We start from the raw sequence: 57671 nt of genomic DNA, 5'->3' as shown, positions 1-57671 counted from the left end.
CTATTCAAGTATTACAAAAAGCTGGTTTATGGTTATCTAATGATTTATTCAGGTTCTTAAAGAACAGGTTAATGAATAAATTATGAAATAATAAAGTAGGGGTTTAGGAATGCTAAACCCCTACAGTTTAATTACGTTTTAGAGAAATTTATTCACAAACCCGCCAATTTTCTATTTGTAAATTAGGAACTCTTTGAAATTCTCGAACGTTGGATGTAACAATAATGTGATTATGGGTTAATGCGGTTGCTGCAATGAGTACATCATAAGCACCAATAGGAGAACCTGCAATTTTTAGAATACCTCTAATCTCCGCCGCTTTTTCTGCTTCTTGTGAGTTAAAAGGTAAAACTGTAATTGAAGTTAAAAATGATTCAATTAAAGGCTGAATTTTAATGGCTTTTTGAGGATTAATTGCTAATCCATATTTTACTTCCATCACGGTTAAAGATGAAATAAAAATATCAGTAGGATAAATTGATTTTATTTTTTTTAATGTATTTTGTTCTCCTTTAACAAAATCACTTACTACGCAAGTATCTAGTAGATAACCCATAATTAGAATTGTATTTCTTGAGGTGGTAATAATTCATCTCGATAAGATTCAAAGATGATATTATCTGCTATACCTTGATGGTTAATAATTATTTCTGGCCAAGTGGTGGGTTTGGTGGGTAAGAATGTCACAAAAACACTGCTTTCTGTAATTCCCTGGGGTGTTTGTGAAAGTTCTATTTTGCCGTTTTTATAGATTCCTGGAATAGTTTGTAACATAGATTTTTCTGAGGTAGTGGTAAAACGATTAGGACTAGATTTAGTATAATCAAAATTATACTCTGGTAATAAATCATTGTTCATAAATCTTTTCTCTGTTTAAATATTCTGCTTTGATATCCAGTTTAAATGTAGAAAAATGATACTTAGGTTTTTTGATGGGAATAAAAGTAAATTCTTCTAAATAAAGTTGAGTTGCTTCTTTTAAACCTGTTATTGCTTGTTCTATTGTTTCTCCTTGATCTACTGTACCAACTTCTGGACATTCAGCAATATACATATCATCTTCTTTGTAGATTATGACTGTGAAACTGCGACTTTTCATAGTTTTCATGAGGGTTACATTTAGGTTTATTTTAACATTAAATGTAGGGGTTTATTATTGCTAAACCCTCAATTCTCCTTGACAAAGGAACATTAAATTAATATTATCTCATTTGCTTCTTGCAAAACTTGAGTAATATCAGGTTTATCAGAAGCAATTACATCATCAGGTAAATGTTTATGATGGGGAAAATTAGGTAAATTAGGAAAATGCGGTGTACTATCATAGCGAAAAACAAGCTGATTATTTCCGTCCTGAAAATGGTAACGATAATCAAGAAATTGTAATTGATTATCTGTGACTACAATAGCTTCATTTATTTCTAGTAAATGTGTCTGGTTAAAACGCAATCTAATTCTTAAATTAGCTCGATTTGGAGTTAAAATTTCTTCTTCGTAGCGTTCAACATAAACATTACTGTACAGAAGAACTGACTGCTCGATTTGATTGAGGTAATCAGATAGAATATTAGGCAGCATAGTTCAATCTTTGTTCTAATTCCTGACGCAAACCCAGATAATTACGGTAATCATTTGCCCATTCTATAAATAGGGTATCATCTGATAATTTACCTTGATTATATTGATGGAAAAATTCTTCAGAATCCATCTTTTGTTGATTTTCATACATACTTAGTCGTTTGGTAACGGCAACTAAGGCATCTAGTGGTGATGTATATTCAATAGTTTGTTTACGCATGGTTTTTTAAGTTTAATATTAAACTAATATAACATAAAAATAAGGATTTAGCATTGCCAAACCCTTACAGAATATCAAATATTTTCAATAATTTAATTCCTTTATTTTTCAGGAATAGCAGATAATAAATAACGTAAAGCACGATTTACTGCTTCTGATGTTTGAAAAACTTGAGCAACATCAGGATCAAGAATTACGGTAATTCTCTTTTCTGAGGTAGTAGCAAAACGATTAGGACGAGCTTTTGTATAATCGAAATTATACTCTGGTAATAAATCATCTGATTCAAAATCATCTTGCTGATTAATTGGTGTTTTGTTCATAGTCTTGTCTCTCTTTTTTAGTAGGTAAACGACAGCTAAAAATACGGATTAAATTACTTTTTCTTTCGGTAAAACAAACTAAAAGTAAGTGATTTTGATTTGAATAACCAATAATAATCTCTCTTTTTTCACCGAAGGAATGAGCCAAGTCATCAAATATCAAGGCAAATGGATCATCAAATACTGTTTTTGCTTCCTCAAAACTAATTCCATGTTTGTTGATGTTTATTTGCGCTTTATTTTCATCCCATTCAAATTCTACCCTCATATAAACCTATCATTCAAGTTTTTATCATTAAAATTATACTTGATGTTGAAGCGTTATCTGTTAACTGCTATGGAGATTTATACATCATTAGCAACTCTTGATTCTCGGTTAGCAGAAGCAGCTAGTCATTGTGGTGTTAGTTTGGTTGTTTTTGATTAGTTTAACCCATTGGTGGAGAATACAAGGTAAATTCAGGGATGAGAATATAATGGAATTAATAAAGATCCATATATCATAAGTAATTTTTCACCCTTAAATTCATTTATATTCTTCAGTAATCTCTCTACTGTTTGATAGTTTTGAACATTACCTTCTTGTTGAAAGATTTTTTTAGCAGTTTCTAAATCTTCAATTACTGATTTTTTTAATTGTTTAACTCTTTCTAAATCTTTAGTTTCTTGCTGTTTTTTAGATTGTAGAATCCTTTCTGATACAACACCATACATAATTCCTCTAAGATAATAACTTCCTGCATCGAGAGGATTAATACTAATTGCTCTTGTACAGTCACTAATCGCCAAATAAGCGTATTCCTCCCAATGTTCCTCTCCTGATGATAATAGACTTAATATAACTCCTCGATAATAGTAAGATTCTGCAAACTTAGGGTTAATTTCAATAGCTTTATTAAAATCAATAAATGCACGACTATAATCTTTTTTTTCAAAATAAGATATCCCCCTATTGTACCAAAGGAAGGAGGATTTAGGACTAATTTTAATGGCTTGATTGAAGTCGCTAATCGCTAGATTAATTTTTCCTGTTTCACGATATATATTACCACGATTATTGTATGATGTTACATCTGTGTTATTTAAATTAATAGCTTGAGTATAATCAGCAATTGCTAATTCTTTTTTTCCTTGTTCACCATATATCTGAGCGCGATTACTGTACACTCCTGGAAATTTGGGATTAATATTAATAGCTTGAGTATAATCAGCGATTGCTAATTCTTTCTTTCCTTGTTCTCTATATATATTACCACGATTATTGTAAGCCCCTGCAAAATTGGGATTAATATTAATAGCTTGAGTATAGTCAGTGATTGCTAAATCTAGTCGTTTTTGTTCTTCATAAATACCTCCCCTTAGTAGATAAACTTCTGAGGTTCTAGGATCAAGTTCAAGTGCTTTATTATAATTTTCAATAGCTTCATTATATTGTTTAGACTTCTCTAATAAATATCCACTTACTAAATACAATAAAGGTTCTTGTTTTTGTGATTCTTCTGCGGCTTTAATTCCTAAATTTATAGCTTCTAAAGCATTTTCATGTTTTTGAAACTGTCCTAAGATTATACTCTTTAATAAATAAGAACGATGAATTTCTTTAGTTTGTTTATTAATAGCCATATCAATAGTAGATAAAGCTAATTCATATTTGCCCTGAGATACCAAAATGAAAGAAATATTATAGTATACTTGCCATAGATTTTGATCTAGCTTAATAGCTTCTTCCATCGCCTCAATTGCTTTACTATATTCTTGAATTCTCCATAGTTTAATACCATATTCTAACCAACGAATACCTTTGTCAGTTTCATTAGGCGCAGAAGGTAGAGAAATCTTTATAGAACTTACATTCTCTGTAGAAGGTTCATTTTTAGCAATATTTAGTTTAGCTTCAGGCAAATTCCATAAAGTCTCTTTCTGTAAAAATAAAAAAGTCTGAACAGATAAACCTAAACTATATCCTACAATATCTGTTTCTGCATAATTATGAATACCGATTAACCGACCTTCTGTATCCCAAATACCTCCTCCACTCATCCCTGAATAGCCTTCATTTGTATATACTAAATCATATCCTCTTTTGTAAAGTTTTCTTGTACTTAAAGTTCCTGAATCTAATGTACTAAATATCGCTCCCACACTAAACAAAGAAGGATGATTTAATTCTTCTCCCTTCCAACCATAAAGAAAAACATATTGTTCCTTTAACGCATAATCCCCCAAAGTAGCAACTTGATAAACCTGAGAACTACGAAACTGTAAAACAGCCATATCAAGTCCCTTTCTAGTGCGAATAGTCTGATTATCCACCTTATATACTTGTTTATCAGGTGCAACAACTTGATACTCCTGTTTATTTTCCACCACATGAGCAGCAGTTAACACATAATAAATATCATTATCCTTAGCAATAATTACCCCGCTACCAATACCACCATTAGCCTGTTTAATCTGCACCGAAGACTGTTTAGCAATATCTAAAACCTTAGCCGGAATACCCCCAACTTTCCTAATTACCCTCTCAGGAAACAAAGCTAAATCAGGTGCAGCTTCATCTACTAAATTAATCGCAATACCCCAACTATAATTACCCCATTCCTTTAAAGTTTTCTCATCAGGTTGTTCACCTTGTAAATAGCGAAAATCTGTTTGTAAAACCGGGTGAGCAATTTTACTATTTATCCCCACCAAATAACCTTTTTCATTAATAATTGCTCCTCCACTCATCCCCTGTTGAATATCATTATCATAAGCTATTTGCTGTCCTTTAATTAACGGCTGATTTAAAAATAATTTCGCTGTACCTTTGGTAGTTTGCAAATTACCTTTAACATATCCTCCAGCAAATACCTTTTCTCCTGGTTTAATATTCTCTTCCCCTAAACCAGCAACTAAATAAGTTGTTTCACTGCTAAAAGTCAATTTAGCTAAATCATATAAATCATCTTTTTTATTATCTTGTCTATCTACCTTAGAAAATTCAACGGGATAAACTTGATTATCAGGAGTGACAATTTTCACAGATTTAGCATTTTCTATCACATGATAATTAGTGAGAACTGTATAAAATCCGTTTTGTTTTTTAATAATTGTTCCTGAAGCTGCTTCTTTATCATCAACTATGACTTTTACAGTAATTTCTTTTAAGACATTCTTTAATTCTGATTCTGATAATGTCCCTGGTTTGCGTGCGAATAGGGAAGAACTACAACCAGTGATAATAATCGGAGAAGCGGGAAATAGGAGGAGGAATAATAATAATAAATGGGATAATTTGTGTAATTTCATAGATGGTACGCCTGGTAATATTTATTTGGTAATTGGTTAATTTTCGGTTTGTTTCATAACCCGTCGGGGAATAAATTCCCCGTCTAATAGCGGAAGTCCGTTAAAACGGACTAAAAAATTCTTCCATGTAGTCGGTTTCAACCGACTTTAGCTTTGAGACAGGGAATTTATTCCCTGGCTGACTGGCTAAAATGAATTAAACTGGATACACTGAATAATTTTTGTTGGGTTGCAGTATCGCTTAACCCAACCTACAATTTTTGCAATTTTTATTGATTAGCTTGATTTTGTTCTAACCAATTTTCTAAATCTGTCAACACAGAAAAATCTAACAAATCTTCAGCTAATGTTTCTACCTTTTCTATAGACAACTGTTCAATCTTGGGTAATAAAACATCAGGAACTTTACCAAAGCGGCGGTTTAATAGTCGTATAACTAGAGATACCGCTTCTGTTTTTGCTCCTAGTTCTTTCCAGTCTCTAATTGCTCTAGGTTCTTCTGTAATTGGTCCTAATAACATGAGTTCTACTTCCTCTCTAGTTAATTTGTTGAATTTGTAAGTCATTATTTTCGTAACTAAATCTATTATCGCTTGTTTTTCTAGGTTGTCTACCTCCGTATTTTGGGCTTTTTTTAGTAAAGTTTTAGCCGCTTCTCTGGCTTTATTTTCAGGAGTATTGGTTAGTAACATTAACCCTATTCCTAAAGATTGGTTTTCTAAATCTCCTAATTCATCAAGATATATTCTCTTGACTTTGTAACTATCTACCAATACATCATGAATAAGGTAATTAGATGGTTCTAAATTACGTGATGGAAAAATTATGACTCCAAACCAGTTGTCATACCTAACTTTATGACGATAGAGAAATGTGAGTATCTCAGTGAAGAACCGATGATACAAATCTTTATCTTCTTGAAATTGAACTTCAGCAAAAAATGCTATTTTGGGATTAGCATGATCAGGAGGTAAAAATACTCCATCAATTCTAAATGCTGTTTCTTTGACTTCTATGGAATCAAATTGATAGTCTGCTGCTTCTGGAGGTTTTTGATCTACCAGTTCAAAGATTAAACCGGGAAATTGTTTAAATAGCTGATAGAAAAGGGTGTCTCGACGCATGGTAAATTTTATTTATCCTTATTTATTAAACACCTTGAAAATATCCACAGTACAAGTTAAATTAGCACCTGTTTGTTGTGGTACTGCACAGGAATCTTGTTCATCTGCTTCTGAAGCATCACCATTTAATACCGCAGTAAATTTTTTTAATTTGTAGTCAGGATCATCTGATTCTAATAATGTTAAAATCAAAGTATGACATTCTTTTCCTGTGGTGGTACATAAAGACTTAAATCTTTGATTAGGATTATTTTCTGCTTCCGTATAACCCCAGGTTAAAGTTTTCAAAGTTCCGTTATCATAAGCAGTTTGTAACCGGGGTGTGACTTCTTCACATCTCCGTTGTGGAGGAAAACCAGCTTTGATAAAGTCGGTGCGTTTCCACACTATTAAATCTCTTGTTTGGTTTTGATATTTAACTTTAGTGGTGTGTTCTCCGTTCTTGTCTGTTTCACAGGAGAAAACGACTTTTTTAGGTTCTTCGCATCCTGTTAATATGAGATTGACAATAAACAAACTGATAAATAACAACCACCGATAACTTTTCATAATGGTAAATTTGGGGTTATTCAAACATTACTTGTAGTATAGTATAATTTACTGTTGCTATTGTATAATTTTTTTGTAAATAATTGTTGAATTAATAACCTCGTTCCCAGTCTCTGACTGGGAATGAATAATGGAAGTCTCTGACTTCCGTTTTTGTAAAGTCTGAGATTCTGACTTCCGTTTTTGTAGAGTCATAAACTCTGACTTCCGTGTTAGTCGAGTCGGAGACTCTATTAAAGCATTCCCAGTCAGAGACTGGGAACGAGATAACGAGATATCTGTCACCTATCACTTGCTATATCTGTCACCCAAGCTTTAATTACATAATCTCCTAACCCCTCATTTTCTGGTTTAATTTTCAATTCATACTCACCCTTTTCTACCATAATAGAAGCTGTAAAATTATCATCTTGAATTGCTACATCTTCCACTTTCATAAAACTCTCATCTTTTAATTTACGAATTGTGAAAATAGGACGAAAATCTTTACTAACTACTTCCACTGTTAAATATTGTCTTTTGTCACTTTTAAAATTATAGACATCAAAAGGTTTACCACTGACTAATTCTTTTTGATCAGAGGATGTCAATTGACCTAATTTTTCTCTACCATCAGCTATTAATTGCTCATCAGATTTTGTGAATATAGTCGTTATAGCTATGACTACACCAATAATTACGATAATTCCTGAAATTCCACTAATAATTAATTGCCAGGGAATAGGGGGTTTTGGTGGTGTGGGTGGTTTTGGTAGTGTTTTATTTACAGTTAATGCTGTTAATGCTTCAGTTGCATTTTGAAACCGATTTTTATAATCTTCACAAATCATCTTATTTAAAAAATCAGCAAATTCAGCACTAACATTTACTGTTGTTTGCCAATTTTTAGCTAAGTTAGGTGTAAAAGAAGGATCTTCTCCTGTGATTGCAAAAACTCCAATCATTCCGATGGAATAAATATCACTCGCAAAAGATACGAATCCTAATAACATTTCGGGTGCAATATATCCCGGTGTCCCTCCTAAAATTGATGCAAGTTTTATCCCTACAAATGTTATTTCTTTGACTAAACCAAAATCAATAATAACTAATTTATGATCTTCCCTTCTGCGAATAATGTTTTCTGGTTTGATATCTCGATGAATGACTGCATAATCTTTGTTGTTTTTGATGTCTTGGATATATTCAACAATTTCTAGAATTTCCGTCAACAAAGATTTAACTTTATCTTCTGATAATTTCTTACCCTGTTGAATTTCTGCACTTAAAGAATGTCCTTCTATATATTCCTGGACATAAAATTCTTCTCCTAATTCTGTAAACCGTTCATGAATGGCAGGAATTTGATTATATGTTTCCCCCAGGTTTGCTAATGCTTGGGTTTCTTTTCTAAAAAGTCGTAAATAGTTAGACCAAACTTGATTTATTTTCTCTTGTTGTTCTGCTAGGGGTAAATGCTCAATTTTTAAACTTACAGGTGTCGGTTTTTTCAGTTGTTTGATAACTAAAATTCTTTGGTTGGGATGATTTCGATCTTTGACTTTATAGGTAATACCAAATCCGGTTTTAGTAGATAAAATATCTATGATTTGATAACGATCTCGGAGAATAGCACCAATGGGTAAAATGTTATTCATATTTATTGTTAAAGTTTTTATGAGTTTTTAGGTTGCGCTGTTGCTTAACCCAACCTACAATTTTGAGAAGATTCTCAATTTTGTTGTATTATAAATTGCCTTTTACTTAATATTGAATGATATGAATGAAATTTATACAACTGATGTCTTAGTCGTCGGAGGAGGAACCGGTGGAACTGCGGCCGCTATCCAAGCAGCACGCAGAGGCGCTAAAACTATCCTCGTTAGCGAATTTCCCTGGTTAGGTGGAATGTTAACATCTGCTGGCGTATCTGCACCCGATGGCAATGAATTACAATCTTTTCAAACAGGCTTATGGGGAGCATTTATCCAAGAATTACGCCAACGACAACCAGGAGGACTAGATAATAGTTGGGTGAGCTTTTTCAGTTATGATCCGCGTATAGGTGCAGAAATTTTTGCAGACTGGGTAAAGGAATTACCTAACTTACAATGGATATCAGGAAAAGTACCTTTAGAAGTATTGCGTCAGTCCGACTGTATTACAGGTGTACGCTTTGCAGATTTCACAGTCAACGCCAAAGTTATTCTTGATGGTACAGAATTAGGCGATTTATTGGCTTTAGGGGAAGTACCTTATCGTTGGGGCTGGGAACTAAAGTCAGAGTGGGGAGAACCTAGCGCACCAGAAAGTTTTAACTCCCTTACCGAACAATACCCTGTACAAGCGCCGACTTGGGTCGTGACAATGGAAGATTTTGGGGAAAATGTCGCCCCAGAAATTCTAAGAGCGCCTAATTATGACCCATCTTTATTTACAGGCGCTTGGGATGATTATGGAGCAGAAAAATTTTTAAACTATGGACGTTTGCCAGGAAATCGGTTTATGATTAACTGGCCTATTTGTGGCAACGACTACGGCCAAGATATCGGGCGTTTGATAGAGTCAAAGATAGCAAGACGTGAGTTTATCCAAGAATGTTTCTGGCATAGTCAAAACTTTGCCCATTTTATTCAAACTCACCTTGGTAAACGCTACGGTTTAGCACAAGGAGTTTTTCCTAGTCTCTCTCCAGCTTTTGCGCTTCATCCCTATTTTCGGGAAAGTCGCCGCTTAGAGGGACTCATTACTGTCTCTGAGCAAGATATTTTGCCCATTGCAGACGGTCGAGTTGCAGCTAAGTTTGATGATGCGGTTGCTATTGGAAACTACGCCAACGATCACCATTATCCGGGTGTTAAGTTCTCGCTGCAACCTAAATCTATTCGCTGGGGAGGACGTTGGACGGGAACGCCTTTCACTATTCCTTATCGTTCTCTGATTCCTAAGTCTACAGATGGTTTGCTAGTTTGTGAAAAAAATATTTCCGTGTCCCATATTGCTAATGGGGCAACGAGACTACAACCGGTAGTGATGGGTATTGGTCAAGCAGCGGGTATGGCTGCTGCTCTCTGTTGTGAGCTAAATTGTCAGCCCAGGGATTTACCTGTGAGGATGCTGCAAACGGCTTTATTAAATGATGAGCAATGTCCAACGGCAATTGTTCCCCTGTTCAATTTACCAATCAATCATCCAGAGTGGTTAGACTGGCAAATTCATTATTTAAACAATCCAGAAGTTTATCCTGCCAGTGGTAATTGTCCTGGTTTATCGGTTAATCAGTGTGATTACTTGAATCTTGACCGTTTCATAGGCCTTTTTAATCGCCTAGACCAACAAGATTACAGATTTACTATCACAAACTCAACTGAATTATCACCGACAAATTGGCAGATTGTGACTTTGGAATCTTCTGTGGATGAGCAATTGCAACTCCTAAGCCAAAATCAAAAGCTTGTTATTTGGGGTCATACCAATTCATCTGGTAACTGGCTACTTGTCGAACATATCGACGAAGTATAAAATTGGTTTTCTTGCAGTTAAATACAATACTTTTTTATAAATCGTCCGGATCATTAGAGAAAAGCTAAGTATCAGTGAAGTAGAGAGTTCTAAAATAGACATCTACTATGCGTGCTGCCATTTCACTTTTAGTATCGAGTCTGGTCTTCGGCTCCTTAGCTTTTAACTACGAAGCAATGTTAACTAGCATTTCCTATTTGCTGATTGCTAATTCTAGTTCTGGAGAGCTACTGGCTGACAATTCTAAACCAGGACCTAACCAACCAGAACAACCAGCCCCTCATCGCGGTAGTGGACGTAAAGAGTCAATGGAATTTTTCGGCAATATCCATTCCCTTGTTTGAAAACCCCAGCTTCAGACCGCTTGTAGGAGAATTCGTTGCCAGCAAAACCATCAAATTACGGAATAACTGGGTGTTTATCGTCCTTTACACAAGTTCTAGAACAGAGACATAGACAGTTAAAGCACTACATAACTCAGTCATCGTTCCAAAATTTACTTTCTTTGACAGAGATATAGACAGTTAAAGCACTACATAACTCAGTCATCGTTCCAAAATTTATATTCTCTGACAAAGACACAACCAGTTAAAGCACTACACAGCTTCACAAATCAACAACAGTTGAGTATTTCCTCAAAAAATCCGGTAATTGTTTGAGATTCATGGAACAGCTTATTAGTGTAGTGGTGGGTTCAGATATCTATTAAAACTGATTAATACGATTTGTGACCCTGCCTCTACTGTTAATTCACAATCTCAAATCCAAAGTTGGCATGATGAACAATCAGCAGTGATGCCGCTGAAGGAAATGATTATTTCTGCGTTGCTTTAAGCTGGCTTATAAGCAATAAAATATTTACTCAGAAAGTGGACTTGTATCTCTATATCTTGAAAGCCCACTTTCTCTAACCTCTCTACGCTTCACTTTGGACACTCTCCTACGCCTACTGATTGAGCCAATACCCCTCTTCTTTATTTCCTTCTTTCCCAATTACCTATTGCCTTTTCCCACTGACAACTGTTAACTGTTAACTGACAACTGTTAACTGTTAATTATGTCCTACTATCAAACACCCATCAAATATCCCACTACTAGCAAAAGTAATCAAGTTGATAATTATCACGGTACTGTGGTTGTAGACTCTTACCGGGCATTAGAAGACCCGGACGCAGAACAAACAAAAGCTTGGGTCGATGCACAAAATCAAGTTACTTTTGCATACCTCAAAGAAATTCCTGCCAGGGAAAAAATTAAACAGCGTCTCAGAAAATTGTGGGATTATGAAAAATATGGTACTCCTTTTAAAGAAGGTAAAAGTTACTTTTATTTCAAAAACGATGGACTGCAAAATCAAAGTGTTCTTTACACTCTCCCCAATTTAGATGCAGAACCTAGAGTTTTACTAGACCCTAACAAACTTTCAAAAGATGGCACAGTTGCACTTTCTGGAATTGCCATTAGTGAAAATGGTCAACTTTTAGCATACAGTTTATCTATATCTGGTTCAGATTGGCAAGAATGGAAAGTTAGGGATATTGTCACAGGTGAAGATTTACAAGACCATCTACAATGGGTTAAATTTTCTGGTGCATCTTGGACTCATGACCATCAAGGTTTTTTCTATAGTCGTTATGATCAACCAAATGAAAAAACAAAATTAGAGGATGTTAATTATTACCAAAAACTTTATTATCACAAAATTGGTACATCTCAATCAGAAGACATATTAATTTACCATCGTCCTGATCAAAAAGAATGGGGTTTTGGTGGTGAAGTTACAGAAGATGGCAAATATCTAATTATTTCCGTTTGGCTAGGAACTGATTCTAGAAACTTGGTTTTTTATAAAGATTTGACTAACCCTAATTCTGAAGTTGTCGAACTAATTAATCTATTTGAAGCTAACTACAGCTTTATTAATAATGATGATCAGGTTTTCTATTTTCGGACAAATTTAAATGCACCACGGGGCAGAGTTATTGCCATCGATACTCAAAATTTAGCTTCAGAAAATTGCTTAGAAATTATTCCCCAATCCGACGAAACATTAGAAAGTGTAGGCATTTTAAATAATCAATTTGTGGCTGATTATCTTCAAAATGCTCAAAGCCAAATTAAGATATTTGACTTAAAAGGTCATTTTATTAGAGAAGTTGAATTACCTGGTATTGGTTCAGCAGGTGGTTTTGGTGGGAAGCGAGATGATACAGAAACATTTTATAGTTTTACCAGCTTTACTACTCCAGGAACTATCTACCACTACGATATGAAAACGGGGAAAAGTGAAATTTTTCGTCAGCCCCAGGTAGATTTCAAGCCTGATGAATATGAGACAAAACAGGTATTTTATCAAAGTAAAGATGGTACACAAATACCGATGTTTATTACTCATAAAAAAGGTATTCAACTAGATGGCAATAACCCAATTTATCTTTATGGATATGGTGGTTTTAATATTTCCTTAACTCCCAATTTTTCCGTTAGTTTGTTGGTATGGATGGAAATGGGGGGAGTTTATGCTGTTCCTAATTTGCGCGGTGGTGGTGAATATGGGGAAGAATGGCATCAAGCAGGAATGAAGGAGAAAAAGCAAAATGTTTTTGATGATTTTATTGCTGCGGCTGAATGGTTAATTGCTAATAATTACACCAAACCTGCAAAATTGGCTATTGGTGGTGGTAGTAATGGTGGTTTGTTGGTGGGAGCTTGTATGACACAACGTCCTGATTTATTTGCTGCTGCTTTACCCGCAGTTGGTGTCATGGATATGTTGCGTTTCCATCAATTTACTATTGGTTGGGCTTGGGTAGCTGAATATGGTTCTTCGGAAAATGTGGAGGAGTTTAAAACTCTTTATGCTTATTCCCCGTTGCATAATTTAAAGTCGGGGACAGCTTATCCTGCTACTTTAATTACTACTGCTGATCATGATGATAGAGTAGTTCCTGCCCATAGTTTTAAGTTTGCGGCAACTTTGCAGGAATGTCATGGTGGGGATGCGCCTGTGTTGATTAGAATTGAAACGAAAGCTGGACACGGTGCAGGTAAACCAACGGCGAAAATTATTGAAGAAGCGGCTGATAAGTGGGCATTTTTGGTGAGGGTTTTGGGGGTTGAGGTTTAGTTTTTGGGTGGGTAATTCCCACCTTATACACTTTAACTTTATCAATTTAGGGTGGTACGTCTATTTCTGAAACCAAAAAATCAACTTTGAGATATTTATTCACCAATTATGTGTTTGTATTTGTATCCAAATCAGTGAAAATACTATTCTTTAAAAATACCATTCAAGTGTAAACTACTAGTAATACAGTACAGCTAGTACCGCTTCGCAAAAGTCAAAAGTCAAAACAAATACAGAGTAAGCTTTTCAGAGATTGGGAATGGTTGGTTTATTTCCGCCGTGCTGTACTAGTTTGACAAATATGGGGTAGTGAGTTTTCATTATGAAGATAGAGCCAGATAAAAAAATACAGAATGTTAATCCTGTCTTTGAAGAACTTTTTTCCCAAGTTTCACCAGAAATAGCATCTACCTTTACAAAAGAGCAAATTGCAGCCATAAAAAATGGGTTTCAACGATATGAGTGGCATGAGCATCCTATAGAAATTAGAATATCTGTTCCTATTCCCCTACTACGTTTTTATTTGGTGTTATTGGCAGGTGAAGAACGTCGTTCAAAACAACGGTTACAATATGAAAAAAGCCTATATCCTGTTTGGACTTTTGGCAATATTTTATTTTTAGCATTTTTATTTTTTATTATCCTTAGTGGTACTATATCTACACTATTTGTAGTCAAGTCTCTAATTCCTGATAAGATTAATTCTGTTTTTCCTGCCTCAATACCTTGGATAAATACTCAAGACGAGTGTGAAAAATCCAATAGAAACTGGAATGAAAACAAGTGTTGGGATCAGGAACATAGTCCTACTTTTTAAATCATATTTGTCCAAAGAAAATAACAAACAAAATGGCTAATAAATCCACAAAACCTACAGGTCTAAATAATAATCAAAAAGACTATTTTGATCAGAAAATTTTAGCTGGTATTCCTGCTCAAATAGTCGCAACTTTTACTGATGCTCAATTGACAGAGTTAAAAAGAGTATTTGTAAAGCGCGTTAGTAATTCATCTGCGGTAGATATGAGACTTTATATTCCATTTTTTAAACGTAGATTTTATCTAGTATTATTAATAGGTAAAGAAAAACGTTCACAACAACGGTTAAAAGATTCAAAATTTAAAATCCTAAATGGCTTTTTACAGACAATGTACACTTTAACTATAATTAGTCTTATACTCAGCAGTCTCTACATAATAGAGAGAGAATTGAAAATAAATATTTTTCCTGATCACCAAATTCTAAAAGTTAGAGAGTCTTTAAAATAGAATTCTGGAATTGAATATACAGCAGATTGGTAAGATAAAAATCCCCCATTTCCCGCATAATTTGGGGTTCTGGGTATTAGATTTGTCAACGTTGAGAGACTTATCAAGCAGGTTCTACTTCTCAACTTAAAAGTGTAGAATTCCTCCGTTATTGCTGACTCTTGCATTCTGCTGTATCTATATTTAGGCAAAATCAATCTCTAGTATTTTAGTATACGAGTTTAACCTGATTTCTCAATATTTCTCTATCTAATGGAGGAATAAAGATACAGACAATAAATACTAAATAATTAAATATTCCGATCACCTGACGAACTTAAATAATATATTCCTTCGTTGATATCTGACAGCGAGGGATTTTTTTTATTATACCAACACAGAATTTTCAGGAGGAATTAATCTATCTTCAGGAGGACTTGATAAATAGCTAATAAATATTAAATATTAAATAGCCCGATTACCCTACCGGACTTTAGCTCCAAACCCCTTCTTGTTATTAATCGTTCAGGAGGGGGCTTTATTAAATCAGTTATTAGTTATTAAATGTATACCTATGGCACGCTACTTATTCATCTCATCACCTCTTTTACAGATAGATAAGAGGCTTCTGCTTGTTAGCTAAAAACCTCTGTTGATAAATCTTAAAAAAAGCTTGGTTTTGTGGAACTGGCTTTCACAGCTTCCTGGTTAAGGGTAGGTAAGATGCCTTACCCCACAAGAATCAATTAAATATTTCTTTTGATTGGCAGTCCCTAAGACAGTGGTTTATCCTTAATGCTAGTGACACAAAAATTAATGTGGGAACGGATAGCCTTTTCATAAACTCCTGTTTGTGCTGTGCGTACCCCTATATGTTGATATATCAAGTTAATCTCTGGAAATTCACACCAATACATCAAAAAAACGTCTTTAGATGGAGTAGTAATTTCATAATTATTCTCTTGTCTTTTCTTCTTGAGTTTACAATTATTTAGTTTGAGTTTTTGTCTAAATAATTGTTCAAATTCGGGAATTAAATTTGCAGTAGTTTCCATAGCTTGTACGTGTTTAAATGTGCAATTAAATAAATACCATTTTGTGATATTGCTAAGTATGATACTTTAGCTACCTATCTAAACATAGTATATCATCTGTGGGGAAGTTTAAAATTTGAGCTTCTTTTTTTCCTGCTCAGAGTGCGCCAAGAGCATGAACAATAACAAGACAATATACAGCAGAATTCAGGTATCTGTAGGGTTTTATCAGTGCTAAACCAATTGTGTAAAATTTTTACTAAATTTTTGTTTTACATACCATTCTTAATGTATCTTTTTATTTATAAAATCTTAAGAAATATTTAAGATTAAAATTACTAGATTTCCCGTGTGGTCATGTCACTTTTAGTTAAAACTTAGTTATAGTAATTTTTCAGTCTACATTCCCCATGACTATCAACCGCCGTCAATTCCTGGCTAGTTTGGGATTAAGCACCTTGGCAACGCAAATTTCTCCAGTGATTGCCCAAAGTCAAATTTCACCACCAACCACCATCAAAGCACCACGGTTAAAAATAGGTGACACCATCGGCTTAGTTTCTCCTGCGGGTATTATTGAAGTCCAAGATATAGAAAAGGCCAAGCAAACTTTTACAAACTTAGGACTAAATGTGAAAACAGGCGTGCATATTTTAGACCGTGATGGCTATTTAGCTGGAACAGATATCAACCGTGTCCAAGATATTCATACAATGTTTGTAGATAAATCTGTAAAAGCCATTATCGCCATGCGTGGTGGTTGGGGTTGTAATCGAATTTTACCTTTACTTAATTATCCTCTCATCCGTTCTCATCCGAAAATTATCATCGGATATAGCGATATTACTTCTTTATTATTAGCTATTAATGCTCGTAGTCGCTTAATTACTTTTCATGGTGCAGTTGCTACTTCTACCTGGAATCAATTTACAATTGATTACTTTAAAAGTATCTTATTTAATGGGGAAAAATTAACAATGGAAAATAACACCACACCAGAAGGAAAAATAGAAATAATTACACCAGGTAAAGCTAGAGGTAAATTAATTGGTGGTAATTTATCAGTTGTCACTGCAATGCTAGGTTCTGCTTATTTGCCATCATGGTATAACAATATTTTATTTTTAGAAGATATAGGCGAAGATATTTATCGAGTAGACAGAATGCTAACGCAGTTAAAAAATGCTGGTATTCTCAATCAAATTGCCGGTTTTATTTTTGGACAATGTACAAATTGTCAAGCTTCAGATCAACCTTCGTTTACATTAATGCAAATATTACAACAACATATCAAACCTTTAAATATTCCTGCTTGGTATGGTTCTATGATTGGTCATATTCAGAATAAATTTACAATACCCGTGGGTTTAGAAGTAAAAATAGATGCTGATAATGGCACAATCACAATGTTAGAATCGGCTGTAAATTAAACATTAATTTTTGATAAATTTACATCATGTTGAAATTTTTTGCAGACAGAGGTGGTACTTTTACTGATATAGTTGCTCTCACTAATAATCAGTCCATCATAGACAGACTATCACATTATACAGAACGTTTTTTTATTGTTCCTCTGTTTAAGGAGGAATGGTTGATAGTCTATAAATTATTGTCAGAAAATCCTGAACAATACGCAGATGCAGTTATTCAGGGAATTCGGGATATTATCGGACTTTCTGCTCATGAAGCTCTCCCCTATCAAACCATAGAAGTAGTCAAAATGGGAACAACAGTAGCTACAAATGCACTGTTAGAAAGACGTGGTGATAGGGTAGTTTTGCTGATTACTAAAGGTTTTAAAGATGCCTTGAAAATTGGCTACCAAAATCGCCCCAATATCTTTGCTAGGCAGATTATTTTACCTACCATGCTTTATGAACAAGTAATTGAAGTAGATGAAAGATATGATGCTCAAGGTAATGAATTAATACCTGTAAATATTGAACAAATAAAACAGGATTTACAAACAGCTTATAATACAGGAATTAGAAGTTGTGCCATTGTATTTATGCACAGCGATCGCTATCCTAAACATGAACAACAAGTAGCCGAAATTGCCCAAGAAATTGGATTTACACAGATTTCCATATCCCATCAAGTAAGTCCATTAATGAAACTTGTAAGTAGAGGCGATACAACCGTTGTTGACGCTTATTTAACTCCTATACTCCGTCGTTATGTTAACCAAGTATCTAGTCACTTATCCCACGTCAAATTAATGTTTATGAAATCCGATGGAGGATTAACCGATGCAGCAAAATTCCAAGGAAAAGATAGCATTTTAAGTGGTCCAGCCGGTGGTATTGTCGGTGCAGTGCAAACTAGCAAAAGAGCAGGTTTTGATTTAATTATTACCTTTGATATGGGAGGAACAAGTACGGATGTTGCTCACTTTAAAGGAGAATATGAAAGACAATTAGATTCAGAAATTGCTGGTGCGCGGATGCGAGTTCCCGTATTAGCAATTAATACCATCGCTGCGGGAGGTGGTTCAATTTTATTTTTTGATGGTTCTAGTTATCGTGTTGGACCAGAATCTGCTGGATCAAATCCAGGACCAGCTTCCTATCGACGTGGTGGACCATTAACAGTCACAGATGCTAACGTCATGTTAGGAAAAATTCAACCTCAATATTTTCCCGTAGTTTTTGGTAGTAAAGGGAAATTACCTCTAGATAAAGAAATAGTAATTCAGAAATTTACACAATTAGCAAAAGATATTGCATCTGTCACCGGAAATTATCAAACTCCCGAACAAGTAGCATCTGGTTTTATTTCTATTGCTGTCGAAAATATGGCAAATGCTATTAAAAAAATCAGCCTCCAACGTGGTTATGATGTCAGTCAATATGCACTTTGTTGTTTTGGTGGTGCAGGTGGACAAGTTGCTTGTTTAATTGCTGATACTTTAGGGATGAAAAAGATATTTCTGCACCCTTTCGCAGGTGTTCTTTCCGCCTATGGAATGGGTTTAGCTGATGTGAGAGCTACCAAAGTAATAGGAGTAGAACAACCTTTAAATCAAACACTAATTCCTCAATTACAGCAATTAATGGCATTTTTGAAAATTGAAGCACGGAAAGAATTAGATCAGGAAGAAATCCACTTAAAAGAGGAATTAGTTAATAAACTAAATTTGAAATATGAAGGAACTAATTCAATTTTAACAATTGATTTTAATATAGATGTAGCAGTAATAAAAGAACAATTTGAAAATGAGCATAGATTACGTTATGGATTTATTCAAACAGAAAAACCCTTAATTATTGAATCTATTTCTGTAGAAGTAATTCAAAAAATGGATACTCCTGAAGAACCTGTTATCATGCGTCAACGTTCTTTAGATGAAAAACCTCAACCTGTAGAAGTAGTTCAGATGTTTACTGCTGAAAAATGGCATAATACACCAGTTTATATTCGGGAAGATTTACAACCAGGAGATTCTCTAAATGGTGCTGCAATTATTATTGAAAAGATTAGTACCATTGTAGTTGAACCTAATTGGAAAGCAAAATTAACTGAACGCAATCATTTAATTTTAGAACGTCTTATTTAGTGATATTTCTAATGAATGTAATTAATGCTAAAATAAACAAATAACTACTTGGTATCATATCATGATGATTACTCAAGAAATAGTATCTGAAAAAAACATCTCTGAAGAAGAGGTGATTTTCCCACCTAGCGACTTATATAGTGATGAACCTCCAGTGGAAACAGAACTACATCTAGAGCAAATTATGCTCTTAATAAAATGCCTTAAATGGTTATGGAAAGATAGAAATGATTTCTATGCAACGGGAAATCTGACAATTTACTATAGTCATAACCAGAAGAAAACAGAAAATTTCCGGGGTCCTGATTTTTTTGTTGTCTTAGGAACTGATCGCAAAACGCGTAAAAGCTGGGTAGTCTGGGAAGAAAATGGTAAATATCCTCATGTAATTGTCGAAATTCTCTCACCAACCACAGCAAAGACCGATAGAGAATCTAAAAAAGAACTTTATCAAGAAACTTTCCGCACACCGGAATATTTTTGGTTTGATCCCTATACATTAGAATTTGCCGGTTTTCATTTAGTAAATGGTAAATATCAACCTATAAAACCCAATGAAAAAGGATGTTTGTGGAGTGAACAATTAGGTTTATATTTAGGAATTCATCAGGGTTTATTGCGTTATTTCACACCAGGAGAAAATTTAGTTCCTACACCTGAAGAAACAGCAGAACGTGAAACTCAACGAGCAGAACGTTTAGCAGCAAAATTGCGGGAATTAAATATTAACCCAGATACAATTTAAAAAATAATTGAAAAAATGGGTTGGGTTTCCTTGCGTCAACCCAACCTAAAATTAATTTTAATTTTGAAATTAACAATGTAAAAAATGTACACAACATCTCAACCAGATCCCGTCCGGTTAGAAATATTCAAAAATCTCTATCAATTCATCGCCGAACAGATGGGAATTGTTCTGCAAAATACAGCAGTATCAGTCAATATTAAAGAACGATTAGATTTTTCTTGTGCTATTTTTGATGGGTCAGGTTTATTAGTTGCTAATGCTCCTCATATTCCCGTACATTTAGGCTCAATGAGTGAAAGTGTCCGCAGTTTAATTGATGCTCAACGTGAGAATATCAAACCAGGAAATGTTTATTTATCAAATAATCCCTATAACGGGGGAACACATTTACCTGATGTCACAGTTATTACCCCCGTCTTTTTAAAGAATAACGAAATTATTCCCAGTCCCCAGTCCCCAGTCCCCAGTCCCATATTTTATGTTGCTTCCCGTGGACACCAAGCAGATATAGGTGGTATTACTCCCGGTTCTATGCCTCCACATAGTACAACAGTAGCAGAAGAAGGGATTATTTTTGATAATTTTCTCTTAGTAGAGCAGGGAGAATTTCAAGAAACAGCAGTGAGAAATCATTTGTTAAATCATCCCTATCCTAGTCGAAATCCTGACCAAAATATTGCAGATTTTAAAGCCCAAATTGCTGCTAATAACCGAGGAGTTCAAGAACTCGGTAAAATGGTCAATCAATATGGATTAGAAACAGTTCAAAGCTATATGCAGTTTGTTCAAAATAATGCAGAAGAATCAGTTAGAAGAGCAATTGATGTTTTGAAAGATGGCTCATTTATTTATGCAATGGATAATGGCGCAAAAGTTCAAGTTAAGGTAACAATTGACCGAGAAAATCGTAATGCAAGAATTGATTTTACTGGTACATCTGCACAATTAAATAGTAATTTTAATGCTCCGAAAGCTGTCACTCAATCCGCAGTGTTATATGTGTTTCGGACTTTAGTTGATGATAATATACCCCTGAATGCTGGTTGTCTCAAACCTTTAGAAATTATTATTCCTGAAGGTTGTATGTTAAACCCCAATTATCCCGCAGCCGTAGTAGCAGGAAATGTAGAAACTTCTCAAACTATTGTTGATGCTTTATATGGTGCTTTGGGTGTGATGGCAGCTTCCCAAGGAACTATGAATAATTTCACTTTTGGGAATCAGCAATATCAATATTATGAAACCATCTGCGGTGGTTCTGGTGCCGGCATTAATTTTGATGGTACTGATGGGGTTCATACCCACATGACTAACTCCCGCTTGACTGATCCTGAAGTTTTAGAAACCCGTTATCCTGTACAAGTGGAAAGCTTTAGTTTACGTCCCCATAGTGGAGGAAAAGGAAAACATCCTGGAGGTGATGGGGTAATCCGTCGCATTAAGTTTTTAGTACCGATGACTGCGAATATTCTCTCTGGACATCGCTTAGTTCCTCCCTTTGGCTTAAACGGTGCAGAAGCTGGACAGCTAGGACACAACTGGGTACAACGCCAAAATGGCACTCAGGAGATTTTAGGTAGTACCGCAACTGTTGAGATGCAACCAGGAGATATTTTTGTGATTGAAACGCCCGGAGGTGGGGGTTGTAGTTAATTAGTCTAAAAAGCAAGCGGTAGCTTTTTTCTAGTTGTGGTTTGTAGCTTGGATAACTTCTTACTTAATCTCTATGTTTAGTAAATAGATACAAGTCCCATGATGGGTCAGTTTTCAGTTATCGTGGTTTATTGTTCACTGTCTCTTGCATCCGGCTTTTTGACTCTCAACTAAAGCCCTATATATTTTATACTTTTTGCAGGAAATGTTTACTGTTTGTCTTTGTCTTGTTAGTTACTATCCCGGTTGCGTCGTTTTTAACTAGTGTCAGTTCAAAAACTGTCACTCTCTACACTAGCTATTTGGTGTCAAAAGAGATATTCTTATTAAATGCAAGGAGTGATACCACTTCATTCATGTTTGTTACAGGTTATCCTAACAGTGCTTTCCCTAATAGCAATGTCGAGGATTACAAACGTTACATTACAGAGTGAAGTGGTATAAAGTTATACGGGGGAGTGCCTGAGTAAGCGAAAAGGACTCAGGCGCTTTTTCGTGTATAAAGAATTAATCGTTATTTTTCTGGTATCAATTTGTTGGTTTTTAATCTTACTGCCAAAGATGGGAAAATACAGGGCTAGAGCCAGGAAGTAGATAGCGGTTTGGCTGTTTTTGTGGTTAAATCAGAGATATAAATCAAAATCACTGTTGTTGCTGAAGCCAGTGAAATACAAATGAATGCTGAGGATATTAAACGGCGTTATGCCGCTGGAGAGAGATATTTTTTATCTGCTCAGTTAAGTGGAATCAAGTTAATTGATGCTTATTTACCTGGTATCAATTTATGGGGAGCAGATTTAAGTGCAGCTAATCTTGCTAAGGCTAAACTTTGGGGTGCTGATTTAAGCAGGTCCAACTTAGCGAATGCTAATTTGACAAAGGCTAATTTGTGCGGTGTTAATCTCTCTGAAGCTAATCTTCGAGGTGCTAAACTTCACTATACTAAGTTATATGGTGCAAATTTAACGGGTGCTTGTTATGATGAAAGCACCAGCTTTTCCAGGGGTTTTGACCCTGTGAATCATAATATGCGGAAGTTTTAGGGCTTGCTAATAGCGTAGCGTCAGCCAGAGAAAGTTTTTTTGTGATGAGCTAGAATTCAGGGGTCAGAATTAATTTTTCCCACCATCTCCCCAGTCCCCTGTTACCTTATCTACCTTCTGAAACTAATCTTCCTCTGCTGCTGGTAAAGGAAAGGTTTCTCCAGCTAAATAAGCCGGAAAATTCTTTTGGAAATACAACCAAGAAGTCATATCTTCCCCTTCCAGAAAAGCAGTTGGTGCTTGCTTATATAAAGGAAGACGGTTATTAATTTCCGCTTGTAGCAGTGGAGGTAATTCTGTAAAACCACCCACCTTACTACCCGTAGCACTATAGATAAGTTGTCCTGGCTGTTCTCCCATCTTCATCCAAGGCAACCATTGACCAATTCTATCCCAACTTAATTTTAGTTCTGTGACAGAATTCAGTTCTGAGTTCAGTAAATCTGCACTCTTGACGGTGATTTTAAACAACTCAGCTGCTTGATAAATTTGAGATGGACAATAGGCCGCAAACTTGGGATCTTCTGCCAAAGGGTTGGGATAATGTGGAAACAGATCAAATACAAAGGTAGTATTTTCACCTTCCACTTCCACTGGTAGCTTACCTTTAAACTTACCTTGCACCGGGCTGTTAGCAACGTGCATCACGGATACAGTTTCCCCCGTCCAAGGATTTTCCCATTTTCGCACAATCTCATCTGACTCTGGGTTCAGGTAATAAGTTAGTTCTCTAGAAGTAAAATCCCAACGACCTTCAGCAGTGAGAATACACCGACTAGCACTCATGCCAATGATTTTAAATAATATTTGTCGCTTTTCTCCAGGTATAAAGCTATAAATTTTACCCGTCCAAACCAGAAAAGTAGATTCATTAGCATCGAGGGAAGAGCGAGTTTTAACCCATTGTTGGGCATCAACTTCCTGAATGTGTGCGACCATATAATCATTTTCTCCTGATTCTGATTAAATTAATTTTTTTCTAATTTTTTTCTACCAAAGTCCAGAAATAGCCATCTGGAGCAACAAAAGAAAAACTCATTTCCCCAAATTCATTATTGACAATCTTAGTAAATTTCTGGACATTACTTCTCTGAATTCGGTCAAAATAAGTTTCTATTCCCTGTACCCGGTAAGTGTAAAGGCACATACCCAAACTTCCCGGTTGGGCAAATCTAAAGCGTGATTCTAAGGGGATGTTCTCTGGAAAACGCACAATATAAAGTCTACCACTGCGTGCTGTCATTAAGTCAGTTCGAGAAGAACGAGGATCATCAAAAGCTGTAACTATAAATTTTTCCCCTGGTTGGAGTTCAAAAAAATCCCTTCCTGCAAAAGAAGATTCATAAGTAGTTTCTACATCATCCCGCACACGCAACAAACCTAAAACCTCTTCATAAAACCGCAGGGTTTCTTTGCTGTCGTCTTGAACAATTAACCCCAGATGGGTAAACTGGCTTGTGCTAAACGCTGCATCATGATTGATTTTGCCATAATGGGGCATAACATAACCAAAGCGTTGAAATAATACCTGTCGTGTCAGAGGTTGTAGCAGTAGCATTTCTCTGACTCCCATCGCAGGTGCTAAGAAAGGACGGCTTTTTTGTTCTTTTTGATAAATGACTTCCCAGTATGGGTAAGTATAGCGGATTGTTTCACCAGCGGTTTTGGCATTTTCGGCGTGGTTTAAAATCCCTAGCAAGTCAGTAGTTAAAGCAGTAGTCCAGCGATTACCTTTGACTTTCATGGAACTAATACCCAAACCTTGATTTGTGGGATTTTGCCAACTCATCAACCTGATTAAACCATGATCTGCATCTTGGTGATCAAGACGAACTGCTTGTAATGGGGAATTTACCCCATATAATTGATCAGCCGTCTCTGCGTTTAATTCTCCCACTTCCCCAATGCGATAACCAAACTGTTGCCAATATTGAATTGCTGAAATTGGTTCTATAACGCCGATGCACACTTCATAAATACCTGCAATTGTAGTAATTGTTTCTTGAGTCATAGCCAAATCAAATTTTATCTATTGTCTTTATTTTGACAACTTTTTGCAAATTTGTAGTAGTCAGATTTTTAAAACTCTAGACTAACATTGTTATGAATTAAATATATTTTTCGATGAAAAGGATTTTTTTATATTAAAGCGGGCAAGATGCCCGCACTACAAAAACTAAAAATAACATAGATAATTAAAACAAAAATACAAATTACTGTAAGTATTCAGCTATAGCAATCGTTCATACCCAGATCCCCGACTTCTTTGATTTATGGTGTCCATAAATGATAAATTGCTCTGGTGAAGTCGGGGATCTTATTGCCTTATCTGAATTATTACAAATTACTTAACCTTGTATTCGTGTTCAAAATCTATCTGTGCATCCATCAATAAGGATCAGAATCAAATTTTCCCCGTTTCACACTCCTGAGATAATAACCTTTGGAAGGGATGTTATTTAAATCAAATGTCTCATCTCTAGGAACTCTCCAAATTTTATAGTCATGATATGTCAGAGGACTTCCAGATTGACAAACTTCTGGTGGGTGATCTCCTAGCACAAAATAAGCAGCACCTTTACCTATAACCTTAGCAATTCCATATTTATCCACAAGTAAAGATGTTTCTTCACTAATCGCTATTCCTAGCGCATTTGCAGATACACCATCTTGAATTTGACGGGCAATAAAAACCATAATTCTCCCCATTCTTTTGCGTTCATCAAAATGGGTATCAATAATAGTTTTGCGTAAATATTTCCACTGGAATAAGTTATAAGTAAAGGTAATATTGCGATAGGGATCATCAAGTGCTTCTTTGGTTTCAATGCTATCTTCACAAGCGCAAGAATCATAAACAAATTCACTTTGAATCATTGCCCCTGCACTAGTACCACCAATAGCACCACCTTTATCATAAACTGACTTGACAGCAACTTCTAATTTAGTGTTTTTCCAGTTGCGAATATATTCACATTGATCACCACCAGCAAAGAAGATGACACCAGCATTTCTGACTTTATCAAAAATATCTGTTCTGTTAGCTTCTTGTCTGTTGCTAATGATTAAAGTCTCTACATAGTTTACTCCTATCATCCGATAAATTAACTGATTGTAATCATCGTTACCAGCAGCGCGAATAACTAAAACATTTACCTTTGTATTGGACTTAGAACCACCTCTGACTTGATTAATCATCCACTGAATAGCGTCATCAACATCTGGACCACCTCCACCCAAATTATGCACAGGACCGGCTAATAAGGGTAATTTATAATTTGTTTTAGCTGAGGGAGGACGGATATCAGTGGTGATGTCTTGCCAGTATCGCTTCAAGTTTGCTTTCAGACGGTTTATGATCCGGTTTACCATCCTCAACAGGTTGGTTTTTGCATTCTTCAAGCGCCTGGCTAAATTTGGGAATGCTTTTGTCATAGTTACCTTTTGGCGCAAACAGCAATCATATTAACTTTCTCATCAACAGGGGTGAAATTCCCAGCGTATAGACTTTGTAGTGTTTTTTTACGGCAAAAAATGCAGAGTAATGATTAATTCTAGATGCTACTCTGCAAAAACCTCAGTTTTCATCTGTATTTAATTACCAATCAATTTGCGATCGCTCTTTTAGCACTCTTTCATATACCGCTTCTGTTCTTTTGGCTAATTTCGGCCATCGAAACCGTCGTTCTAAATCTTGATATGCGTTATCTACTAACCATTTTCGATAACCTGAATTTTGCAAAACTTCTAAAATTCCCCATGCTAAAGAATCAGGATTATTGACTTTCGTGACAATACCTGTTTTTGTATGTTGAACTACTTCAGGAAAACCACAAGTATCAGAAACCACAACTGGTACTCTAGAAGCAAAGCCTTCTAAAGCCACAATTCCAAATGGTTCATAAAGACTAGGAAAAACTGCACAGTCGGCAATGGTTTGAAATTTATCTAAGTATTCATCAGAGAGAAAACCAGTAAAATAGCATTTATCCCAAATTCCTAAATCCCAAGCTTGCTGTTTCAGATGCTCAGTATTCCCACCGCCAACTATCACAAATTTAACGTAACCCCCCATTTCCCAAAGTATTTTGGGAGCGGCATTAAGTAATACAGATACGCCTTTTTCATAAGTCATCCGTCCCAGGTAATAAACAATTTTTTCATGATCTGCGGCAAATTGGCGACGAAAATCTTGAGCATGAAAATCTTCGTGATGCTGTTTTTTTTCTGGACGAATACCGTTATAAATAACATCTATTTTATTTCCCGGACTATGTAAAGTTCTGACTACTTCACCTCGCATATATTCAGTACACACAATGATGCGCCAAGCATTATAAGTTAGTAACTTTTCTTTACCACTAATATAGCGTTGCGTGTCATTGTAGATACCGTTGTAACGTCCATGCTCTGTGGCATGGATGGTAGCAATTAAGGGAATTTTAAAAGTATGTTTGAGAGCGATCGCTGCATCCCCAACTAGCCAATCATGAGCATGAATAATATCAAACACACCTTCTGACCTGATCAATTTACCACCGTGATTTCCCATGCTCTCATTTAAATTCACGACCCAGTGCAAAAAATCGTTACTATTTTCTACTGGTACTCGATGAACATGAATACCCTCAATTACCTCATACAGAGATGCTTCTTTAACTTCAGGTGTAATTACGTAAATATCATGCCCTAGCTTGACCAATTCCGGGTATAACTCTCCCACATGACGGGCAATTCCTCCGACGATTCTTGGCGGAAATTCCCAACTCAGCACTAATATTTTCATTGACTTAACTCTCCGATGATTTACAAAAATTTAAAAAACTAAAAAAAACTACATTGATATCAAAATAATAAGTGTGCAATTACCATGAAAGTGATTACGAAAATTCTGTAATTTTTTAATTTTTTAAGAGTTTTTTGGATCAAGCTTATCAGAGTAGTCAACGTTAGGGAACTATTTGTGATTTTGGATTTTAAAATTCCCGAAGAGTGTAATTTGTATAGATGATGATTATTTTTCAGAAGTAGCTTTGGGAAGACAAAAACCTTTACCCAAACCGCTGTCACAACTTTTCAATTCACAAAGCGAGCAGTATTGAGATGGGGAGTAGGGGAGTAGGGGAGCAGGGGTGTAATTTCTGCTTCTAACTCCCTGACTCCTGCTCTAATTTTGATCTAACCGCAGCACTGCCATAAAAGCTTCCTGAGGTACATCCACCGTACCTACAGATTTCATGCGTTTTTTACCTTTGGCTTGTTTCTGCAATAGTTTTTTCTTGCGGCTGATGTCTCCACCGTAGCACTTAGCCAAAACGTCTTTCCGCAAAGCAGGGATGTGTTCACTGGCAATCACTTTACTACCAATAGACGCTTGAATGGGTACTTTAAATTGATGACGTGGGATCAGTTCTTTGAGCTTCTCAGCCATTGCTCTGCCAACATTATAAGCTTTATCTCTATGAACAATCATCGCCAAGGAATCTACGGGATCACCGTTAATCATGATATCCAACTTCACCAAAGGATTTTCCCGGTAGCCGATGATATGATATTCCATACTGGCATAACCACGAGAACGGGATTTCATTTGATCAAAAAAGTCAGTCACAACTTCCGCTAAAGGCAATTCATAAGTTAGCGTGGTGCGTCCTTGGGTGAGATATTTCATATCTTTGAAAATACCCCGACGGTTTTGTGACAACTCCATCAAACTGCCAACATAAGTTTCTGGAGTAATCATTTCTACCTTCACGTAAGGCTCTTCAATTCTTTCCCGGTCATTGGGAGCAGGTAAGCGGCTAGGATTATCAATGTATAGTTCTTCTCCCTTGTTAGTGATCACCTTATAAACCACAGAAGGCGCTGTAATAATTAAATCTAGGTTATACTCTCGCTCCAACCGTTCTTGGACAATTTCCATGTGCAGCAAACCCAGGAAACCGCAGCGGAAACCAAACCCCATGGCGCTAGATGTTTCTGGTTCGTAATGCAGGGCTGCATCATTAAGTTCAAGTTTTTCCAGAGCTTCCCGCAGATCTTCAAATTGATCCGCGTCTATGGGGAACATCCCACAAAATACCATTGGGTTGGCTTCGGTGTAACCAGGTAAAGCTTCTGTGGCTTTGGCTTTGGCTAGGGTAATGGTGTCTCCTACTCGTGCATCAGCTACAGCCCTAATTGATGCAGCTAAATAACCCACTTCTCCAGCGTGTAGTTCTTCAACTTGCGTTTGGTTGGGAGAAAGAACACCTAACTCATCAATTTCATATTCTTTGCCCGATGCCATCAAATAGATGCGATCGCCCTTTTTCACACTACCATCCATCACCCGGAAATAAACAATTACGCCCCGGTAACTATCATAGTAACTATCAAAAATCAACGCCCGTAAGCGTTCATCTACGGTGTTAGCTGCTGGAGGTACTCTCTCCACAATAGCCTCTAAAATCTCAGGAACACCGATTCCCTCCTTAGCAGAAGCCAAAATTGCCCCACTGCAATCTAAACCGATAATTTCTTCAATTTCACCAATTACCCGCTCTGGTTCAGCCCCTGGTAAGTCAATTTTATTTAAAACCGGGATAATCTCCAGATTATGCTCCAGCGCCAAATACACATTTGCTAAAGTTTGTGCTTCTACACCTTGAGAGGCATCGACAACCAACAAAGCACCTTCACAAGCTGCCAGACTACGAGACACTTCATAGGAAAAATCTACGTGTCCAGGAGTATCAATAAGGTTAAGAACATACTGCTGACCATCTTTAGCAGTGTAGTTCATCCGGGCAGCTTGCAGCTTAATGGTAATGCCGCGCTCCCGTTCCAGATCCATGTTGTCGAGAAACTGCTCTTTCATCTGTCGGTTCTCTACAGTACCAGTGACCTGTAGCAAGCGATCAGCGAGAGTAGATTTTCCGTGGTCAATGTGGGCAATAATACAAAAATTGCGAATGCGAACTGCGGGAACGTCAGTCATATACTATCTTTGCTTGAGCAGCAACCAAAAGTGAAAGCTATTTACTTAATGTATTTTAATGCTTTCTTAGCCAAGACAGTCTGAAAATCAAAACTCTAACATTAAGCTGCTTTCACATAAGAAAGTTCGTTTGTGGACTCTTCAGAAATCCCCGGTTTTCTAAACCGGGGAAGCTCCAGTATTCAGGACAACTGATTCTATAGACAGGTGAATATTTGAGAAAAGTATGAAACTCTATTTATAGCTATCGGTATTTGTATTGATCCAGAAAGGAGACGTACAATAAAGATAAATTAAGTACACAGTAGAAATCATGAACAATTTTACAAACACAACCTTTAGAGTCATTTAAAACTTGACCTCTTAGTTTGCTACTATTTCGCATAGCTATCTAACTGTACTTTTTGATTTAATCAGTGAAATAGCCGCTATCGTCAATCTAACTGCTTGACATTTTTTGATAATAACATTTCAGAACCTTTAAACCTATGAATATGCAAGAAAAATCTACCAATGCGGAAAACATACATCCCGACAAGGTAGAAATCGCTGTTCGTTTAGACTCCGAGTTAATAGCCCAAATTCAGCATCTCACCAACGATCCTAGCAAGGTGATTGAAGTGGCGATTCGCCAATGGTTAAGGGGTGATATACCTAGAGATGATGAGTTAACACGTACACCAATCCGTACACCTGTTCCCCCCAGAGGTGAATGGAACGATTAATATCTCCAGGGAGGGGGAGATGGGGAGCAGGGGAGATGGGAAGCAGGGGAGCAGGGAGCAGGGGAGCAGGGGAGCAGGGGAGCAGGGGAGAATAACTTTAATACCCAATATCCAATATCCAATATCCAATACCCAATCCCCAATCCCCAATATCCAATCCCCAATCCCCAATCCCCTCTAAATGATAAAAAATGTAAAATTTAAGGCGTTAGATTCCAGAAAAGTCAAAAATACATAATCGCAAGTGTTAAAGCTGTAAAACTTTATGCCAAAATTTAATCAGCTTTAGTACAACTACGGTGGAAAGCAATTTGTCTATCCAACTCGATTAATGACTATTACTGCGAATACCCAATTGCCAAATTTATTTTCTCAGAACCTGGAATCTGTTAACCGCAGTACCGATGGCTTATTACCAACTCTTACATCTGAGTTGGTATATACGCAAGATGGTACTGGGTGTTATCTGACCTTTGATTGGCAACACAGCGAACTCCTAGACGTAGGGACTGAGAAAATAGTTGATGTGCTTAATAACAATGAAATCTTTACTCCGGTAGATAAAGTTGCCTATCTGGAAAGCTTGCACCGGATTTTAACAACTTTAGTTCCGGAAAGATTACAGTGCTGGTTTAAATGCAGTCAGCAGTTACTTGAGTTGGAGTTGACAATTACTCCGCTGATGCCGCAAGTAGGTCAAACCGCGACAATAGTTTTGGTGATGGGTAGGTTATTACCATCTCCAGTCAATGGTAAAGCAGTGAATAAGGGGGTAAAAACGCCTTCACCACTAGAGTTGGCTTTACAATCGCGTAGCGTGCCGCAGTTATCGATACAATACCAAAAACTATTAAACAAAATTACCAGAAATATCCGCCGGACACTGGATTTAGATATTATTTGGCAGCAAACAGTTGACAGTTTAGGAAAAATTCTCAAACTGGAGCGTTGTATTATCTGTCCTTATCAGCCCCTGGCTACAAAAGTTCAGGTAATCGCAGAATATCACCAAGCAGAATTAGAGCCGCTGCTAGGTTCAGAAATAGAGATATCTTCTGAACCTGCCTTTGTTCAGGCTTTGGCAACTCTAGAACCAATAGTGATAGAGATGCCGATCTCCCAAAATTCTCAGCAGCAAAAATTTTTGTTGGTTGCGACTAGTTATCAAGACCAGGCAAATGGTTTAGTGGCTTTGAGTTTAGACAATGAATACCAATTATTAACAGAAACGGAAAGAGAATTAAGTAAAGAGTTAGCAGATCAGCTGGGAACTGCGATCGCTCATGCTACCTTATACAAAGAACTAGAAGACGCAAGACAAAAAGCTGAAGAAGCCTCCCGCTTAAAAAGCGAATTTCTCGCCAACGTATCCCACGAAATTCGTACCCCCCTTAACGGCATGATTGGCTTTTTAAAGCTGATTTTAGAAGGGATGGCAGATGATCCCGAAGAACAGCATCAATTTGTATCTGAAGCTCATCAGCTATCAATTCACCTGCTGAATATTCTCAATGACATCTTAGACATTGCCAAAATCGAAGCTGGCAAAATGGAGTTAGATTGCTCACCAGTTAAACTAAATGAGCTATTCGGTGATGTAGAAAACTTTACCCGTCCCCAAGCGGAGATGCGAAACCTCAGCCTACAAATGCAAATGCCTGTTACCTCCGATGAAATTATCGTTCAAGGTAATTACCAACGGTTGTTACAAGTGATGCTCAATTTGGTAGGCAATGCCCTGAAATTCACCCATGAAGGTGGAGTCACCATCAGCGCCGATTTAGTTGTCAAAAAAAGTAAAAGTAAGTCTAGTAAACCACAAGCACCCGGCATGGTGAAAGTGCGGGTGGCAGATACTGGAATTGGTGTTTCCTTAGATAAACAAGACAAACTGTTTCAATTATTCTCCCAGGTGGATGGTTCTCGCACTCGCCATTATGGTGGCACGGGTTTGGGTTTAACCATATCCCAAAAACTCATAGAGGCCATGGGTGGTGAGGTACATTTCTACAGTTTGGGTGAAGGACTTGGCTCAACTGTCACCTTCACAGTCCCACTTTATCAACAACCGGTGTTGTATTCCCCTAGCGAGTGTGAGATAGAATCTCAAAATTGATTAAAAGGGAATAGGGAATAGGGAACAGGGAACAGGAGGCAGAAGGCAGGAGGCAGGGAACAGGGAACAGGGAACAGGGAACAGGAGGCAGGAGGCAGGAAGTAATATATTATTCTCCCCATCTCCCCATCTCCCCTGCCTCCCCTATCCTCCCTGCTTCCTGTTATATTTTGGGAAATGGGTAAGCATCCTCAATTCCCATTTTCAAAGCCATCCTTAACTAAGCAGGTCTAAAACTATGGCAACTATGGAACTGACAACTGAAAACGTTGAAACTGTATTAGATGAAATGCGCCCTTATCTGATGTCTGATGGGGGTAATGTGGAACTTGTAGAACTTGATGGACCTATTGTGAAATTGCGTTTACAAGGTGCTTGCGGTTCTTGTCCTAGTTCACAAATGACTTTGAGAATGGGTATTGAACGCCGTCTCAAGGAAATGATCCCCGAAATTGCGGAAATTGAACAAGTAGTTTAGGGACTTGGGGACTGGGGACTGGGGACTGGGGACTGGGGACTGGGGAGGTGGGGAAGTATTTTTCCCAACCACCAATTACCCATTACCAATTACCCATTACCAATTACTATCATTGATAATTCAAGATTATTAGTAAATCCCCAATAACTTATCACTCCTCATGTCTCACCCTCTGTACGTCGCTTTTATTTGGCATCAACACCAGCCGCTGTACAAGTCTCCTGGTGGTGTTTCTACCTCTGCTAGTCAGCAGTATCGCCTACCTTGGGTAAGGTTGCATGGTACTAAGGATTATCTAGATTTAATATTACTATTAGAAAAGTATCCTAAATTACACCAAACGGTGAATTTAGTACCGTCTTTGATTTTGCAACTAGAAGATTATATTGCGGGGACTGCTTTTGATCCCTATTTGACAGCCAGTTTGACACCGGTTGAAAAGTTAACCACAGAACAGAAAGAATTTATTGTTCAACATTTTTTTGATGCTAATCACCATACTTTAATTGATCCACATCCTCGTTATGGGGAGTTGTATCATCAAAGACAGGAACATGGTCAAGCTTGGTGTTTAGCAAATTGGCAAGCGGTAGATTACAGCGATTTACTAGCTTGGCATAATTTGGCTTGGATTGATCCGCTGTTTTGGGATGACCCGGAAATTGCAACTTGGTTAAAACAGGGACGTGATTTTACTTTAAGCGATCGCCAACGGATTTATTCTAAACAAAAGCAAATCCTTAGTCGCATTATTCCCCAACACCGGAAAATGCAGGAAACTGGACAGCTAGAAGTTACCACCACCCCCTATACTCACCCGATTTTACCCTTGTTAGCTGATACCAATTCTGGGCGGGTAGCAGTACCCCAGATGACATTACCAAACTATCGCTTTCAGTGGGCGGAAGACATTCCTCGGCATTTACAGAAATCTTGGGATTTATATAAAGACCGTTTTGGGCAAGAACCCAAGGGTTTATGGCCTTCGGAACAGTCAGTTAGTCCAGAAATACTGCCGTATATTATTAAGCAGGGATTTAAGTGGATTTGCTCAGATGAAGCCGTCTTAGGTTGGACAATAAAACACTTTTTCCATCGTGATGGGGCGGGAAATGTGCAGCAACCAGAATTACTTTATCGTCCCTATCGCTTGCAAACTCCAGCAGGTGATGTATCTATAGTTTTCAGGGATCATAGATTATCCGATTTGATTGGTTTTACCTACAGTTCCATGCAGCCGAAACAGGCTACAGCGGATTTAGTAGGACATTTACAGGCGATCGCCAAAAAACAACGAGAAAACCCAAGTGAACAACCTTGGTTAGTTACCATTGCTTTAGATGGAGAAAATTGCTGGGAATTTTATCCCCAAGACGGTAAACCCTTCCTAGAAACCTTGTATCAAAATTTGAGTAATCAAGAAAATATCAAACTGGTTACTGTCTCAGAATTTCTAGAAAAATATCCTGCTACAGCTACTATAAATGGTGAACAATTACATAGTGGTTCATGGGTAGATGGCAGTTTTACCACTTGGATCGGAGATCCTGCCAAAAATCGCGCTTGGGACTATCTCACCCATGCCAGACAAACTTTAGCAAATCATCCCGAAGCTACAGAAGAAAATAACCCTACTGCATGGGAAGCCTTATATGCGGCTGAAGGTTCTGATTGGTTTTGGTGGTTTGGTGAAGGACATTCTTCAAATCAAGATGCCATATTTGATCAGTTATTTCGTGAGCATTTATATGGCATTTATAAAGCCTTAAATGAACCAATTCCCGCCTATTTAACAAAACCATTAGAAGTCCATGAAGCACGGGCAGACCACCGCCCAGAAGGCTTTATTCATCCCATTATTGATGGTAAAGGTGATGAACAAGACTGGGATAAAGCCGGCAGAATCGAAGTTGGTGGCGCACGGGGAACAATGCACAATAGCAGCTTAATTCAGCGGCTTTGGTATGGGGTAGATCACCTGAATTTCTATTTGCGGGTAGATTTTAAAAGCGGCGTTTCGCCAGGAAAAGAACTACCACCAGAGTTAAATTTACTTTGGTATTATCCAGATAGAACAATGGTGAATAGTCCTGTACCTTTAGCGGAAGTTCCAGATTTATCACCAGTTAATTATTTGTTTCATCATCATCTAGAAATTAATTTACTCACCCAATCAGTTCAATTTCGAGAAGCAGGAAATAATTATCAATGGCATCCTCGTGCAACTCGCGCCCAAGCTGCTTTAAATACTTGTTTAGAAGTGGCAGTACCTTGGGCAGATTTGCAAGTTCCTCCTGATTATCCTTTGCGTTTAATTGTGGTTTTAGGGGATGATGGGTGTTTTCATAGTTATTTGCCGGAAAATTCTTTGATTCCGATTGAAGTACCTTAATCATGTAGGTTGGGTTGACGCAAGGAAACCCAACACTTTATTTATCTGTGAGTATCTGGGTTTATTTTTTTCACGCAAAGACGCAAAGTGGCTAAGTTCGCAAAGGAAGAGAAAGAGGAAAAGGAAGTTAAATCCTAAAATAATCCGCGTTTATCTGCGTGCATCTGCGTTTAGAAGATCGGTGTTAAATCTAAAATAAAACCTGGTAATACATCTTCCCCAAATAAAGTTTGAGGATGTTCTAATATTTCCACTTCTTGATTTTGACGGTAAATTTCTACTTGTTGATCTTTAGGATTTAACAACCAACCTAAACGCAAACCATTATTAATATACTCGCGCATTTTTGCTTGCGTATCTGTTAAATCATCACTTTCGGAAACTAATTCAATCACAAAATCAGGACATAAAGGTAAAAACTTTTTTCTTTGTTCTGGTGTCAGTGCATTCCATCTTTCTATTTTTATCCAAGACACATCGGGGGAACGAGTACCACCCTTTGGTAATTTAAACCCGGTGGAAGAATCAAATGCTTTTCCTAAATTATTTTTTCTATTCCAAAATCCTAAATCAATATACATTTCAAAATTGCGATTTCCTGTTTCTCCCCCCGTTGGTGACATAACAATTAATTCTCCTTGATGAGATAATTCTAAACGTAAATCTTTATTAGCCGCGACTATTTCTACAAATTCATCATCTGTGAATTTTAATGATTTTGGTATTTGTAAAGTTACAGAAGTCATGATTCTTACCTGTTGAATATATCATCATGTTTTGATCCCCCCTAACCTCCCTTAAAAAGGGGAGAACCAGAATTAAAATCCTCGTTCCCAGTCAGAGACTGGGAATGCTTTCCGGGAGGTTCTACCTCCCATCATATCGGCATTTTTAACCTAAACCCAAAAACGAGAAAGTAGGTTAGATTGACGTTTTACAATCGTTACACGGAAGTAGAGTTACTAAACATATAGTCAAATTTTACATTACATAAAAATACTTATATTAATATTACAACCTTGTAACAATATATTGATCTGCGTCTAGTTAAGTATATGATTGGATGGATAGAGATTTTAAAGGATTAAATTAACTGTCAGAGATTTTACTTGAGGGTAGGACAGATAATAAAGAACTAATAGGTTAGCAGGTTGGCAGTTTGGTGAAGTTAAGGGGTCTTGTTCCGACTTTCTCTATATCGTCAACTAGGGTCTGACCAGTTTTTTTCAGTTCTCTGCAAGGCTGTTGACAAAAAATTTACAAGCCTAATTTGTCACCAATTTGTCACCAATTAAGTGAGATTCAGGTATGATACCAGCAAATGAATACTTCAGCAAAATTGATCAGCACATTCGATTTTTAGAGAAAATACTCCAAAAGCCGAGTATTACTAACACTGTTAGACAAGAATTATCTCATCAGCTACAAAGGATTAAAAAACGTCGTGCAGATCCTAACTTATACTTAGCCATCATTGGTGAATTTTCTAGTGGTAAAAGTACCTTTATCAACGCCTTACTTCGGGATGATTTATTGAAAACCTCCGCATTAGTAGCTACAGCCATAGAAACTAAAATTAGTTATGGAATGAGTTTTAAAGTTCAGGCTTTATTTAGACATACAAGACCAAAACTGTTTATTAAAAAACCTACAGAACCATCTGAAATAACTACTCCAAAAACAAAAATTGCTTGGTTTCCAAGTTTGATAATTTGGATACCTTTGATGATTTGGTTATCTAGTATATCTGCCTGGTTTTTAAGTTTATTATTACTACCATTATTTATAGTTATTACGACAGTTATAAATCAAAGATTAAAAAATCAACCTATTCCTAAAAATCCACCAATTCCCAGCAAATTAGTAACATCAAGTGAAGTTATAGAAATGGGAATTTCTCCTCATCAATTTGTACAGATGGTAACATCTGAAGAAGAACTTGCCAGAGCTTTAGATGGTGTAAAGATATATCATCCAGCGAATTTTCTCAAGAGTGGAATTGTTATTATAGATACTCCTGGAACTAATGCAGACAATGAAGAACACGGTAAAATAACCACAAAAGTGATCGAAAATGAAGCTGATGCTGCCGTAATTATTATACCGGCTGGACAGCCTCTTTCCACCACATTAATTAGTTTTCTTTCAGGATCAATTTCTCAATATATTCATCGTTGTGTATTTGTAATTAGTAAGATGGATACAATTAGGCAAAAAGAGCAAGAAAGATTAATTAAGAATATTCATAAAAGACTGAAAGATAATTTAAAAATAGACAACTTTTTAATGATAGAAGCAGCGCCGCAAATAGTGTTAGATATGTTAAATACAACAGAAGAAATTGATGGCAAAAATCAACTTTGGCATGATAAATTTCTGGAATTAGAGAAAAAATTGCATGAATATCTAATGAGTAGTAGAGAAATTGCCATCTCAGAAAGTCTCAGTAGATTACTCACACAAGTTTTTCGTCAATCAGAATCCCATCTTCAAACTCAACAAGAACAGTTTAGACGAAAACAGGAAGCTATTGAAAGTGAAGTTATTAGAGATTTACCATCATTTACTAATGAGCAATATCGAGAATGTTCAACAATGATTAAAAATACTGCTAATGCTACCAAATCCAAAGTAGAAAAAATAATTATTGATTGTCAAGAAAATATAGAATCACAACTTCGAGGAATAATTTTTGGCGCACAAAATAAGGATGAACTAAAAAATATACTGGAAAATCGCATCTACCCTGTTTTTAATAATGCTCCTTCTACTCTTGATGCAAGTTTAAAAAGTGCTACTAATGAATTAAATATTTCTTTTAATCAAGTAAAGAAACATTTTGATCAAAAGTTTTCTCTACAGTATAGTAAGTTGAAAGCACTTTCCAGTAACACTAATTTAGATAAGATAAAAGCTACACAGGGTAATATGCAAATTAGCACTTCTAGTGTCATGTCTGTAGCTTCTGAAATTGGTAAAGCAGCAGGAGATAAATCAGGTAGAAATGTAGGAGCAGGAGCAGGAGCAGCACTAGGAACATTAGTTCTGCCAGGTGTAGGAACTGTTGTTGGTGCCGTATTAGGAGGTATTTTTGGTAGCTTATTTGGTCCATCATTAAGTGAACTACAAAATCGTTCTTGGAATGAACTACAACCAAAAATTCAGAATTATTTTAAGTCAGCAAAAAAAACTGTTGAGCAATCTTTAATAGCGTATTCTCAACAAATGGAAAGTCAATTGAATAACCATATTGATACATACATTACTACCTATCAAGCAATTGTTAATGCTATGCAACAAGAGCAAAAAGAACAAAAGGAAGGTCTTGCTAGATTACAACAAGATATTCAAGCTGATTTACTAGAAATTAATTCTAGAATTAAATCTCTTGAAGTACATGGATTATATAATGCTAACCAAAGTGATGTTAATACAGATAGGGAATAATAATTATGCTTGATGATATTTTGAGCAACTTTCAGGAATGGTTTATTGATAATTTAAACTCAGAAGATATACATGAGAATGATTTTTCATCAGATGCTCAAATAATACCTGAAACATCAAAGATAGAGAATGTTCCAGAAACAGAATTTTCTGATTTTAATATAGTTGAAGTTTTTAACTATTCACTGGATTGGTTTACACCTGATAATCAATGGGATATTGCTGACTTTAATGGTTTTGGAGAACCTCTAGAAAATGTTGAATTTTGGAATCAACAAAGCGGACAAAATTCCTGTGCTGTAGTGGCTCAAATTAGCATTTTTGAGTCTATTACAGGTGTTGCTATTTCTGAAGAAGAAGCTTGTGAAATTGCTCAGAAAAATGGCTGGTTTGATCCAGATAATGGTACTCGTCCTAGTGATGTAGGTAAACTTTTAAATGAGTTAGGAATACCCACAGAACAAAAATATGATGCTCGTTTAGATGATATTGCTGATGCACTAGAAAAAGGCGATCGCGTCATAGTTGCTCTTGATGCTCATGAAATATGGTATCCCATGCGTGATGCTGATGATACACCTATTGAACAAACAAATGGTGGCCATGCTGTATGGGTAACGGGGATTGATACACAAGCAGATGGTTCAGTAAAAATTATTCTTAATGATAGTGGACATTCTGATGGAAAAATGGCAGTTATTGACGCTTTGGATTTTCTCAATGCGTGGGAAGATTATAGCAACTTTATCGTAGTTGCAGATGCTCCAGATAACACAATTTCAGCTTAAAAATAAGGAGATATCAAATGAATATTGATAGAAATTTACTTAGACAAATATCTGCAAAAACTACTACTCAACAAAGCAGTATTTCTAGTCTAGTACGAGGAATTCATAAAATAGCTGAATTGAGAGATTGGGTAACTATTGAAACTGTTGCACTTCCTCCTATTCCTGTACAAAGATTAGGAGAATGGGGAATAGTGTCTTTATTAACTGTTCCTAAAAAAACTGAAAATGAAATTAATGGCTATACCACACCTTGGGCTGTAGTAGAATGGTCTTTAACTACAAAGGAAGTTGTTAAAAAACTAGATTTACGGGATATAAAAGCAAATCATCCTCTATGGACAAAGCAAATAATAATTAATCAACCTGCGGATATTTCTGTAAATTTAACACCCCAAGTAAAAACTATTCGTGAAAATGCTTTATTTACATCCTTAGAAAATTTTTGTAGTATCCTCAATAGAAATAAAGCAGATTTTTCAGCATTAGCTAAACATTATGTAGGACTTTTACCAAAGGATGTCTATCAATATTATCATGATTTAATTCCTGAAAGTCAAGAATGGTTAATTAGTGATATCGCAGCTATTTCTCTGGAAGAAAAACAACCCGATCAAACTTCCTTAGAAATTGCAACTAAAGAAATACAAGAAACACAAATTAAGATACCTAGTGATTTAACCAATAAATTATCTCACTGGTTTAAGCAATGTGCTGAACTTTCTAACTCTCTATCTACTGAAAATCAACAATTAGGAGAAAATATTTTAAATTCACTATCAACTATTGACAAAAGACGGCTTTTACCTGGATTTCGTTTAGTATTTGTAGGAGAATTTAGTAGAGGGAAAAGTTATTTAATTAACAGATTATTAAACAGAAATATTTTACCTGAAGGTACATTACCAACTACAGCCACACTGACTTCTATTATAGCAGGTTTAGAAGAAAAAATGGAAATCAGATTAGGAGGAAAAATAGAAATTCGCCCATTATCAGAAAATTCATGGCAAGATTTATTAGCCACAGATGAAGCAGGATCAGATCAAGAAGTTTTTGCAGGTGTGAGAATTAGTTTAAATCATGATTGGTTGCGTTCTTTAGATATAGAAATTATTGATACTCCGGGAGCAGGAGATTTAAGTGAACGACGAGCAAATCTAGTTTCAGATATATTAAATCAATGTGATGCGGCGGTTTTATTAGTTAGTGCTACATCACCATTTAGCATGACAGAAGCAGCTTTTTTAGAACAAGAAGTTATTGGTCGTCATGTTCCGCGTATAATGGTGATAATCTCCAAACTGGATCTAATTAACCCTGATGAAAGAGAAAAATTAATAGACAATATTTGTCAAAAAATTTCTCTGATTGCTAAAAATATTCCTGTCATCCCTACATTTCCTACTGATGAAAATCAACAATCAGAAAATAACTGTTTAACAGCTATTATTGCTCAAATAGAATCTTTAGTAAATCAAGGAGAGCGTCGTGTTTGGAGAAGTCGTCAAGTATCCCAACAACTAATAGACTGGTTAAGTCAGTTAATAGAAACATCACAAAGTGCGATTTCTAGCATACATCTAAATATAGAACAAAAGAAACTCTATTTGCGTCAATCTGAGAATGAAATAGATAGAGCAAATCTGACCTGGGATAACCTACAATTAGAATTAGAAAAACGTCGTTTACAGCGTACTAAACAAATATATCAAAATTTAACAGCAAATAAAGAAGAAATTGTCGAAAACCTCCAATTTGAATTACAGAAAATTCCAGATTTAAAACTTTGGTGGGAACGTGATTTACCATTCCGCTTAAGAAGGGAATTAACCATTTTAAGCCGTAAATCTGAAAATTTCCTATTAAAATTTCTCGGACAGGATGTGGAATGGTTACAAAATGAGGTAGCAAAAATTTTTAATACAAAAATAAAGCAACAATCTTTCAACCCATCAGAAAATAGAGGAATGGAATTTCAACTTGAACATCAAAACATCACCGACTTACAAAAATATCGCCTATTTACAAGAGTTGGTAGCACTGCGGCCATGATCGCAGGTTCAATTTTAGGAGGACCAATTGGTATAGCTGCTAGTACAGGAATATTACTTGTGAGTGAACAATATCTCAACCATGAATTAGATACACAAAGACAGATTTTAGTAGAGGAATTAAACCGTGTAGTTGATATTGCTATTGATGAATATTCCCAACAAGTTTCTCAAAGGTTACGTCAGCTTTACAAAAAAATCATAGACGATATGCAAACAGAGCAAGCAGCTTGGAAGTTTTCTAAACAAGCAGCTTTTAATATTGATTTATCTATTAACACAAATGAACTCAATTTGCAAGAAATTATTAGACAGTCTTTGATTTTGCAACAACAAATTACTAACGCATTGTCAATGTAATTTTCAATATAAACTACTCGTCAAAAATAGACCAATTTAGGGAGGATCAAACAATGTTACAGCCAAATGACGATCAAGGTTATAAAGAGTTTCAAGCCAAAATAAATACTTTGGTTAAATTAATTGAACAGCAAATTAAAATTGCACAGTTACTTAATAAACATCAACAAGTAGACAATCTTAGAAATTTACAGAATATTGTACAGTCTACAACCTTTAAAGTAATGATATTGGGGGAATTTAAGCGAGGAAAAAGCACCTTTATCAATTCTTTATTAGGAGAAGAAATTTTACCAGCTTTTGCTACACCATGTACTGCAATTATTAACGAAGTCAAATGGGGAGAAACTCAGCGTGCTGTACTTTATTTCAATCAAGTAGATGGCGCAGCAAAAAAAGAACCAATGGAAATACCAGTAGATGAAATTGAAGAATATGTAGTCATCAAAGATGATGCAGATCAAAGTCAAGCGATTAATGAAAGTCCCTATGAAAAACTAGAACTTTTCTGGCCTCTTGAACTATGTAAAAATGGCGTAGAAATTATTGACTCTCCTGGTTTAAACGAACACAAAACCCGTCAGCAAGTAACCGAGAGTTACTTAATCACCGTTGATGCTATCATTTTGGTACTTTCTTGTGAACAACTATTTTCTAAATCTGAACAAGAAGTAGTTGTTAATAAACTTAAACCAATGGGACATGAGGATATTTTCTTTGTTTGTAACCGCATCAATATGATTCGTAAAAAAGATGAAATTGATAAAGTTAAACAATTTGCTATTGCTAAATTATCTCCTCATACTAGATTAGGTGCAGAACGTATTTTCTTTATCAATGCACTAGGAGCGTTAGATGGAAAACTTGATAATGATCATGAAGCATTACAAAAATCTGGTGTTACTCAATTAGAAGCTGTGCTTCAGAAATTTTTAACAAATGAAAGAGGACGGGTTAAAATTCTTCGTCCTGCTCAAGAATTAAAAAATGCAATTAACGAAATTAGAAAAACCATACCTGAACAAATTGGTATGCTGCAAACTGATGTAGTTGAATTAGAAGAACGCTATGCTGCTGCTCAAGAACCATTAAATATTTTGGAAGGAAAGCGTCGAAGTATCATCCAGAAATTAGCACTTTCTATTGAAGATTCAAAGGAACAGGTAAGTTATAAAACTAAAGATTTTTGTCGAGAATTAGTTCCTAAAATTAAAACTATCGCTCAGGAATATGAATTACAAACTGAGATTAAGTTATTGTTTCAAGATCCTAGGCCAAGTATAGAAGCTGCTGTTAAAGAAATTACCAGCCATTTAGAAAGTCAGTTAGAAGCAGAGTTCTTAAACTGGCAAAATACTGAACTTGAGCCACTTTTATCAAGACGTATGGAAAATATTAAAAATGCTTTAGAGCATGAAGCTACAGAATTTATTAATAAAGTAGATAATCTGCGTTTAGAACTTTCTGGAGTTTCTATTTCTAAAGTAGAAGTTTCTAAAGGAGATGTAGGAGTTAGGGATGTTTCAGCCGTGGAAAGAATTTTTTCAGCAGCAGGTGGTTTTTTAATTGGTGGTCTTGGTGCTGCTGCAATAGGAGCTACTTTTGGTTATCAAGAGATGTTAAAAAGTTTAATACCACAATTAGTAATTGGTATTATAGGTTATATATTTTTAGGATTAAATCCTATCACTTTAGTACCCATGTTGGTAGCTGCTTTCGTGCAAGGAAAATTAATGGAAGGTGGACTTGGTAACAGAATTAAACAAGAAGTAGGTAAGAAGTTTTCAGAACAAATAAACAGCACAACAGTGGATATAGTTGACAGGGTTGGTAAAGGAGTTTCTGAGGAACTGAATAAGGTCAAAAATCTTGTAGATCAAGGCTTAGAAGCAGAAATTAGGAACATTAGACAACAGGTTGATAATGTTTTAGCTGAGAAACAAAAAGGTCAAGCAGAAGTTGATAAAAAGCTAAAACAGTTAGATATTTTAGCTAAAGAGGTAAATAGAATAGATCAGGAACTTTATGATTTGATTTCTCAGGTTTAAACAACCTAATCATATACATCTGCCCGATTTTATCGGGTATTGATGCTAAAATAAGGATGATATTGAATGATTATTTGTAAGAGTTAAAAATTTATCTGTGTTTATCTGCGTTCATCTGCATTTTCTATCCTGTAAATCTTTAAATCCTGGACATCTTGATTCAGACAAACAAAAGGGTTTAGCACTACTAAACCCCTATTAACTAACTATTAAAACTCCGCGCTTTGTGGTGTGCGGGGGAAAGGAATTACATCCCGAATATTTCCCATTCCGGTCATAAACTGTACGAGTCTTTCAAACCCCAAACCGAAACCAGCATGGGGAACTGTACCATAACGACGTAAATCTAAATACCACCATAAATCTTCTGGGTTCATTCCCTGTGCTAAAACCCGTTTTTCTAACACATCAAGTCTTTCTTCCCGTTGCGAACCACCAATGATTTCGCCTATTTTTGGTGCTAAAATATCCATTGCGCGAACGGTTTTTTCATCATCACTCAACCGCATATAAAAGGCTTTAATTTGTGCGGGATAGTCTGTAACAATGACAGGTTTTTTAAACAGTTGTTCGGCTAAATAGCGTTCATGTTCTGATTGCAAATCTGCACCCCAACTCACAGGATAATCAAATTTAACATCTGCTTTTTCTAAGAGTTTAACTGCATCAGTGTAAGTTAAACGTTCAAATTGATTGTTAATAATATTATTTGCAGTTTCTAAGACTGTTTTATCAATCCGTTCGTTGAAAAATTCCATGTCTTCTGGACAAGTTTCTAATACATATTTAAAAATATATTTAAGAAACTCTTCTGCTAAATCCATATCTCCTTCTAAGTCACAAAAAGCCATTTCTGGTTCAACCATCCAAAATTCTGCTAAGTGACGAGATGTGTTAGAATTTTCGGCGCGGAATGTAGGACCAAAGGTGTAAACATTACTAAACGCCATCGCCATTATTTCGGCTTCTAACTGTCCACTAACTGTTAAATATGTGGGTTTACCAAAGAAGTCTTGAGTATAATCAATTTCTTTGTTTTCAGTTCGGGGAACATCTTTTAAATTCAAGCTGGTGACATTAAATAATTCCCCCGCACCTTCACAGTCACTCGCGGTTAAAATGGGAGTATGTACCCACATAAAACCCCGTTGTTGGAAAAATTGATGTATAGCAGTCGCGCAAGCATTTCTCACGCGGAAAACTGCCCCAAAGGAGTTAGTTCTACCCCGTAAATGGGCAATGGTTCTTAAAAACTCAAAGGAATGCCGTTTCTTTTGTAGAGGATAGGTTTCGGGATCAGCGTCACCGTATACTTTTAATATATCTGCTTTTAATTCTATTCTTTGTCCTTTGCCTTGAGAAGCTACTAACACTCCTGATACTTCTACTGAAGCACCTGTGTTTATCTGTTTTAATATTCCTTCGTAGTTTGGTAAATCTTGATTAATAACTACTTGCAAGTTACCTAATGATGAGCCATCATTAACTTCTAGAAAGGCAAATCCTTTTAATTCGCGTTTTGTTCTTACCCAACCTTGTACTATTAAACTTTCTTCAGGTTGACCACTTCTTAATACTTGGGAAATTCGATGTTTAATCATTTTATTACAATTTGGATTTTTTCACTATATATAACATTAATTTTAACGGGGGAACAGGAAACAGAAAAGATGGGGAGATGAATAACCCAATTACCAATTACCCAACCGAAGATTTTAACATCCAACCTATAATTACGCCTAAACCACCAAAACGAACTGCTTGCCAAAAAGGTCTATTGAGACTCTTCCAAGAAAATAACTGACTTTCTAAGTTAATTTCTAGCACTTCTAACTCTTTTTCAATACGGTTTAACTCAGCTTTTATTTCTGGGGTTTTATTTTTATTTTGCTTCAGATTTTTGATTTCTTGTTGCCATTGTGCCTTTTGCTGTTGATCCTTTTGCACTTGGGCATATCTTTCTTTTAAGAATCGGAGTGAAGTTTCTAGTTCTTCTAGTTCCTGTTCAAACTCTGATGGTTGGTTTTCCTCTAAATTAGTCATTAGTCATTGGCCATTGGCTATGATGATAAATAATAACTTTAACTTTTGTCTATTAACTTAGCACTTCAGCACTTAATCTTATGTCTCAAACCAGTCAACTTAATGATTTTACTACTCTGGAACTCGCCCAAGCCCTGATGGAAAGACTAAGTATTTCTCCTGATGATTGGCATCGTCTCAAGTCTAACCGCAATTCTCGCGCTGGTGAACAGGTGGCGGGGGCGATGGTGTTTCTCCTCAAAAATGAACCCCAAGAGGCACACGCTAGGTTAGAACAGGCTGTAGGCTGGTTAGATAAGTCTATTTCTGCCCCTCCCTGTCCTACTCATGGGAATAGGTAAATGGGGACTGGGGACTGGGGACTGGGGACTGGGGAAGAAGGTGATAGTTGACAGGGAACAGGTGACAGTGAAGAAGAACTTTCTATGATTCCTGATTCCTGATTCCTATCTTCTTAAAGATAATAAACGCCGGGTTTCTAGTTGTTTGCAAAGTCTTAATTCTGTGCCTTTGCGGTTCCATTCTACTTGATCAAAGATTTGATGCAGAAGAGTCATACCGCGACCATTTTCTGATTCATCTGGTGGTAAATAATCGGTGGGATCACTATCAGCATCACAGATGGGGGTGAAGCCACTACCTTGATCAGAAATAATCCACCAATATTGATTATCTATCAAGGAAAAACGAACTACCACTAATTTGCCAGGATCAAGATTATTGCCGTGTTTAGCTGCGTTTACTAGGGCTTCTTGAAGTCCTAATCGCAGTTCGGCTTGTAATTTTGCGGGAACATCTGCCAATAATAAATCTAATATTGGGCATAAATATAGAGTTGAGGCAAAACTAATAGTACCCCAAGAACGCCCAAGTGGACGAAGAGAAATGGTAATCACAAGAGAAACCCCGTAGCTTTTAGTTAGCTAGACATCAGTTTGCTGTTACAGGCACCCTGATAGAAATTAAGCTGGTCATGCTGCCTTCAAACTTGCGTCTGTAAAACTAAATTTATGAAAATGCTGGGGAGCATTGACTCTAAAATATAAGTGAGAATTGCTTAGTTAACATTTGGCTATAATTGTTTTGCTGATGCAGTTAACAACTTTTAAGTTGCTATTTATTACTTTGAGTGAGTGTATAAATATTCAACTTTTTCACCGCTTTATAATTTACACAATTTGCTTCACCTCTTATTTAAGTTGGAGAGTCTATGCAACTTTAATGTTTTCAAACAAAAGAACTTTTTATGTTTAGGTTAGTTTGATCTTAGCATTATTAGTATGCACTAGACTATAAATTTACCATTTAAGTTTTCGTAAAGAATTGATTATGGGTTAATTCAAAACTGATACTTCTGTTAAGATGGCGATCGCACCAGAAAGGCTGCTGTTTCGACATGAGCCGTTTGGGGGAAAAAGTCAGCGGGTTGTACTCTGGTAAGATTGTATAATCCATGTTCACAAAGTAATTTTAGGTCACGAGCGAGGGTGGCTACTTTACAGCTGACGTAAACAATCCGTGCAGGTTGCAAGTCAAGTAAAGATTTGATGACATTAGTGTCACATCCTTTACGTGGCGGATCAAGTAACACAATATCTGGTATAATCCCCAAATTTGGTAAGCTTTTCTCCACTGCTCCTACTTCAAATGTAACATTATTAATTCCATTTTGTTGGGCATTGAAAATGGCCTGTTCTACCGCTGCTGATTGCATTTCCAAGCCAATAACTTGGCGTGCTTGTTTTGCTAGGGGTAAGGTTAAAGTACCAATACCACAGTAAGCATCAACTAAAACTTCATGACCTTGTAAATTTAGTTCTGACTGAATTACTTGTAAAAGTGATTCAGCCGTTTCTGTGTACACCTGAAAAAAGGTATCAGGGCGGACTTGAAATTCTAATTCTGCGAATGTTTCTCGCAGGTAAGGATTTCCAGCAATACAGCGTGTTTCATTACCAAATATAGCATTGGTGCGATCGCTATTCAGATTTATTGCCACTCCTAGTAACTGAGGATAACGCTGTAACCATTCCTGGGCTTGGGTTTCAATCCTTGGTAAATTCCCATCTTTTACTACCAAAGTTAGTAGCATTTCCCCTGTACGACGACCAATGCGTAAACTCAAATGACGAATTTTTCCTTGATGACGGGTTTCGTCATAAATTGACCAACCTTGCTTTTGAATATCTAGCTTCACCTCAGCCAAGAGAGGATTTAAGCGGGGGTCTTGAACTGGACATTGATTTAAATTAATTAGTTGATGACTACCTTTTTGGTAGTAACCTGCTTGAACCTGACCTGTAGCTGAAATACCAAGAGGATAGGTAGCTTTGTTGCGATATCCCAAGGATGAATTAGCTACCAATACCGGATCTACTAATGGTTTCACAAAACCACCAATTCTTTCCAAAGCTTGAATAACTTGATTTTGCTTGGCTACGAGTTGGTAATCATAATTTATATGCTGCCACTCACAACCACCACATTTATCGGCGACAATGCAACTAGCTCGGATACGTTCTGGAGATGGTTGGAGTATTTGTTTGAGGGTAGCATGAGCATATTTTGGCTTAACGTGTACCAATCTGACCAGAGTGCGATCGCCTGGTACGGTATCTGGAACAAAAACCACTCGCTGCTCAAAGCGTCCCACACCATCACCAGTATCGCTTAAATCAGAAATTTCCAGTTCAATTATTTCACCCTGTCGCCAAACTATATTAGTCATTAGTCATTAGTTATTAGTTATTAGTCATTAGTCGGTGGGAACGGGGAATAGGCAAAAGTTACAATATATTAATTTAATTTACATAATTTACACCAATTACCAATCCCCAATCCCCAGTCCCCAATCCCTATCTTGCCATACCCTTCACTTCTGTACCGCGAAATAGGTAAACTAGCAAATAATATTATTTCGTTTGATTACCATAATCATGACAGTAATTAGCCAAGTTATTCTCCAAGCGGACGACGAACTGCGTTACCCTAGCAGTGGCGAACTCAAAAGTATCAAAGAATATTTGCAAACAGGGACACAGCGTACTAGAATCGCTGCTACCCTCTCCGAAAACGAAAAAAAGATAGTTCAGGAAGCAACCAAAAAACTTTGGCAAAAGCGCCCTGATTTTATCGCCCCCGGTGGCAATGCTTATGCAGAAAAGCAACGTGCTTTGTGTATCCGTGACTTTGGTTGGTATTTGCGCCTGATTACCTACGGCGTACTTGCTGGCGACAAAGAACCAATTGAAAAAATCGGTTTGATTGGTGTGCGGGAAATGTACAACTCTCTGGGCGTTCCTGTTCCTGGAATGGTAGAAGCTATCAGTTCTCTCAAACAAGCATCCTTGGATTTGCTGAGTGCTGAAGATGCGTCCGCAGCAGCACCTTACTTTGATTACATTATTCAAGCGATGTCCTAAAACAAAGCCTGTAGTGATTGAAGAGGGTTAACAGCTAGTTATCAATAGCTGCAACGACTGAAGCTTTGCGTAATGCTAACGTTAAAGTTCAACATTTGATCATACTCTCCCCACACTTGATAGTGGCTATGGCAAAATATTTGTCAAGTTATTATTAAAGTTGTGGGGATATTTTATCGAACTAAAAACAAAAAACCGACAGGAAGCTGTCGGCCATTAGTTGTGTTCCCTATTAATGACTCGGCTAGAGTTCAGTTATATGTGATTATGCCAAGATACTCACTATTAAAAGAGGATCTTAATCATGTATAATTGTGATTGTAATCATATTTATTAGTGACTTTAATCACTTAAAGTTTTGTGCAAAAATGTATACCCTTGAAAAAATTATTACGAGATTAAAATACATTATTTTCATTACAGTCAGAAAAGTAAATTGCATATATTTATTAAATTTTCTGTTAACACCAACACATTTTTGAACAAATGCACACTAACTTAAATAAGGTAATTTTAGTAACATTTTTATCAAGTGTGATCACTAGTTGCATAGCACAACCCAAAAACCAAATTTCCCCAAAAAGTAGCCTGATCACTGTAGATAAAACCCTTGGAACTAGTAATGAATCCGCACAAAATAGACCAACTAACAAAACAGTCACAATTTCTGTGGAAGGGGAAAAAATTAGTATTCCCGTTAAACTTTACCAAGCAAAAAATTTATTCAGTACCTACTTTCCCGCGACAGATTTTTTGGTTCAATCCGAAGATGCAAAAAACATAAAAGTAGTCAAGTTTATTGCTAACTTTGGGGGTGATAAAAATGAAAATGCTTATATTCAATTTACCTTTCCTAATAATTTAAAAACTGTAGAAGAGGTAAGAGAGTTTATAAATAGAAAAAATGGTTTAATTGCATCTAGTCAGTGGCAAGTAATCAGTCGAAGTAGCACTGTAACCTATCCTTGGGCAAAAGAAAAGATTGCTTTTAGTAAAGGTGAAGATATTGTGGGTGATATTTACATTGGATCACAAAATGGTAAATTATTTTACGTCATTACCCATTTACCGCTAGAATATAGAGATGGCTTTACACCAAGAGAATATCTGATTTTAAACAATCTGGAAATAAGTGGTGAGCGTCAAAGTAATTAAAATCCCAAAAATCTAATTACTCATGCAAAAATGTCCCCCTGATATGAGATGCTAAGATAGTGATCCATTTTTTAAATTTTTAATTAATAATTTTTTAGTTGTCACAATGTCTGTAGTTTCTACTGTTAGTGTTAAAGTTCCCGCCACGACTGCCAACTTAGGTCCTGGTTTTGACTGCATTGGTGCAGCTTTAAAGTTGCACAACGAATTTAAGTTTACTCGCAATGACAGCGGGTTAATTATTCAGGTTTCTGGTGCAGAAGCCGAAAAGGTACAAACTGATGAAAGTAATCTGCTTTATCAGGCTTTTGTTAAATTATATGAACACATAAAGCAAACACCGCCATCTGTAAAAATTGAGATTAAGTTAGGTGTACCACTGGCGCGGGGTTTGGGTAGTTCTGCTACTGCTATTGTGGGGGGGTTAGTTGCTGCTAATGAGTTGGCGGGTTCACCTTTGTCTGAGTTACAAGTGATGGAATTGGCGATCGCAATGGAAGGACATCCTGATAATGTAGTACCAGCTTTATTAGGTGGATGTCGTCTGGCTGCTACTAGCAGCAGAGGTTGGGAAATTTGTGATCTCACTTGGCATCGAGATATTATCCCAGTGGTAGCAATTCCTGATTTTGAATTATCTACTTCGGAAGCACGAAAGGTTGTACCTACAGAAATAAGTCGTGCAGATGCAATTTTCAATGCTTCCCATTTAGCTTTATTGTTGCGAGCTTTGGCAACTAATCGGGAAGAGTGGTTAAGGGCAGCTTTACAAGATAGGTTACATCAGCCCTATCGTAAAGCTTTAATTCCTGGTTATGATGCTGTAGAAGTTGCTGCTATTGCTGCTGGCGCTTATGGGATGGTAATTAGTGGCGCTGGTCCAAGTTTGTTGGCTTTAACAGATAGTTTGCATACCCAATCATTAGTTACAGCGATGGCTAATGCTTGGCAACAGGCGGGAATTACATCTATGGTGCGATCGCTCCCCATTGATACGCAAGGGGCGGTAATTTTGTAATGGGTAATTGGTAATTTATCCATAACAGAATTTACGGATGAAACGAACCGCAGAGGCGCAGAGAACGCAGAGGAATGAGGGTTTATGAGTTTTCTTGTAAGTGGTGAATTTAATTACAATCAAAGATATCAAGATGTAAAATGCCGAATAGAGGATTTACTTTTATTGATCTTTTTGCTGGAATTGGTGGTTTTAAAATTGGATTGAGCAATAATGGTGGTGATTGTATAGGGTTTAGTGAAATAAATAAAGATGCAATCAATACATATTGTGCAAACTTTCAAATTGAACCTAGTTGTAACTTAGGAGATATTACCAAAATCCAAGAATTACCACCTCACGATTTTTTAACTGCCGGTGTTCCTTGTCAAAGTTGGTCTATTGCTGGTAAAAATTTAGGTTTTAATGATGATAGAGGACAGTTATGGAACGATACAATTTATCTACTTCAACAATCTAAACCAAAGGTATTTATTTTTGAAAATGTCAAAGGATTAGTTGATCCTCGAAATAAAAATGCTTTATCTTATGTCTTAACAAAAATTGAAAAAGCTGGCTATTATGCAAACTATTTTGTAATTAACTCATTTGATTATGGTGTACCACAAAATAGGATTCGAGTATATATAATTGGATTTAAGGAAAAGGCATATTTCCAAAATTTTATATTACCAAAACCCCTTGAAAATAAGCTAAAATTGGGTGATATATTAGGTATTACTTCGCCTAAACCAGAAAATACAATCATTCAAAGAGACTTATTTGGAAATGTTGTTGAATCTAAAAGGATGAGTCTTTCAACTACAAACGGATTCAATGATTACTTTTTATTTAATGATCTGAGAAATGGTCATACAACAATACATTCTTGGGATATTATTGACACTACTGAACGACAGAAGGACATTTGCTTATTATTACTGAGAAACAGACGAAAAAGTAATTATGGTGAATTAGACGGCAATCCATTATCATTAGCACATTTTCAAAGTCTAGACCCGTCAATTACACAAGCAGAAATTGATGAATTGATTAAATTGGAAATAGTGTTTCAGTACCCGTAATTGATAAACTGTGTAAAGCGATTATTGAGACTGGTATCTTTGAAAATTAAGTGCGATAGCATTCGCAAAGCGTCCCGGAGGGAACTAGCACTGCTGCAAGCAGATCGCTAATCTTGTAAAGTGTGTTAATAAAATGTAAAACACCTTCTATTTTACTTGTATAGAACACATTCATTACCGAAGATGTCTAATGATCTCCTTGGAGTAATTTTTCTATAATCGAGTCATCATCGACAATACCAGCTTTCAGGTTGTATTCAAATCTGCACTTTGCTTTCCGAAAATAACCACTGTAGGAAAATGATTTGTTTTGCTGCTTATACAACTCTATCTGCTCTTGTATAATCTGGTCTACAACATTAAGAGTAAATTGATATGCTTCTTCTAATTTGTCTGAATTATTGATACTTGTCAAATCATTTTCTAAATACTTGTAAATACCATAGGACAGTAACTCAGTCGCATGACTAATATATTCTCTGGTTGCTTGTTGAGCCTCTTTTTTACTTTGAACATAACGATAAATTTTATAAGAATAGATTAATTGTAAATATATAGGTGAATCTTTTTCACCATTAAATAATCTATGTAATGGATCGCTATTATTATTTGTAGCATCAAAAATAGCTTCCATAACTTCATATACACTATTCTTAGCTGTTTCTGGCTGCTCATAAAAAGTTGCATACCAAAATCGCAAAAGCGTATCGCTTTCAATCGTAGAATTTAATTGCCTACTTAGATTATTGGAGAAAACTTCACCACGTTTTGTAATATAAGCAATTCCCTGATTAGCAAATACTTCTTTTACATATAAGTTGAAGTCTTTATTACTTACTTTATCTTTGTAAGAAATGGGAGTTTGAGTATTAGTAGCATCTGTAATTTTTTCTACAATATCTGTATTAGTTGTTTCATATAAACGTACGTTTACAAAAACTTGTTGCAGTCTATTAATTCCTTGACGTTGACTTTCCTTAAAGACTTCGTAGATAACGCGAGTCGTTTGTAAACCATTCACAATTATAGGATTATAGGTAGGTAAGATGTATTTTCCACTTTGTAAAGTAGATGGAATTTCCATTCTTTCACAAATGATTGTCACTCCATTGTTAAGCAAAGGAAAATATATCGCTGAATCTGGATCAATTAATGTTTCTTTCATCCTTTGATTCGGTCTAACTTTGAATCCTAAAAAAGAACGAATATTCTTTGAAAATAGAAACTCATAAGTATTATTAGTAGATAATTCTTGCTCAACTAAACGACAAAGTTCATTAGCTTCAATGCGAAAATTAGCGGCTCTGACGTTACCAACAGAGTATGTATATAAGCCTTGTCCTTGTCTATCAGAAGTTATGATGTTTGATATTTGAGGATTAAAAATAAACTTAATATCTTTGCGTTTAGCTTGTGCTTTAATTAGCTGACTGATTTTTTCATAAATTGCTTCTGCATCCCAAATTTCAAAGTCATCTGGTCTATGGTAAGCTAGATAGTTGGGATGATTTGAAGCATACTTAGGATCATTGTTAGAGCCATTATACACAAAATAATATTTAATTTCTATTAAAAAACCATCTCTAGATAGCTGCTGATATTCATTTATTTTAGGTTGAAGTAATTCTGAATTTGGCTTAGTTATTCCATAGATAAAAGAATCGTCTACATCGTGACGAAATTTATCAAGTTCGTTATTTTTTAAACTGCGACTATTTTTACACTGAAATACCATTAGTGTATAGTACCCGCCTTGTTCTACAAACACAGCCCCATCTAAGCCACCATCTTGACCTTGAAGATCGGGCTTTTGCCTGATTTGAATGTCATCATATACTTCTTGAAATGGTCTCTCTGTAATCGCAGCCATTGAGAAAATTTCAAACGCTGTATCCTTATTTACGTTAAATTGCCCAGAGATTCTATCTAAATATCCGTCTATAAATAGTTGCTTGTTATCCATTTCAATTTTCAATGTTGGAAGTGACTCTTCAATCCTAACTCAATGTGAGAGTAATTTGACTAGAACTAATGATTCACAAATCTACCTTATTTTTTATTTTTGGTGCGTAGGATCTTCAACAAATAAGAATGATTGCTGAAATTACCATAGGTTGCTAGTATTCCTTCTATTAAAGAAAAGGAACAAAAAATAGATAATCCTTTTCACACACCCTCTCACCTATCCCCAATCATTCACTATATATATGGATAAAATTCAACAAGAAATCAAAGAACTCAATTCACAAATTCAAGCACTCCAGGAAGAAAGAGCTACGCTGACTCATAATAATGTAGAGTCTGAGGAAAATAATTCAGCTTTAGCAGTAGTTGAGGCTTATCGTCGTCAAGCTAGAGAAAATGCTCAATTATCTGCTGAATTGAAAGGAATTGATGATGCGATTAATTTCCTAGAAAAGCAAAAACAACAGAAACAAGCCCATCTCAATGGAAAACTAACTTTTTCAAAACGTCTTTTGCAGCAACAAGAAGAATTAGAAGAAGCGAAAAAAGTCGCCCAAACCCATGCAGACAGAGTTAATGAACTCGCAAGAGAACTAGCAACCGAAATTAAACTGCTCAAAGCTTGTGCTGATGAACTTAGCCCCATGTATTGGCAAGTTTACTATAAACCTTTCATTACCGGATTTAAAACCATCTCCGTTCCCTATGTTCGTTCCGATGGGCAAGTATGGAATATTGTCAACCGTGTTGTTTAGGTATTAAAAACCAAGAATAAATACTTTACCAAATCAACATCAAAAATTCGATAAAAAATTATAACTTAAATTAGCGGCAACTAAAGCCGCTTTTTTGTTGACGTTACAAAAATTTATGTTTAGAATAGCAGCGAGAGGATTTCAGTAAGTATTTATTACTATTGATCCTGGAAATGGAAATTATGTTAAGAAATGTGTTTACAAAAGTAACGATTTCTTAATATAATCTAATTAAAAGAAAAAACTGAAATTGATTGTCAACAGTGATGAATCCGATACAAATACCTTGGCTATCAGCCATAATTTTCTTGCCTTTAGTGGCATCTTTAGCAATTCCCCTCATTCCCGACAAAGACGGTAAAACCGTTCGCTGGTATGGTTTAGGAGTAGTCTTTGCAGACTTAGCATTAATGATTTTTGCCTTTTGGCAAGGTTACGACTTCCAAAGTTCAGCTTTACAAATGACAGAAAGCTACCCTTGGATACCCCAAATTGGTTTTAACTGGTCTGTAGCGGTGGATGGGTTATCAATGCCCTTAATACTGTTAACAGGCTTAATTAACACACTCGCAGTATTCGCGGCTTGGAAAGTAACCAATAAGCCGCGTTTATTTTATGCGTTAATGCTGGTGATGTACAGCGCCCAATTAGGCGTATTCCTCGCCCAAGACTTATTAATGTTCTTCTTAATGTGGGAAATTGAGTTAGTACCTGTTTACTTACTAATTTCCATCTGGGGTGGAAAAAACCGCCGCTATGCAGCTACCAAATTTATTATTTACACTGCCGCAGCATCTATATTTATTCTGATAGCCGGTTTTGCAATGGCTTTCTATGGTGATAACTTCACCTTCAACATGACAGAGTTGGGACTGAAAGAATATCCCCAAGCTCTAGAACTAGCTCTATATGCAGGTTTCTTAATTGCTTACGGTGTAAAACTACCAATTTTCCCCTTTCATACATGGTTGCCTGATGCCCACGGTGAAGCATCTGCACCTGGTTCAATGGTATTAGCTGGTGTTTTATTAAAAATGGGTGGTTATGCTCTAATTCGCTTCAACGTAGAGATGTTAACCGATGCCCACGTTGTTTTTGCTCCCATTTTAGCAATTTTGGGTGTAGTCAATATTGTTTACGGCGCTTGTTGCGCTTTCGCTCAAACTAACCTCAAACGCCGTTTAGCTTACTCTTCTATTGCCCACATGGGTTTTGTATTAATAGGCATTGCATCTTACACAGAAATTGGTATCAGCGGTGCTTTGTTACAGATGGTTTCTCACGGTTTAATTGCTGCTAGTTTATTCTTCCTCTCTGGTGTAACTTACGAACGTACCCACACCTTGATGATGGATAAAATGGGTGGTATGGCTAAGGTAATGCCTAGAACTTTTGCGCTGTTTACTGTTGGTTCAATGGCTTCTCTGGCTTTACCCGGTATGAGTGGCTTCGTCGGTGAGTTGATGGTGTTCTTGGGTATTGGAACTAGCGATGTTTATAGTTCTAGTTTCAAAGTTGTAGTTATATTCCTATCAGCAGTTGGTGTAATTTTAACACCTATCTATTTACTCTCCATGTTGCGTCAAGTGTTCTACGGTCAGCAAAGTGAAGAGTTAATTTTAGATGCTGTAGTTACTGATGTTAAACCTCGTGAATTGTTCATTACTGCTTGTTTGTTGCTTCCTATCATTGGGATTGGTTTCTATCCTAAGTTAGTTACACAAACCTATGATGTGAAAACTGTGGAAGTTGCGGCTCATGCGCGTCAAGTTTTACCTGTTGTGGTTCGTCAACAACCTACAAGTTTATATTCTCAAATTTTTTCTGCTCCCACTTTAGCTAGTTCTGAATTAGTTAATATTGCTGA

The 57671-nt window shown here is 36.2% G+C and carries 49 protein-coding genes (1 of these 49 running past the window's edge); 26 read left to right on the top strand and 23 right to left on the bottom strand.

What is annotated here, in order from left to right; genetic code table 11:
- A protein-coding gene (locus tag VB694_RS15725) for a DUF3368 domain-containing protein (protein ID WP_323361265.1) crosses the window boundary here: on the top strand, window positions 1-86 show its 3' portion. Its footprint begins 403 nt before the window's first position; only the last 86 of its 489 coding nucleotides appear in the window; its start codon lies beyond the left edge, outside the window; it ends in the stop codon at window positions 84-86.
- A 62-nt stretch (window positions 87-148) separates the two neighbouring features.
- Here VB694_RS15725 and VB694_RS15720 read toward each other — a convergent pair whose 3' ends face one another.
- From VB694_RS15720 to VB694_RS15670, 11 genes are all read right to left on the bottom strand, one after another.
- A complete protein-coding gene (locus tag VB694_RS15720) occupies window positions 149-556 on the bottom strand; it encodes a type II toxin-antitoxin system VapC family toxin (RefSeq protein ID WP_323361264.1) in 408 nt (135 codons plus the stop codon).
- 2 nt (window positions 557-558) lie between these two features.
- The gene (locus VB694_RS15715; RefSeq protein ID WP_323361310.1) at window positions 559-774 is read right to left on the bottom strand and encodes a hypothetical protein; all 216 of its coding nucleotides are present in this window, start codon (window positions 772-774) and stop codon (window positions 559-561) included.
- Between the two features lie 73 nt (window positions 775-847).
- A complete protein-coding gene (locus VB694_RS15710) occupies window positions 848-1108 on the bottom strand; it encodes a type II toxin-antitoxin system HicB family antitoxin (protein WP_323361263.1) in 261 nt (86 codons plus the stop codon).
- Window positions 1109-1191: 83 nt separating this feature from the next.
- Window positions 1192-1578: a toxin TumE gene (tumE, locus tag VB694_RS15705; RefSeq protein ID WP_323361262.1), complete on the bottom strand. Its 387-nt coding sequence runs from the start codon at window positions 1576-1578 to the stop codon at window positions 1192-1194.
- A complete protein-coding gene (tumA, locus tag VB694_RS15700) occupies window positions 1568-1798 on the bottom strand; it encodes an antitoxin TumA (protein ID WP_323361261.1) in 231 nt (76 codons plus the stop codon). The genes tumE and tumA overlap by 11 nt, the downstream gene beginning before the upstream one ends.
- A gap of 101 nt (window positions 1799-1899) precedes the next feature.
- Complete coding sequence (locus VB694_RS15695) at window positions 1900-2121, bottom strand: hypothetical protein (protein WP_323361260.1); 222 nt, start codon at window positions 2119-2121, stop codon at window positions 1900-1902.
- Window positions 2102-2389 carry a BrnT family toxin gene (locus VB694_RS15690; RefSeq protein ID WP_323361259.1) on the bottom strand — a complete coding sequence of 96 codons (288 nt, stop codon included), beginning with the start codon at window positions 2387-2389 and terminating at the stop codon, window positions 2102-2104. The genes VB694_RS15695 and VB694_RS15690 overlap by 20 nt, the downstream gene beginning before the upstream one ends.
- Before the next feature lie 191 nt (window positions 2390-2580).
- Entirely contained in the window at window positions 2581-5412 is a 2832-nt protein-coding gene (locus VB694_RS15685; protein ID WP_323361258.1) for a tetratricopeptide repeat-containing serine protease family protein, read from the bottom strand.
- Window positions 5413-5681: 269 nt separating this feature from the next.
- The gene (locus VB694_RS15680; protein WP_323361257.1) at window positions 5682-6536 is read right to left on the bottom strand and encodes a DUF2887 domain-containing protein; all 855 of its coding nucleotides are present in this window, start codon (window positions 6534-6536) and stop codon (window positions 5682-5684) included.
- Window positions 6537-6554: 18 nt separating this feature from the next.
- Window positions 6555-7085 carry a COP23 domain-containing protein gene (locus VB694_RS15675; protein ID WP_323361256.1) on the bottom strand — a complete coding sequence of 177 codons (531 nt, stop codon included), beginning with the start codon at window positions 7083-7085 and terminating at the stop codon, window positions 6555-6557.
- 281 nt (window positions 7086-7366) lie between these two features.
- Window positions 7367-8722, bottom strand: a complete 1356-nt coding sequence (locus VB694_RS15670; protein WP_323361255.1) for a serine/threonine-protein kinase — start codon at window positions 8720-8722, stop codon at window positions 7367-7369.
- A 121-nt stretch (window positions 8723-8843) separates the two neighbouring features.
- On the opposite strand from VB694_RS15670, the gene VB694_RS15665 reads away from it, so the two are divergent.
- From VB694_RS15665 to VB694_RS15645, 5 genes are all read left to right on the top strand, one after another.
- Window positions 8844-10586, top strand: a complete 1743-nt coding sequence (locus VB694_RS15665) for an FAD-dependent oxidoreductase (RefSeq protein ID WP_323361254.1) — start codon at window positions 8844-8846, stop codon at window positions 10584-10586.
- A gap of 107 nt (window positions 10587-10693) precedes the next feature.
- Window positions 10694-10930 (top strand): heterocyst-inhibiting protein PatX, encoded by a 237-nt coding sequence (gene patX / locus VB694_RS15660; protein ID WP_323361253.1) that lies wholly within the window; start codon window positions 10694-10696, stop codon window positions 10928-10930.
- Window positions 10931-11643: 713 nt separating this feature from the next.
- The gene (locus tag VB694_RS15655; RefSeq protein WP_323361252.1) at window positions 11644-13713 is read left to right on the top strand and encodes a prolyl oligopeptidase family serine peptidase; all 2070 of its coding nucleotides are present in this window, start codon (window positions 11644-11646) and stop codon (window positions 13711-13713) included.
- Window positions 13714-14035: 322 nt separating this feature from the next.
- Window positions 14036-14530, top strand: a complete 495-nt coding sequence (locus VB694_RS15650) for a hypothetical protein (protein WP_323361251.1) — start codon at window positions 14036-14038, stop codon at window positions 14528-14530.
- Window positions 14531-14562: 32 nt separating this feature from the next.
- A complete protein-coding gene (locus VB694_RS15645) occupies window positions 14563-14982 on the top strand; it encodes a hypothetical protein (RefSeq protein ID WP_323361250.1) in 420 nt (139 codons plus the stop codon).
- Between the two features lie 752 nt (window positions 14983-15734).
- On the opposite strand, the gene VB694_RS15640 is transcribed toward VB694_RS15645, so the two are convergent.
- Window positions 15735-16016 (bottom strand): hypothetical protein, encoded by a 282-nt coding sequence (locus tag VB694_RS15640; RefSeq protein WP_323361249.1) that lies wholly within the window; start codon window positions 16014-16016, stop codon window positions 15735-15737.
- A 389-nt stretch (window positions 16017-16405) separates the two neighbouring features.
- Here VB694_RS15640 and VB694_RS15635 point away from each other — a divergent pair, with 389 nt between their 5' ends.
- From VB694_RS15635 to VB694_RS15615, 5 genes are all read left to right on the top strand, one after another.
- Window positions 16406-17425, top strand: a complete 1020-nt coding sequence (locus VB694_RS15635; RefSeq protein ID WP_323361248.1) for an LD-carboxypeptidase — start codon at window positions 16406-16408, stop codon at window positions 17423-17425.
- Between the two features lie 26 nt (window positions 17426-17451).
- A complete protein-coding gene (locus VB694_RS15630; protein WP_323361247.1) occupies window positions 17452-19551 on the top strand; it encodes a hydantoinase/oxoprolinase family protein in 2100 nt (699 codons plus the stop codon).
- Between the two features lie 61 nt (window positions 19552-19612).
- Complete coding sequence (locus VB694_RS15625; RefSeq protein WP_323361246.1) at window positions 19613-20296, top strand: Uma2 family endonuclease; 684 nt, start codon at window positions 19613-19615, stop codon at window positions 20294-20296.
- An 84-nt stretch (window positions 20297-20380) separates the two neighbouring features.
- Window positions 20381-21952: a hydantoinase B/oxoprolinase family protein gene (locus VB694_RS15620; protein WP_323361245.1), complete on the top strand. Its 1572-nt coding sequence runs from the start codon at window positions 20381-20383 to the stop codon at window positions 21950-21952.
- Window positions 21953-22626: 674 nt separating this feature from the next.
- The gene (locus VB694_RS15615; protein ID WP_323361244.1) at window positions 22627-22995 is read left to right on the top strand and encodes a pentapeptide repeat-containing protein; all 369 of its coding nucleotides are present in this window, start codon (window positions 22627-22629) and stop codon (window positions 22993-22995) included.
- A 123-nt stretch (window positions 22996-23118) separates the two neighbouring features.
- On the opposite strand, the gene VB694_RS15610 is transcribed toward VB694_RS15615, so the two are convergent.
- The 5 genes from VB694_RS15610 to lepA all read right to left on the bottom strand — a co-directional run bounded on the left by VB694_RS15610 (window position 23119) and on the right by lepA (window position 29974).
- Window positions 23119-23934 (bottom strand): DUF1838 domain-containing protein, encoded by an 816-nt coding sequence (locus VB694_RS15610; protein WP_323361243.1) that lies wholly within the window; start codon window positions 23932-23934, stop codon window positions 23119-23121.
- Window positions 23935-23974: 40 nt separating this feature from the next.
- Complete coding sequence (locus tag VB694_RS15605; protein WP_323361242.1) at window positions 23975-25006, bottom strand: VOC family protein; 1032 nt, start codon at window positions 25004-25006, stop codon at window positions 23975-23977.
- A gap of 377 nt (window positions 25007-25383) precedes the next feature.
- A complete protein-coding gene (locus VB694_RS15600; protein ID WP_323361241.1) occupies window positions 25384-26430 on the bottom strand; it encodes a cyanophycinase in 1047 nt (348 codons plus the stop codon).
- A gap of 163 nt (window positions 26431-26593) precedes the next feature.
- Window positions 26594-27781 (bottom strand): glycosyltransferase family 4 protein, encoded by a 1188-nt coding sequence (locus tag VB694_RS15595; protein ID WP_323361240.1) that lies wholly within the window; start codon window positions 27779-27781, stop codon window positions 26594-26596.
- A 381-nt stretch (window positions 27782-28162) separates the two neighbouring features.
- The gene (gene lepA / locus VB694_RS15590; protein WP_323361239.1) at window positions 28163-29974 is read right to left on the bottom strand and encodes a translation elongation factor 4; all 1812 of its coding nucleotides are present in this window, start codon (window positions 29972-29974) and stop codon (window positions 28163-28165) included.
- 488 nt (window positions 29975-30462) lie between these two features.
- Between lepA and VB694_RS15585 the strand changes: the two genes are divergently transcribed.
- The 4 genes from VB694_RS15585 to VB694_RS15570 all read left to right on the top strand — a co-directional run bounded on the left by VB694_RS15585 (window position 30463) and on the right by VB694_RS15570 (window position 35685).
- Window positions 30463-30699, top strand: a complete 237-nt coding sequence (locus VB694_RS15585) for a hypothetical protein (protein WP_323361238.1) — start codon at window positions 30463-30465, stop codon at window positions 30697-30699.
- A gap of 331 nt (window positions 30700-31030) precedes the next feature.
- The gene (locus tag VB694_RS15580; RefSeq protein ID WP_323361237.1) at window positions 31031-32815 is read left to right on the top strand and encodes a sensor histidine kinase; all 1785 of its coding nucleotides are present in this window, start codon (window positions 31031-31033) and stop codon (window positions 32813-32815) included.
- A 247-nt stretch (window positions 32816-33062) separates the two neighbouring features.
- On the top strand, window positions 33063-33293 hold the full coding sequence (locus VB694_RS15575; RefSeq protein ID WP_323361309.1) for a NifU family protein: 231 nt from the start codon (window positions 33063-33065) through the stop codon (window positions 33291-33293).
- Window positions 33294-33453: 160 nt separating this feature from the next.
- Window positions 33454-35685: a glycoside hydrolase gene (locus VB694_RS15570; protein WP_323361236.1), complete on the top strand. Its 2232-nt coding sequence runs from the start codon at window positions 33454-33456 to the stop codon at window positions 35683-35685.
- Window positions 35686-35855: 170 nt separating this feature from the next.
- On the opposite strand, the gene VB694_RS15565 is transcribed toward VB694_RS15570, so the two are convergent.
- Window positions 35856-36431: a Uma2 family endonuclease gene (locus VB694_RS15565; protein WP_323361235.1), complete on the bottom strand. Its 576-nt coding sequence runs from the start codon at window positions 36429-36431 to the stop codon at window positions 35856-35858.
- Window positions 36432-36993: 562 nt separating this feature from the next.
- On the opposite strand from VB694_RS15565, the gene VB694_RS15560 reads away from it, so the two are divergent.
- The 4 genes from VB694_RS15560 to VB694_RS15545 are packed head-to-tail and all read left to right on the top strand — an operon-like array spanning window position 36994 to window position 44382.
- Complete coding sequence (locus VB694_RS15560) at window positions 36994-39132, top strand: dynamin family protein (RefSeq protein ID WP_323361234.1); 2139 nt, start codon at window positions 36994-36996, stop codon at window positions 39130-39132.
- 5 nt (window positions 39133-39137) lie between these two features.
- On the top strand, window positions 39138-39920 hold the full coding sequence (locus tag VB694_RS15555; protein ID WP_323361233.1) for a C39 family peptidase: 783 nt from the start codon (window positions 39138-39140) through the stop codon (window positions 39918-39920).
- Between the two features lie 17 nt (window positions 39921-39937).
- Window positions 39938-42334, top strand: a complete 2397-nt coding sequence (locus VB694_RS15550; RefSeq protein WP_323361232.1) for a dynamin family protein — start codon at window positions 39938-39940, stop codon at window positions 42332-42334.
- 53 nt (window positions 42335-42387) lie between these two features.
- Window positions 42388-44382: a dynamin family protein gene (locus VB694_RS15545; RefSeq protein ID WP_323361231.1), complete on the top strand. Its 1995-nt coding sequence runs from the start codon at window positions 42388-42390 to the stop codon at window positions 44380-44382.
- A 209-nt stretch (window positions 44383-44591) separates the two neighbouring features.
- On the opposite strand, the gene asnS is transcribed toward VB694_RS15545, so the two are convergent.
- Window positions 44592-45983: an asparagine--tRNA ligase gene (gene asnS, locus VB694_RS15540; protein WP_323361230.1), complete on the bottom strand. Its 1392-nt coding sequence runs from the start codon at window positions 45981-45983 to the stop codon at window positions 44592-44594.
- Between the two features lie 97 nt (window positions 45984-46080).
- Window positions 46081-46425: a hypothetical protein gene (locus VB694_RS15535; RefSeq protein WP_323361229.1), complete on the bottom strand. Its 345-nt coding sequence runs from the start codon at window positions 46423-46425 to the stop codon at window positions 46081-46083.
- An 80-nt stretch (window positions 46426-46505) separates the two neighbouring features.
- On the opposite strand from VB694_RS15535, the gene VB694_RS15530 reads away from it, so the two are divergent.
- The gene (locus VB694_RS15530; RefSeq protein WP_323361228.1) at window positions 46506-46766 is read left to right on the top strand and encodes a DUF6439 family protein; all 261 of its coding nucleotides are present in this window, start codon (window positions 46506-46508) and stop codon (window positions 46764-46766) included.
- A 105-nt stretch (window positions 46767-46871) separates the two neighbouring features.
- On the opposite strand, the gene VB694_RS15525 is transcribed toward VB694_RS15530, so the two are convergent.
- Both VB694_RS15525 and rlmD read right to left on the bottom strand, forming a co-directional pair.
- Window positions 46872-47321, bottom strand: coding sequence for an anti-sigma regulatory factor (locus tag VB694_RS15525; protein WP_323361227.1), 450 nt, complete (start codon window positions 47319-47321; stop codon window positions 46872-46874).
- 461 nt (window positions 47322-47782) lie between these two features.
- Window positions 47783-49153, bottom strand: coding sequence for a 23S rRNA (uracil(1939)-C(5))-methyltransferase RlmD (rlmD, locus tag VB694_RS15520; protein WP_323361226.1), 1371 nt, complete (start codon window positions 49151-49153; stop codon window positions 47783-47785).
- A gap of 208 nt (window positions 49154-49361) precedes the next feature.
- Between rlmD and VB694_RS15515 the strand changes: the two genes are divergently transcribed.
- The 4 genes from VB694_RS15515 (at window position 49362) to dcm (ending at window position 53084) form a co-directional block, all read left to right on the top strand.
- A complete protein-coding gene (locus VB694_RS15515) occupies window positions 49362-49847 on the top strand; it encodes an allophycocyanin subunit alpha-B (RefSeq protein ID WP_323361225.1) in 486 nt (161 codons plus the stop codon).
- Window positions 49848-50333: 486 nt separating this feature from the next.
- Window positions 50334-51002 (top strand): hypothetical protein, encoded by a 669-nt coding sequence (locus VB694_RS15510; RefSeq protein ID WP_323361224.1) that lies wholly within the window; start codon window positions 50334-50336, stop codon window positions 51000-51002.
- Between the two features lie 106 nt (window positions 51003-51108).
- Window positions 51109-52020 (top strand): homoserine kinase, encoded by a 912-nt coding sequence (thrB, locus tag VB694_RS15505; RefSeq protein WP_323361223.1) that lies wholly within the window; start codon window positions 51109-51111, stop codon window positions 52018-52020.
- A 140-nt stretch (window positions 52021-52160) separates the two neighbouring features.
- A complete protein-coding gene (gene dcm, locus VB694_RS15500; protein ID WP_323361222.1) occupies window positions 52161-53084 on the top strand; it encodes a DNA (cytosine-5-)-methyltransferase in 924 nt (307 codons plus the stop codon).
- 187 nt (window positions 53085-53271) lie between these two features.
- Here the strand turns inward: dcm and VB694_RS15495 are convergent, their stop codons facing one another.
- Window positions 53272-55047: an AIPR family protein gene (locus VB694_RS15495; RefSeq protein WP_323361221.1), complete on the bottom strand. Its 1776-nt coding sequence runs from the start codon at window positions 55045-55047 to the stop codon at window positions 53272-53274.
- Window positions 55048-55291: 244 nt separating this feature from the next.
- Here VB694_RS15495 and VB694_RS15490 point away from each other — a divergent pair, with 244 nt between their 5' ends.
- Window positions 55292-55804 (top strand): hypothetical protein, encoded by a 513-nt coding sequence (locus tag VB694_RS15490; protein ID WP_323361220.1) that lies wholly within the window; start codon window positions 55292-55294, stop codon window positions 55802-55804.
- Between the two features lie 266 nt (window positions 55805-56070).
- Window positions 56071-57671 (top strand): NAD(P)H-quinone oxidoreductase subunit 4 (locus tag VB694_RS15485; RefSeq protein WP_323361219.1); only part of this gene is annotated, 1601 nt, incomplete at its 3' end.

The sequence above is a fragment of the Anabaena sp. UHCC 0451 genome, from assembly GCF_034931405.1.
In the GTDB taxonomy this organism is placed as follows: domain Bacteria; phylum Cyanobacteriota; class Cyanobacteriia; order Cyanobacteriales; family Nostocaceae; genus RDYJ01.
The sequence above is the reverse complement of the archived record's forward strand: the minus strand, read 5'-3'. Positions and strand labels throughout refer to the sequence as shown.

Coding starts and splice junctions, on each gene's coding strand:
- VB694_RS15720 (WP_323361264.1), bottom strand. CDS start 556: ATGGGTTATCTACTAGATACTTGCGTAGTAAGTGATTTTGTTAAAGGA.
- VB694_RS15715 (WP_323361310.1), bottom strand. CDS start 774: ATGTTACAAACTATTCCAGGAATCTATAAAAACGGCAAAATAGAACTT.
- VB694_RS15710 (WP_323361263.1), bottom strand. CDS start 1,108: ATGAAAACTATGAAAAGTCGCAGTTTCACAGTCATAATCTACAAAGAA.
- tumE (WP_323361262.1), bottom strand. CDS start 1,578: ATGCTGCCTAATATTCTATCTGATTACCTCAATCAAATCGAGCAGTCA.
- tumA (WP_323361261.1), bottom strand. CDS start 1,798: ATGCGTAAACAAACTATTGAATATACATCACCACTAGATGCCTTAGTT.
- VB694_RS15695 (WP_323361260.1), bottom strand. CDS start 2,121: ATGAACAAAACACCAATTAATCAGCAAGATGATTTTGAATCAGATGAT.
- VB694_RS15690 (WP_323361259.1), bottom strand. CDS start 2,389: ATGAGGGTAGAATTTGAATGGGATGAAAATAAAGCGCAAATAAACATC.
- VB694_RS15685 (WP_323361258.1), bottom strand. CDS start 5,412: ATGAAATTACACAAATTATCCCATTTATTATTATTATTCCTCCTCCTA.
- VB694_RS15680 (WP_323361257.1), bottom strand. CDS start 6,536: ATGCGTCGAGACACCCTTTTCTATCAGCTATTTAAACAATTTCCCGGT.
- VB694_RS15675 (WP_323361256.1), bottom strand. CDS start 7,085: ATGAAAAGTTATCGGTGGTTGTTATTTATCAGTTTGTTTATTGTCAAT.
- VB694_RS15670 (WP_323361255.1), bottom strand. CDS start 8,722: ATGAATAACATTTTACCCATTGGTGCTATTCTCCGAGATCGTTATCAA.
- VB694_RS15665 (WP_323361254.1), top strand. CDS start 8,844: ATGAATGAAATTTATACAACTGATGTCTTAGTCGTCGGAGGAGGAACC.
- patX (WP_323361253.1), top strand. CDS start 10,694: ATGCGTGCTGCCATTTCACTTTTAGTATCGAGTCTGGTCTTCGGCTCC.
- VB694_RS15655 (WP_323361252.1), top strand. CDS start 11,644: ATGTCCTACTATCAAACACCCATCAAATATCCCACTACTAGCAAAAGT.
- VB694_RS15650 (WP_323361251.1), top strand. CDS start 14,036: ATGAAGATAGAGCCAGATAAAAAAATACAGAATGTTAATCCTGTCTTT.
- VB694_RS15645 (WP_323361250.1), top strand. CDS start 14,563: ATGGCTAATAAATCCACAAAACCTACAGGTCTAAATAATAATCAAAAA.
- VB694_RS15640 (WP_323361249.1), bottom strand. CDS start 16,016: ATGGAAACTACTGCAAATTTAATTCCCGAATTTGAACAATTATTTAGA.
- VB694_RS15635 (WP_323361248.1), top strand. CDS start 16,406: ATGACTATCAACCGCCGTCAATTCCTGGCTAGTTTGGGATTAAGCACC.
- VB694_RS15630 (WP_323361247.1), top strand. CDS start 17,452: ATGTTGAAATTTTTTGCAGACAGAGGTGGTACTTTTACTGATATAGTT.
- VB694_RS15625 (WP_323361246.1), top strand. CDS start 19,613: ATGATGATTACTCAAGAAATAGTATCTGAAAAAAACATCTCTGAAGAA.
- VB694_RS15620 (WP_323361245.1), top strand. CDS start 20,381: ATGTACACAACATCTCAACCAGATCCCGTCCGGTTAGAAATATTCAAA.
- VB694_RS15615 (WP_323361244.1), top strand. CDS start 22,627: ATGAATGCTGAGGATATTAAACGGCGTTATGCCGCTGGAGAGAGATAT.
- VB694_RS15610 (WP_323361243.1), bottom strand. CDS start 23,934: ATGGTCGCACACATTCAGGAAGTTGATGCCCAACAATGGGTTAAAACT.
- VB694_RS15605 (WP_323361242.1), bottom strand. CDS start 25,006: ATGACTCAAGAAACAATTACTACAATTGCAGGTATTTATGAAGTGTGC.
- VB694_RS15600 (WP_323361241.1), bottom strand. CDS start 26,430: ATGACAAAAGCATTCCCAAATTTAGCCAGGCGCTTGAAGAATGCAAAA.
- VB694_RS15595 (WP_323361240.1), bottom strand. CDS start 27,781: ATGAAAATATTAGTGCTGAGTTGGGAATTTCCGCCAAGAATCGTCGGA.
- lepA (WP_323361239.1), bottom strand. CDS start 29,974: ATGACTGACGTTCCCGCAGTTCGCATTCGCAATTTTTGTATTATTGCC.
- VB694_RS15585 (WP_323361238.1), top strand. CDS start 30,463: ATGAATATGCAAGAAAAATCTACCAATGCGGAAAACATACATCCCGAC.
- VB694_RS15580 (WP_323361237.1), top strand. CDS start 31,031: ATGACTATTACTGCGAATACCCAATTGCCAAATTTATTTTCTCAGAAC.
- VB694_RS15575 (WP_323361309.1), top strand. CDS start 33,063: ATGGAACTGACAACTGAAAACGTTGAAACTGTATTAGATGAAATGCGC.
- VB694_RS15570 (WP_323361236.1), top strand. CDS start 33,454: ATGTCTCACCCTCTGTACGTCGCTTTTATTTGGCATCAACACCAGCCG.
- VB694_RS15565 (WP_323361235.1), bottom strand. CDS start 36,431: ATGACTTCTGTAACTTTACAAATACCAAAATCATTAAAATTCACAGAT.
- VB694_RS15560 (WP_323361234.1), top strand. CDS start 36,994: ATGATACCAGCAAATGAATACTTCAGCAAAATTGATCAGCACATTCGA.
- VB694_RS15555 (WP_323361233.1), top strand. CDS start 39,138: ATGCTTGATGATATTTTGAGCAACTTTCAGGAATGGTTTATTGATAAT.
- VB694_RS15550 (WP_323361232.1), top strand. CDS start 39,938: ATGAATATTGATAGAAATTTACTTAGACAAATATCTGCAAAAACTACT.
- VB694_RS15545 (WP_323361231.1), top strand. CDS start 42,388: ATGTTACAGCCAAATGACGATCAAGGTTATAAAGAGTTTCAAGCCAAA.
- asnS (WP_323361230.1), bottom strand. CDS start 45,983: ATGATTAAACATCGAATTTCCCAAGTATTAAGAAGTGGTCAACCTGAA.
- VB694_RS15535 (WP_323361229.1), bottom strand. CDS start 46,425: ATGACTAATTTAGAGGAAAACCAACCATCAGAGTTTGAACAGGAACTA.
- VB694_RS15530 (WP_323361228.1), top strand. CDS start 46,506: ATGTCTCAAACCAGTCAACTTAATGATTTTACTACTCTGGAACTCGCC.
- rlmD (WP_323361226.1), bottom strand. CDS start 49,153: ATGACTAATATAGTTTGGCGACAGGGTGAAATAATTGAACTGGAAATT.
- VB694_RS15515 (WP_323361225.1), top strand. CDS start 49,362: ATGACAGTAATTAGCCAAGTTATTCTCCAAGCGGACGACGAACTGCGT.
- VB694_RS15510 (WP_323361224.1), top strand. CDS start 50,334: ATGCACACTAACTTAAATAAGGTAATTTTAGTAACATTTTTATCAAGT.
- thrB (WP_323361223.1), top strand. CDS start 51,109: ATGTCTGTAGTTTCTACTGTTAGTGTTAAAGTTCCCGCCACGACTGCC.
- dcm (WP_323361222.1), top strand. CDS start 52,161: ATGCCGAATAGAGGATTTACTTTTATTGATCTTTTTGCTGGAATTGGT.
- VB694_RS15495 (WP_323361221.1), bottom strand. CDS start 55,047: ATGGATAACAAGCAACTATTTATAGACGGATATTTAGATAGAATCTCT.
- VB694_RS15490 (WP_323361220.1), top strand. CDS start 55,292: ATGGATAAAATTCAACAAGAAATCAAAGAACTCAATTCACAAATTCAA.